The organism is Roseburia sp. AF12-17LB, from assembly GCF_003479605.1.
In the GTDB taxonomy this organism is placed as follows: Bacteria; Bacillota; Clostridia; order Lachnospirales; family Lachnospiraceae; genus Roseburia_C; species Roseburia_C amylophila.
On the sequence record NZ_QUHR01000005.1, the window covers coordinates 1 to 57671 of the forward strand.

Annotated in this window: 53 protein-coding genes, 2 pseudogenes and 1 riboswitch (1 of these 56 running past the window's edge); of the genes and pseudogenes, 45 read left to right on the top strand and 10 right to left on the bottom strand. The window is 41.5% G+C overall.

Annotated features, from left to right (window positions below; translation table 11 throughout):
• Positions 1-153: 153 nt before the first annotated feature.
• A pseudogene (locus DWV68_RS07475) lies at positions 154-331 on the bottom strand (ATPase); the annotation flags it as partial.
• 190 nt (positions 332-521) lie between these two features.
• On the opposite strand from DWV68_RS07475, the gene DWV68_RS07480 reads away from it, so the two are divergent.
• The 7 genes from DWV68_RS07480 (at position 522) to DWV68_RS14710 (ending at position 4445) form a co-directional block, all read left to right on the top strand.
• On the top strand, positions 522-947 hold the full coding sequence (locus tag DWV68_RS07480) for a GNAT family N-acetyltransferase (protein ID WP_118057281.1): 426 nt from the start codon (positions 522-524) through the stop codon (positions 945-947).
• A gap of 28 nt (positions 948-975) precedes the next feature.
• Positions 976-1602: an alpha/beta fold hydrolase gene (locus DWV68_RS07485; protein ID WP_118057282.1), complete on the top strand. Its 627-nt coding sequence runs from the start codon at positions 976-978 to the stop codon at positions 1600-1602.
• Entirely contained in the window at positions 1586-1996 is a 411-nt protein-coding gene (locus tag DWV68_RS07490; protein WP_118665391.1) for a VOC family protein, read from the top strand. The genes DWV68_RS07485 and DWV68_RS07490 overlap by 17 nt, the downstream gene beginning before the upstream one ends.
• A gap of 208 nt (positions 1997-2204) precedes the next feature.
• Positions 2205-2870, top strand: a complete 666-nt coding sequence (locus DWV68_RS07495) for a helix-turn-helix domain-containing protein (protein ID WP_118665393.1) — start codon at positions 2205-2207, stop codon at positions 2868-2870.
• 94 nt (positions 2871-2964) lie between these two features.
• A complete protein-coding gene (locus DWV68_RS07500) occupies positions 2965-3201 on the top strand; it encodes a hypothetical protein (RefSeq protein WP_242988766.1) in 237 nt (78 codons plus the stop codon).
• The gene (locus DWV68_RS07505) at positions 3149-4048 is read left to right on the top strand and encodes an EAL domain-containing protein (protein WP_242988767.1); all 900 of its coding nucleotides are present in this window, start codon (positions 3149-3151) and stop codon (positions 4046-4048) included. Before DWV68_RS07500 ends, DWV68_RS07505 begins: the two co-directional genes overlap by 53 nt.
• Before the next feature lie 19 nt (positions 4049-4067).
• Positions 4068-4445: an EAL domain-containing protein gene (locus DWV68_RS14710; RefSeq protein ID WP_242988768.1), complete on the top strand. Its 378-nt coding sequence runs from the start codon at positions 4068-4070 to the stop codon at positions 4443-4445.
• Positions 4446-4496: 51 nt separating this feature from the next.
• On the opposite strand, the gene bilS is transcribed toward DWV68_RS14710, so the two are convergent.
• Positions 4497-5009 (bottom strand): flavodoxin family protein BilS, encoded by a 513-nt coding sequence (gene bilS, locus DWV68_RS07510; RefSeq protein ID WP_117841715.1) that lies wholly within the window; start codon positions 5007-5009, stop codon positions 4497-4499.
• A 237-nt stretch (positions 5010-5246) separates the two neighbouring features.
• On the opposite strand from bilS, the gene DWV68_RS07515 reads away from it, so the two are divergent.
• The 11 genes and pseudogenes from DWV68_RS07515 to DWV68_RS07570 all read left to right on the top strand — a co-directional run bounded on the left by DWV68_RS07515 (position 5247) and on the right by DWV68_RS07570 (position 16128).
• Complete coding sequence (locus DWV68_RS07515) at positions 5247-6929, top strand: GGDEF domain-containing protein (RefSeq protein WP_242988769.1); 1683 nt, start codon at positions 5247-5249, stop codon at positions 6927-6929.
• A 331-nt stretch (positions 6930-7260) separates the two neighbouring features.
• On the top strand, positions 7261-7716 hold the full coding sequence (gene bcp, locus DWV68_RS07525) for a thioredoxin-dependent thiol peroxidase (protein ID WP_005604299.1): 456 nt from the start codon (positions 7261-7263) through the stop codon (positions 7714-7716).
• Positions 7716-8465, top strand: a complete 750-nt coding sequence (gene yaaA / locus DWV68_RS07530; protein ID WP_118057285.1) for a peroxide stress protein YaaA — start codon at positions 7716-7718, stop codon at positions 8463-8465. Before bcp ends, yaaA begins: the two co-directional genes overlap by 1 nt.
• A 129-nt stretch (positions 8466-8594) precedes the next feature.
• Positions 8595-8984, top strand: a complete 390-nt coding sequence (locus tag DWV68_RS07535; RefSeq protein WP_118057286.1) for a Fur family transcriptional regulator — start codon at positions 8595-8597, stop codon at positions 8982-8984.
• Positions 8985-9007: 23 nt separating this feature from the next.
• Positions 9008-9550 carry a rubrerythrin gene (gene rbr, locus DWV68_RS07540; RefSeq protein ID WP_117947600.1) on the top strand — a complete coding sequence of 181 codons (543 nt, stop codon included), beginning with the start codon at positions 9008-9010 and terminating at the stop codon, positions 9548-9550.
• Between the two features lie 27 nt (positions 9551-9577).
• Complete coding sequence (locus DWV68_RS07545) at positions 9578-10522, top strand: L-lactate dehydrogenase (protein WP_117841718.1); 945 nt, start codon at positions 9578-9580, stop codon at positions 10520-10522.
• A 27-nt stretch (positions 10523-10549) separates the two neighbouring features.
• Positions 10550-10924 carry a desulfoferrodoxin family protein gene (locus tag DWV68_RS07550; protein WP_023920586.1) on the top strand — a complete coding sequence of 125 codons (375 nt, stop codon included), beginning with the start codon at positions 10550-10552 and terminating at the stop codon, positions 10922-10924.
• Between the two features lie 8 nt (positions 10925-10932).
• Positions 10933-12192 (top strand): HD domain-containing phosphohydrolase, encoded by a 1260-nt coding sequence (locus tag DWV68_RS07555; RefSeq protein WP_197420830.1) that lies wholly within the window; start codon positions 10933-10935, stop codon positions 12190-12192.
• Positions 12179-12379 (top strand): annotated as a pseudogene (locus tag DWV68_RS07560) (bacteriohemerythrin); the annotation flags it as partial. The gene DWV68_RS07555 and the pseudogene DWV68_RS07560, both read left to right, overlap by 14 nt.
• Positions 12380-12727: 348 nt before the next feature.
• Entirely contained in the window at positions 12728-13360 is a 633-nt protein-coding gene (locus tag DWV68_RS07565; protein WP_242997852.1) for an NUDIX domain-containing protein, read from the top strand.
• The gene (locus tag DWV68_RS07570) at positions 13357-16128 is read left to right on the top strand and encodes a DEAD/DEAH box helicase family protein (protein ID WP_118057289.1); all 2772 of its coding nucleotides are present in this window, start codon (positions 13357-13359) and stop codon (positions 16126-16128) included. Before DWV68_RS07565 ends, DWV68_RS07570 begins: the two co-directional genes overlap by 4 nt.
• Here DWV68_RS07570 and DWV68_RS07575 read toward each other — a convergent pair.
• Positions 16125-16988: a type II CAAX endopeptidase family protein gene (locus DWV68_RS07575; RefSeq protein ID WP_117947554.1), complete on the bottom strand. Its 864-nt coding sequence runs from the start codon at positions 16986-16988 to the stop codon at positions 16125-16127. The two genes, DWV68_RS07570 and DWV68_RS07575, sit on opposite strands and share 4 nt — an antisense overlap.
• A 247-nt stretch (positions 16989-17235) precedes the next feature.
• Here DWV68_RS07575 and DWV68_RS07580 point away from each other — a divergent pair, with 247 nt between their 5' ends.
• The 5 genes from DWV68_RS07580 to pflA all read left to right on the top strand — a co-directional run bounded on the left by DWV68_RS07580 (position 17236) and on the right by pflA (position 22958).
• Positions 17236-18033, top strand: coding sequence for a transporter substrate-binding domain-containing protein (locus DWV68_RS07580; protein ID WP_117841721.1), 798 nt, complete (start codon positions 17236-17238; stop codon positions 18031-18033).
• Between the two features lie 20 nt (positions 18034-18053).
• On the top strand, positions 18054-18740 hold the full coding sequence (locus DWV68_RS07585) for an amino acid ABC transporter permease (protein WP_022242707.1): 687 nt from the start codon (positions 18054-18056) through the stop codon (positions 18738-18740).
• On the top strand, positions 18730-19470 hold the full coding sequence (locus tag DWV68_RS07590; protein ID WP_022242706.1) for an amino acid ABC transporter ATP-binding protein: 741 nt from the start codon (positions 18730-18732) through the stop codon (positions 19468-19470). The genes DWV68_RS07585 and DWV68_RS07590 overlap by 11 nt, the downstream gene beginning before the upstream one ends.
• 83 nt (positions 19471-19553) lie before the next feature.
• A riboswitch (ZMP/ZTP riboswitch) is annotated at positions 19554-19633 on the top strand.
• A gap of 194 nt (positions 19634-19827) precedes the next feature.
• Positions 19828-22080 (top strand): formate C-acetyltransferase, encoded by a 2253-nt coding sequence (gene pflB, locus DWV68_RS07595; protein WP_117697969.1) that lies wholly within the window; start codon positions 19828-19830, stop codon positions 22078-22080.
• A gap of 143 nt (positions 22081-22223) precedes the next feature.
• On the top strand, positions 22224-22958 hold the full coding sequence (gene pflA, locus DWV68_RS07600) for a pyruvate formate-lyase-activating protein (protein WP_117841722.1): 735 nt from the start codon (positions 22224-22226) through the stop codon (positions 22956-22958).
• Between the two features lie 46 nt (positions 22959-23004).
• Here the strand turns inward: pflA and DWV68_RS07605 are convergent, their stop codons facing one another.
• A complete protein-coding gene (locus tag DWV68_RS07605; RefSeq protein WP_117697971.1) occupies positions 23005-23817 on the bottom strand; it encodes a MerR family transcriptional regulator in 813 nt (270 codons plus the stop codon).
• A gap of 78 nt (positions 23818-23895) precedes the next feature.
• Here DWV68_RS07605 and DWV68_RS07610 point away from each other — a divergent pair, with 78 nt between their 5' ends.
• From DWV68_RS07610 to DWV68_RS07630, 5 genes are all read left to right on the top strand, one after another.
• Positions 23896-25221 (top strand): MATE family efflux transporter, encoded by a 1326-nt coding sequence (locus tag DWV68_RS07610; protein WP_022242703.1) that lies wholly within the window; start codon positions 23896-23898, stop codon positions 25219-25221.
• Positions 25222-25326: 105 nt separating this feature from the next.
• Positions 25327-26742: an MBOAT family O-acyltransferase gene (locus DWV68_RS07615; protein ID WP_117697972.1), complete on the top strand. Its 1416-nt coding sequence runs from the start codon at positions 25327-25329 to the stop codon at positions 26740-26742.
• 12 nt (positions 26743-26754) lie between these two features.
• Entirely contained in the window at positions 26755-27636 is an 882-nt protein-coding gene (locus DWV68_RS07620; protein ID WP_117947551.1) for a GDSL-type esterase/lipase family protein, read from the top strand.
• A 120-nt stretch (positions 27637-27756) separates the two neighbouring features.
• Entirely contained in the window at positions 27757-28662 is a 906-nt protein-coding gene (locus DWV68_RS07625; RefSeq protein WP_117697975.1) for a hypothetical protein, read from the top strand.
• Between the two features lie 157 nt (positions 28663-28819).
• Entirely contained in the window at positions 28820-30319 is a 1500-nt protein-coding gene (locus DWV68_RS07630) for a radical SAM protein (protein WP_022242699.1), read from the top strand.
• Positions 30320-30532: 213 nt separating this feature from the next.
• On the opposite strand, the gene DWV68_RS07635 is transcribed toward DWV68_RS07630, so the two are convergent.
• On the bottom strand, positions 30533-31852 hold the full coding sequence (locus DWV68_RS07635) for an ATP-binding protein (protein WP_118057290.1): 1320 nt from the start codon (positions 31850-31852) through the stop codon (positions 30533-30535).
• Positions 31849-32592: a LytR/AlgR family response regulator transcription factor gene (locus tag DWV68_RS07640; RefSeq protein ID WP_158561836.1), complete on the bottom strand. Its 744-nt coding sequence runs from the start codon at positions 32590-32592 to the stop codon at positions 31849-31851. The genes DWV68_RS07635 and DWV68_RS07640 overlap by 4 nt, the downstream gene beginning before the upstream one ends.
• 206 nt (positions 32593-32798) lie before the next feature.
• Between DWV68_RS07640 and DWV68_RS07645 the strand changes: the two genes are divergently transcribed.
• Positions 32799-35621 (top strand): hypothetical protein, encoded by a 2823-nt coding sequence (locus DWV68_RS07645; protein WP_118665395.1) that lies wholly within the window; start codon positions 32799-32801, stop codon positions 35619-35621.
• Here the strand turns inward: DWV68_RS07645 and DWV68_RS07650 are convergent.
• Positions 35618-36475, bottom strand: coding sequence for a patatin-like phospholipase family protein (locus tag DWV68_RS07650; RefSeq protein WP_022242317.1), 858 nt, complete (start codon positions 36473-36475; stop codon positions 35618-35620). The two genes, DWV68_RS07645 and DWV68_RS07650, sit on opposite strands and share 4 nt — an antisense overlap.
• A 318-nt stretch (positions 36476-36793) precedes the next feature.
• On the opposite strand from DWV68_RS07650, the gene DWV68_RS07655 reads away from it, so the two are divergent.
• From DWV68_RS07655 to DWV68_RS07685, 7 genes are all read left to right on the top strand, one after another.
• Positions 36794-40255 (top strand): DNA polymerase III subunit alpha, encoded by a 3462-nt coding sequence (locus DWV68_RS07655; RefSeq protein WP_118057293.1) that lies wholly within the window; start codon positions 36794-36796, stop codon positions 40253-40255.
• 88 nt (positions 40256-40343) lie between these two features.
• Positions 40344-41318 (top strand): 6-phosphofructokinase, encoded by a 975-nt coding sequence (gene pfkA / locus DWV68_RS07660; RefSeq protein ID WP_117841732.1) that lies wholly within the window; start codon positions 40344-40346, stop codon positions 41316-41318.
• A gap of 9 nt (positions 41319-41327) precedes the next feature.
• Positions 41328-42101, top strand: coding sequence for a TrmH family RNA methyltransferase (locus tag DWV68_RS07665; RefSeq protein ID WP_117841733.1), 774 nt, complete (start codon positions 41328-41330; stop codon positions 42099-42101).
• 3 nt (positions 42102-42104) lie between these two features.
• The gene (locus DWV68_RS07670) at positions 42105-42371 is read left to right on the top strand and encodes a hypothetical protein (protein ID WP_022242313.1); all 267 of its coding nucleotides are present in this window, start codon (positions 42105-42107) and stop codon (positions 42369-42371) included.
• 24 nt (positions 42372-42395) lie between these two features.
• A complete protein-coding gene (locus DWV68_RS07675) occupies positions 42396-42911 on the top strand; it encodes a transcription repressor NadR (RefSeq protein WP_022242312.1) in 516 nt (171 codons plus the stop codon).
• A gap of 87 nt (positions 42912-42998) precedes the next feature.
• Positions 42999-44060 carry a PTS transporter subunit IIC gene (locus DWV68_RS07680; protein ID WP_118057294.1) on the top strand — a complete coding sequence of 354 codons (1062 nt, stop codon included), beginning with the start codon at positions 42999-43001 and terminating at the stop codon, positions 44058-44060.
• Between the two features lie 228 nt (positions 44061-44288).
• Positions 44289-44975, top strand: a complete 687-nt coding sequence (locus DWV68_RS07685; RefSeq protein ID WP_118057295.1) for a GTP pyrophosphokinase — start codon at positions 44289-44291, stop codon at positions 44973-44975.
• A gap of 143 nt (positions 44976-45118) precedes the next feature.
• Here DWV68_RS07685 and DWV68_RS07690 read toward each other — a convergent pair whose 3' ends face one another.
• Complete coding sequence (locus tag DWV68_RS07690; protein WP_022243716.1) at positions 45119-45703, bottom strand: hypothetical protein; 585 nt, start codon at positions 45701-45703, stop codon at positions 45119-45121.
• A gap of 166 nt (positions 45704-45869) precedes the next feature.
• Here DWV68_RS07690 and ispE point away from each other — a divergent pair, with 166 nt between their 5' ends.
• The 7 genes from ispE (at position 45870) to DWV68_RS07725 (ending at position 53306) form a co-directional block, all read left to right on the top strand.
• A complete protein-coding gene (gene ispE, locus DWV68_RS07695; RefSeq protein WP_022243715.1) occupies positions 45870-46739 on the top strand; it encodes a 4-(cytidine 5'-diphospho)-2-C-methyl-D-erythritol kinase in 870 nt (289 codons plus the stop codon).
• A 39-nt stretch (positions 46740-46778) separates the two neighbouring features.
• Positions 46779-47462 (top strand): GntR family transcriptional regulator, encoded by a 684-nt coding sequence (locus DWV68_RS07700; RefSeq protein WP_118057296.1) that lies wholly within the window; start codon positions 46779-46781, stop codon positions 47460-47462.
• A gap of 162 nt (positions 47463-47624) precedes the next feature.
• On the top strand, positions 47625-49199 hold the full coding sequence (locus DWV68_RS07705; protein WP_118057297.1) for a spore germination protein: 1575 nt from the start codon (positions 47625-47627) through the stop codon (positions 49197-49199).
• A 2-nt stretch (positions 49200-49201) separates the two neighbouring features.
• A complete protein-coding gene (locus tag DWV68_RS07710; protein ID WP_118057298.1) occupies positions 49202-50398 on the top strand; it encodes a GerAB/ArcD/ProY family transporter in 1197 nt (398 codons plus the stop codon).
• Positions 50399-50453: 55 nt separating this feature from the next.
• Positions 50454-51593, top strand: a complete 1140-nt coding sequence (locus tag DWV68_RS07715) for a Ger(x)C family spore germination protein (protein ID WP_197420831.1) — start codon at positions 50454-50456, stop codon at positions 51591-51593.
• A gap of 584 nt (positions 51594-52177) precedes the next feature.
• Positions 52178-52819 carry a stage II sporulation protein R gene (gene spoIIR, locus DWV68_RS07720; protein WP_158561838.1) on the top strand — a complete coding sequence of 214 codons (642 nt, stop codon included), beginning with the start codon at positions 52178-52180 and terminating at the stop codon, positions 52817-52819.
• A gap of 40 nt (positions 52820-52859) precedes the next feature.
• Complete coding sequence (locus tag DWV68_RS07725) at positions 52860-53306, top strand: DUF1934 domain-containing protein (RefSeq protein ID WP_022243709.1); 447 nt, start codon at positions 52860-52862, stop codon at positions 53304-53306.
• Positions 53307-53355: 49 nt separating this feature from the next.
• On the opposite strand, the gene DWV68_RS07730 is transcribed toward DWV68_RS07725, so the two are convergent.
• Positions 53356-53766 (bottom strand): hypothetical protein, encoded by a 411-nt coding sequence (locus DWV68_RS07730; RefSeq protein WP_117698024.1) that lies wholly within the window; start codon positions 53764-53766, stop codon positions 53356-53358.
• Positions 53767-53990: 224 nt separating this feature from the next.
• Between DWV68_RS07730 and tig the strand changes: the two genes are divergently transcribed.
• Together tig and asnS are read left to right on the top strand one after the other, a co-directional pair.
• Complete coding sequence (tig, locus tag DWV68_RS07735) at positions 53991-55184, top strand: trigger factor (protein ID WP_158561536.1); 1194 nt, start codon at positions 53991-53993, stop codon at positions 55182-55184.
• Between the two features lie 39 nt (positions 55185-55223).
• Positions 55224-56615 (top strand): asparagine--tRNA ligase, encoded by a 1392-nt coding sequence (asnS, locus tag DWV68_RS07740; RefSeq protein ID WP_117697991.1) that lies wholly within the window; start codon positions 55224-55226, stop codon positions 56613-56615.
• Positions 56616-56740: 125 nt separating this feature from the next.
• Here the strand turns inward: asnS and DWV68_RS07745 are convergent, their stop codons facing one another.
• Positions 56741-57671: the 3' portion of a GH36-type glycosyl hydrolase domain-containing protein gene (locus DWV68_RS07745; RefSeq protein WP_118665399.1), read on the bottom strand. The gene runs 1514 nt beyond the window's last position; the window shows 931 of its 2445 coding nt (coding positions 1515-2445); its start codon lies beyond the right edge, outside the window; it ends in the stop codon at positions 56741-56743.

The window sequence follows — 57671 nt, forward strand, 5'->3', positions numbered from 1 at the left end:
AAGCCTTGAAAATAGGGGAAAGTTAAGAGAGTTAATAGATAAATTCAAGTTTGATGGAGAAAAAATCATTCATGCCCTATGTTATATAGTTTTTGTATGTTTTCAGGAAGACTCCTTTATATAGTTCGTTTTGCCTTCCTGATAATGTTCTTACACATAGGCGTGTAAGGAATGTTATTCCTTGATTTTTTTCATACGCCAAATCCATGAAGTCGATGAAGATAATCTTGATGTCAGGAGTGCCATTCAGTTCAATGATTCTATCGATATATTTTGCTCTCGTGATTGTTTTTATATAGGCACCCACTTTCAAAAACACAAATTTTTTTATTTTTTGAAAGTGGAAACTATGTAAAGGCAACCCGAAGGCTGCCCGGACATCAAAGCCTATAGAAACGCTCAGAGGCTGTTTTACAGTGGGAAAAAGAAAAAATATCAAAAAATTGATGATTAATGGTGAGCTTGTGATAGAATGAAAAAAGAGAAAAGCAGAAAGGATGTAGTTGTGGAGAATATTTGTTATGATTAGAAAGTTGCTGAACGGAGATATCGATAGAGTTGCTGACATATGGTTAAAGACAAATCTGAAAACGCATTATTTTATTTCCAATCAATACTGGAAAAGTAATTATGAATTAGTGAAAGAAATGATGTCACAATCCGAAGTCTATGTGTTTGAAGTGGATAAGATGATACAAGGATTTGTAGGACTAAATAATGAATATATTGAAGGTATTTTTGTTTCTGAAGAAATGCAGTCATGTGGCATAGGTAAGCTTTTATTGAATTATATTAAGGATAAAAAAGATAGATTACAATTAAATGTATACCAGAAGAATGCCAGAGCAATTTCTTTTTACCAAAGAGAAGGGTTCATTATTCAATGTAAAGGTTTGGATGAAGCTACTGGTGAAAAAGAATACACTATGCTATGGAAACAAAAATAGAAATCAAAATTTGACGGAGTGACAATATATGAAGTATTTATATTTGCATGGACTCGGGCAAAAACCAGACAGTTGGAATAGAGTAATAAAAGAAACGAAAGTATCGAAAAGCAGTTGCAGTTTGAGTTTATCAGAGCTGTTAGAAAGGAAATCTGCTACATATAAGGAATTATATTCAGCATTCTCATCAGAATGCGACAAGGAGAACGAAGAAATTGTCTTATGTGGGCTTTCTCTAGGAGCTGTTCTGGCACTTAATTATGCGATAGACCACCCAGATAAAGTAAAGGCACTCGTATTAATTGCAGCACAATATAAAATGCCCCGAAAATTATTGAAAGTTCAGAATATATTGTTTCATCTTATGCCGAATTCGGCATTCAATAAAATGGGCTTCAAAAAAGCAGATGTTATTAAACTATGTGGTACGATGGCTGAATTAGATTTCAGTGACTCACTGCATAAGGTGTCTTGTCCGGTATTAATCGTTTGTGGAGAGAAGGACAATGCAAACAAAAAAACTTCAAAAGAACTTTGCCATTATCTGAACAATTCCTACTTCCATGAACTTATGAAAACAGGTCATGAAGCAAACATAGAAGCCCCGGAAGAGTTGTCGATTGTGTTGCAAAGATTTTATGATAGTATCAGTTAACTTCCTGTTTGTAAGGATTGCACCATTTGCATTATATGTAAATAATCTGGAAGAAGCAAGAAATTTTTTTGTGAAATATTTTGATGCAAAATCAAACGATGGATATCATAATTTTCAGACGGATTTCCGCTCTTATTTTCTTTCATTTGATGATGATACACGCATAGAGATTATGAATAAACCAGAAATGTCGGATTGTCCCAAAGAGCTTACTCGTACCGGATATGCGCACATTGCTTTTAGCGTAGGCAGCAAAGAAAAGGTTGATGCTTTGACTGCAGAGTTAAGGGCGGATGGTTATAAAGTTGTCAGCGGTCCAAGAAAGACTGGAGATGGTTATTATGAAAGTTGTATTGTTGCATTCGAAGATAACCAAATTGAAATTACAGTCTGAAAAATAGGAGGCACAAATCGGAAATGGACGAGGTTTGGAGAGATAATCAAAAAGCAGGCAATGCAGGAAGAGAGGAAAAACCTTGATTCCTGCATTTTTTATACGCACTAAACCAGGAGTAGAGTGCAAAAATATCGAAATTCATATAGAATAAAGGTATCAAAATATCAGGGAGGAGAAGAAGTCCGGCAAACGGACGAGGAGGGGTATGGATAAAGAAAAAACAGGCGAATATATCAGAAACCTTCGGAAAAAGAAAGGCTGGACACAAATGCAGCTTGCAGAACAGCTTCATATTTCAGACAAAGCAGTTTCGAAATGGGAGCGCGGAATCTCATTTCCGGATATTGAATTAATGGAGGAGCTGGCACAGGTATTTCAGGTGGATGTTGCTGATATTATCCGGGGAGAAGAGGCTGGCAGGGCAGAGCATACGGTAAATGAGCTGGTAAAAGATACTATAGATATTGCAAAGAGGGAGAAAAAAAGACAGATACGAAAGTACCGGTGGGTGTTGTGTATTCTGTTTGTGCTATTTGGAGTTTTAATCGGATACAGTGTAGAGAACATTCAGAAAAATTATATTTTAGAATATCATTTATGCATGAATGCAGTGGTTGAATCGAAGGGTGAGGTGATTTATGTAAGAGAGACAGATGCAAATGGAAAAAATTCCGGAAAGGTATATCGTCTGGCACAGGATGATGCAATCCCGGTAACATTACCGGATGGAAGTGACGGAAGTTTTAAAGATATTAAAGAAGGACAACATATTCAAATCTGGTATTTGGGACACCGGGTATTATGGAAAAATGCATGGATACCGGGCGTAGAGAAAGTAGAGATTACAAAGGAGGTTAAAAAAGATGTATAGAATAAAAAAAAGTAATTTGTTGTGTGATAGTATTGGCAATATTGGGGAGTATGCCAGTAAATGCAAAAGAAGTATTACAGAATGAAAATGAGGCATGGAGTCCTTTGCAGAGCTTGCAGAGAACACCATGGAGAAAGCCAACTCCCAGGCAGAGTCCTTGGAGCAGATTGGCCAGGGAATTGAACAGCTGTCCGGCGTAGTACAGGGCAATGCTGCATCCTCCGAAGAGAATACTGCGATCAGTATTAATCTGGCAGAGGGAGCAGCCAAGATGCAGGATGCTTGCAAAGCATCTTGCGGATATATGCGAAGGAAGAGAAAATGTACATAATCTTCATTACAGGTGGCTTGATAAAGACGGTATGCCGGTCTGGATTAACTGCCGTGGTATCGTGATCGTTGATCAGCAGGGAAAGGCAGAGTATCTGGTTGGGTGTCTGAATGAGACCGGCAACAGGAGAAGAGCCGATAATGTCACAGGACTGCTTGGCGGGCCGGAATTCCTTGCTTACCTGCGTGCACAAAAGGAACCCATTTCCAAGGGTTTTTTTATGCATATAGGAATTGATGATTTCGGAGCAATCAATAGTTCCAGAGGAGCGGATTATGGTATCTATATTTTAAAAAGTGTTGCCGACTGCATGGAGAGCTGTCTTTCTGATAATCAAAGGCTTTACCATCTGGTTGCGGATCAGTATGTGATCGTGGATCTGGAAGCTTCTTCCTCCGAAGACGCTGTGGTACTGAAAGAAAAGATCACAGATAAACTTTATAATTTCATAGTAGCCGGAAATTATGAAGCTATATTTTCTATTTCTATTGGTGTTATAGATGCAGCAACATTTTGTGAGGGAACCGAAGAATGCCGCAAAAAGTTTGAATTTGCCTTGAAACAGGCAAAAAGCATGGGTAAAAATGGATTCTATATTTTTGACCAGGATGACTATGAGGTCTTTTTACGAAAAGGAAGAATCATAGCAACACTTCGTAATGCTATTGTGAACCATTATGATGGCTTTGAAGTATACTACCAGCCGATCGAGGACTGTCAGTCCGAACAGATCATTGGAGCAGAGGCACTGATGCGTTTTTCCATGATAACGGAAGAAGGGCGGGAGTTTGTTTCACCAATGGAGTTTATCCCATTATTGGAAGAGACCGGATTGCTTATGTGTTGAAATGACAGAAAGCGGATTTATGGATATGACACCTTCGTTCTGTAAATTTCGTAAAACTCTGGACAAGAACGGGATTCCCTTTGTGATCGATGATTTTGGAACAGGATATTCGAATCTTCATTGTATCCGTGATATGAATCCAAGTTACGTGAAAATGGATAGGGATTTTACTGCCAAGGCGATGAACAGTGCGAGGGATTATGAATTATATAAAAATATCATCCCAATGGTACATAGTATTAACGTCAGGATATGCGCAGAAGGCATCGAGGAAAAAGAATGGCTCCTAAAAATGAAAGAAATGAAGGTTGATTATCTGCAGGGATATTATTTTGGAAGACCATGTGGAAAGAAACAGTTTCTGCAGCAATATGTCAGTGGCATCAATGTTAAATAAAGAGAGTAAGGCAGACTCAGATATGTGGGGCTGCCTTATTTTATGGCCTTATCAGAAGGATGAGTTCCTAACGGCTTGTCTGAGTCTCTCCAGGTCATCTGCATCAGGGTGAGACAATGCACAGTCAAAATTCTGGATCAATACATCAAGATTTGCCGGATGATCGGGAGCATCCTTCATTTTCAAGTAGCGTTCCCGGACAGACTGTGGCATTCTGCCCTGACACATATACTCTCCGACGATAACATTACTTGCATCAACGAACTGCTTAACCTGATTCAGGATTTTCCGGAAATAGATATCACTGCCACCAAAGCCAGCAGTTCCAAACAGAAAAATCTGTTTATTCTTTAGCTGTGATAATAGCTGTAATGTCTTGGTATCGGCATTCCCCTTGTCTGTCCAAAATCCGATATAGAGCAGTTCGGAAGAAGGAATCACTGTGTCGGACACACCGAAATACTCACATTCATCCTGAGGTAATGCCTCGTGGATCGCATCAGCCAGCACCTTGGTATTACCTGTTAAGCTGCTATAAACGATGGAATATTTTTTATTTTTCATATCATGTTGTCTCCTTTCATAGGATCATGAAATTATCATATCGCATTCCTATTTTAGTTCGGAAAGCATGATTTGTCGAATGAATTTTCCATAAACATTTTACAGAGCGAAAGGGATAGTTGCTTTTCCTGCCGCTTGTGATAAACTTGTTCATAAGTGAGGGAAAAATCATGGACAGAACTCCGATAAGGGAATAAAAGCCGGGCTGTCCCGGTATCATTTAATGAGGTAGAAAAGTTGACAGAAGAGAAATATACAATCCGAAAGTATAAAAGAATTTTATTTTATGTGGTGATATGTGTGCTGCTTGCGGCATTCCTTTTGGGACAATATATTTACCCAAGTGAAAGGGAAACGGTCACGGAGGAAAGCATTACTTATACCGGAACCTTTTACCGGGTGCTGGCAGACGGAACCAAAGAGGAAATCCCGGTTCCGGGCAAATGTGATGTGCCTGCCGGAGAGCCTCTGGTCATCCGGTCAGTGCTCCCACAGGATTATCATGAAAATACGATCGCCATCAGGTCCTCTCTGGAGAATGTGCGCATTTACATCGGTGGGGAACTGAGGGCGTTGTATGATACGGAGAATACCAGACCTTTTGGGAAAAATTCTGCCAGTGGGTATGTGTTCTGCGAGACATCCGGCGAGGATGCGGGGCAGGAAGTGCGGATTGAACTGCAGTCCTTTACCGACAAGTATTCCGGTGTCGTCAACACGGTATATTGTGGGGACAAATCAGATATCTGGGCATATATACTCCACTGCTATTTTATGGTAACTCTGATCGCCTGCACCATGCTGTTTGCCGGACTGGTCGTGCTGATCATCAGTCTGGTGCTTGATATTATATATAAGACGAGATTTGATCTGGAGTACCTGGGATGGTGCATGATTCTGGGAGCAGTGTGGATGCTGGGAGAATCGAAGCTGCGCCAGCTGTTCGTTTCCAATGCTTCTATTCTGTCGAATATGTGCTTCTTAGTTGTGATGCTCTGCCCGGTTCCGCTCATGTTCTATATTGACAGTGTGCAGCAGGGAAGGTACCGGAAGGCCTATCATGTGGCAGAGTGTATCACCTGTGTGAACTTTGTACTATGCACGTCCTTACAGCTACTGAATATCGCAGATTTTATCTCGACAATGTTCTTGTCCCACCTAGTGATTGCAGGAACGTTCCTGACAATATTTATCACCATTTGCCGGGATCTCATCAAGGGAACGGCGAAACATTACAAGCTTCCGCTGATCGGACTGGTAGTTGCCATGATTGCAGTCATGCTGGAGGTGACAGAGGTGTATCGAGTGGTGTCAATGTCAGGAATTTTTATCGCAACCGGACTGGTGGTCCTGCTGGTCGTTACGCTGATCCAGACAATGGACCGCATCCGCGAGCTGGAGCTGGCCAGGCAGAGAGAGGCCAGGGAAAGCCTGGATTATCTGACGGGTCTTCCTATGCGTCATAAGGGTGAAAAGCTGATCCTTGAGAAAATGCAGGAGCATGATGGCTGTCTGGGATTTGTCGATATGGATAATCTTAAGAAGATCAACGATGTCTATGGACATAAGGCGGGGGATTGTGCTCTCAGGCTGGTAGGAGCAATGCTCACAGAGTGCATGGAGAACGCAGTGGTCTGCCGGCTGGGAGGAGATGAATTCCTGTTCTATCTGCCGGAGGCATCAGAAGAAGAGATGAACATGCGGATGAGAAAGCTGTTTGAAAGCTTTGGTGCGGCAAAAAATCTCACGGCAGAGACTTCACCGGCATCCCTGTCCTGCGGTCTGTGCATGTGCAGACAGGGAGGAAACTTTGAAGAATATTATATAAGAGCGGACAAGACATTGTATTATGTCAAACAGAATGGTAAGAACAGTTACCGGTTTTATGAGGAGCTTGAGGAACAGCAGACGGATGCATAGGCCAGAAAAAATGACCTGGAGGTAATCGCCGGAGCATCATCCTTGCGTGAAGCCATCAAACGATTCTGGACCTTCCGTGTTCCATGGGGATGGACATACATGTGGTGAACATGGATGTGGAAACCATAGCTGTCATTAAGAAGAATAAAAAATACAACACGAAAGGATGTGTCAAGGTATTGCAAGAATTATCGTGATACATTCTTTTGTATTTGGATTGATTATTTTTCTTTCCCTGCTTGTCGGAAGTAATGGATGGAATGTATAATATTGTTAATGATCCAGAGATATTTATTTTGGAAACAGCTTAATCAATTTGGAGGTATAAAATATGTTAGAAGTAGGAAAAAAAGCACCGGACTTTGAATTGCCGGATCAGAATGGAGAAATGCATAAATTAAGTGATTATGCAGGAAAAAAAGTAATCCTATATTTTTATCCAAAAGATAATACACCAGGATGTACGAAGCAGGCATGTGGCTTTTCTGAGCGTTATCCACAGTTTACTGAGAAGGGAGCTGTTATTCTCGGAGTAAGCAAGGACTCTGTAGCGTCTCACAAGAGATTTGAAGAAAAATACGGACTGGCATTTACGCTATTAGCAGATCCGGAGCGTAAAGTTATTGAAGCATATGATGTCTGGAAAGAAAAGAAAAATTATGGAAAAGTATCTATGGGTGTAGTAAGAACTACATATCTTATTGATGAGCAGGGAATCATTATAAAGGCAAATGATAAAGTCAAGGCGGCAGATGATCCTGAAAATATGCTTAAGGAATTGGCATAATGAAGATTATTTTATCACCTGCAAAAAAGATGATTGTAGATACCGATAACTTAGCACCGGTTGAACTGCCTGTCTATATTGATAAGACAGCAGAAGTATTAAACTGGATGAAAAGCAAATCAAAAGAAGAACTGAAAGCTATCTGGAAATGTAATGACAAGATTGCAGAGCAGAACTTTAACAGATTGGAAAATATGGATCTTTATAACAGGCTTACTCCGGCTGTTTTAGCATATGAAGGGATTGCATTTCAATATATGGCACCATCTGTGTTTGAAAACCAGCAGTTTGAGTATTTGCAAAATCATTTAAGAATCTTGTCTGCGTTTTATGGCATTTTAAAACCAATGGATGGTGTGACTCCTTATCGTCTTGAAATGCAGGCAAAGGTTGGAATTGGAGATGCAAAAAATCTGTATGAGTACTGGGGAGAATTGTTATACCGCTTAGTAATCGATGACAGTAGGATTATCATTAATCTTGCATCAAAAGAATACTCAAAATGTATAGAAAAGTATCTGACACCACAGGACAGATATATTACGATTGTATTTTGTGAGTTATCCGGAGATAAATTGGTAACAAAAGGTACCTATGCCAAGATGGCTCGTGGTGAAATGGTCAGATTCATAGCGGAAAATAATATTGAAAATCCGGTGGAGATTCAGAAATTTGACAGACTCGGATATTCGTTTAGGTCTGATTTATCTTCAGATTCAGAATATGTATTTGAACGCAAAATAAAATAGTTATTCAGGTAAAAGATGCTCAGTTTGGCATCTTTTGTAATAATGAGAATTATTACTATTTTCTTATTGACAACAGGATGATAGTGATATATAATCCTTATTAAGAACTAATCCTAATAAGGAGGACAAATGACAAGTAGGAGAAATACCATTCAAAAAGATCTTGTAAGAAATACCGTATACGAAATGAGAAGACACGTTACGGCAAATGAAGTGTATGAATTTATAAAAGAAGCATATCCAACAATTGGAAAAGGAACTGTATATAGAAATCTTGATATATTGGTAGAGGAAGGTGCATTAAGAAAGGTTGAAGTTCCGGATGGACCGAACCGGTTTGATTTTACATTGAAAAATCATTACCATGTAAGATGTATAAAGTGCGGTGAAATTTTTGATGTGGATATGGATCAAATACCGGATTTGCTGGAAAGAATTCATAACACTCATGGAATTGAATTTGTGGATTATGATATTTCATTTAAAGGCATTTGCCCGAAATGCAGGGAGAAAAAGTAGTAAAGAAAATGGAGGTAAAATAGATGGCAGCAAACAAATATGCAGGAACACAGACAGAGAAGAATTTGCAGGAGGCATTTGCAGGGGAATCACAGGCAAGAAATAAGTATACCTATTTTGCTTCTGTAGCGAAAAAGGAAGGTTACGAGCAGATGTCAGCATTGTTTTTAAAGACTGCAGATAATGAGAAAGAACATGCAAAGATGTGGTTCAAGGAATTAGCAGGAATTGGTGATACAAAGGAAAACCTGGCGGCAGCGGCAGAAGGCGAAAATTATGAGTGGACAGATATGTATGAAGGCTTTGCTAAAACAGCTGAGGAAGAAGGATTCCCTGAGCTTGCAGCAAAATTCAGGGCAGTAGGTGAGATTGAGAAGCACCATGAGGAAAGATATCGTGCACTTCTTAAGAATATTGAAACTGCACAGGTATTTGAAAAGAGCGAAGTTAAGGTATGGGAATGCCGTAACTGCGGACATATTGTGGTAGGAACTAAGGCGCCTGAAGTATGTCCGGTATGTAATCATCCACAGAGCTATTTTGAAGTACATGAAGAGAATTATTAAGGAGATGAGATTATTACGAAGAAGAAAGTGATTAATTCAAAAAAAGCAGTAATGATAGGCTGTGGCTTTGTTGGTTCTGCATCGGTATTTGCTCTGATGCAGAGTGGCTTGTTTACAGAGATTGTCCTTATCGATGCAGATAAGAACAAGGCAGAAGGAGAAGCAATGGATATCAGTCATGGCATTCCATTTGCGAGTCCGATGAAAATATATGCCGGAGATTATGATGATGTGGCTGATGCTGCAATTGTTGTCATATCTGCCGGAGCGGGACAGAAACCGGGAGAGACAAGGCTTGATCTCGTAAATAAAAATGTAGCAATATTTAAGTCAATCATTCCTGAAATAGCAAAGAGAAATTTTGCAGGTATCATGCTTGTAGTTGCGAATCCGGTAGATATCCTGACTCAGGTAGCCATAAAGTTATCAGGACTTCCAGAAAACAGGGTTATTGGATCGGGTACTGTGTTAGATAGTGCCAGATTAAGATATAAGCTTGGTGAGCATTTATCTGTGGACAGCAGGAGTGTTCATGCATTTATAGTAGGTGAGCATGGAGACAGCGAAGTTGTAGCATGGTCATCAGCCAATGTATCTGGTGTTCCATTAAGTGAAATGTGTGAAATGCGTGGACATTACAAGCACAAGGAAAACACGGCAGAAATAGCTACAGCAGTCAAGAACAGTGCTTATGAGATTATAAACAAAAAGCACGCTACATATTATGGAATTGCAATGTCTGTAAAAAGAATCTGCGAAGTGATTATGAGAGATGAAAAATCAATACTTCCTGTATCACACATGATGCATGGAGTATATGATATTGACGGAGTATCGTTAAGTATGCCAGCTATTGTAGGTGCAGATGGTATTGAGTCTGATATACCTATTAATTTAAGTGGCGAGGAAGCGTTAAAGCTTAAGGAATCTGCAGATTCATTGAAAAAGATTATGGAGACAATTGAATTATAAATTTTACACATGGAAGGAGAAAAAGGCATGGAAGTAAGGTATTATATTTGTAAGCATTGTGGAAACATTGTTGAAAAGGTAAAGGATAAGGGTGTACCTGTAATTTGTTGCGGAGAACCTATGCAGGAATTAAAAGCCGGAGTGACAGATGCTGCTGTCGAGAAGCATGTACCTGTATATACGATAGAAGGCAGTCATGTTCATGTCGTGGTCGGAGAGACAAAACATCCAATGCTTGAAGAGCATTTTATTGAGTGGATTACATTAAATACAAACCAGGGAATATACAGAAAACAGTTAAATCCAGGGCAGGAGCCGGTAGCAGATTTTTGTCTTTGCGATGGTGAACAGGTAGAAGAAGTATATGCATATTGTAACCTGCATGGATTATGGAAATGCTAGAAGCATAAATGTATTATGATAGGATTATACCAATGAAAGAAGAACTAAGTATAGATATCATCGGACTTGCAGGAGCCTGTTCTTATGCTTTGGACTGTATAGAAGCAGAGTTGGTGAATATCAAAAACAAACATGGAAAAAGAGTGGCTTATATAAGTATATGCATGGCTGAATATTGGAAAATTCAAGGTGATGAATTACAAGATTTAGCCATGTGTGCTTTACTGCATGATAATGCTTTGACACAATATATTTCGGAAGAACTGAAAAAGGATTCCGTTATTAATTGTAAAAAAGATTTATCCGAGAAAAAGACAAATCTTCATTGTATTTATGGTGAAAAAAATATTACTAAAATTCCATTTAAAACAGATGTGTCAAATGTGATTTTGTATCATCATGAACATGCCGATGGAACTGGTCCTTTTCAAAAAAAGTGGAATGAAATTCCATTGTTTGCAAGGATTATTCATCTTGCAGATACCATTGATATTATAGGAAATAACACGGGATCTGGAAATAACAGTTGGAATTTTATATGTCAGTACCTTTTAAAAAATAGGGATGGATTATTCGATTCAGAATGTGTGAATGCCTTTTTTCATGCATTCACACATTCTGAATCTTTTATATGTTTAAGTGATAATTCTTTTGAAATGAAGCTATGGGAGATTATCCCAAGACAAAAACAGGTTTTTGATTGGAAAACGTGTAAAAATGTCGCAGATTTTTTTGCAAAGATTGTAGATTATAAATCTTCTTTTACAAGCAGACATTCTATAGGAGTGGCTGAAAAAGCAGCTTTTTTTGCTCAATATATCGGATATGATTCTATTAATGTGCAAAAAATTTATCTGGCTGGTGCACTGCATGATATTGGGAAGATGGCAGTAGGCAATGAAATTTTGGAAAAACCGGATAAGCTTACGGATGATGAATTTTCAAAAATGAAGAATCATGCTGGCTATACATACCTTATATTATCAGAGGTTAATGATTTTGAAGAAATACGAGACTGGGCAGCTTTCCATCATGAAAAATTAAATGGAAAAGGGTATCCTTTTGGAAAAACCGCAGCTGAATTAAATGAGCCGGAACGTATTATGGCATGTATTGATATTTATCAGGCATTAACCGAGGACAGACCATATAAGAAAGGTTTATCGCACGAAAAAACGTGTGAGATGCTCGATGACATGGCGAAGAAAGGTTTTGTTGATTCTGATATTTCCAGGAAAATTAGGAAATGTTTTGGTGGAATCTATTAATTATAAGAAGATATTTACACAGAAAGTTCAACATCAGGAATTTATACATAAACTTGATGAATTTATGGAACATCACAATGATGAGGTAGAAGATCAAGATGAACAGATTATGGGAATTTTAAAATATCTCACAGAGTGGTTAGTTAATCACATTCTGTATGTCGATGGTCAAATTCCAAAAGGCTGATATAGTAAGAAAGGTTGTTATTTTTTAGAGAGTAGCAGCCTTTTTTATTTTGAATATAAAATATGACACATACACTTGACAATATGCATACGTAGAAGAAACGCATCAAGTGCTTGCTAAGCGAAACTTTGTGCTGGCAGTAAGAGGAGGTATCTTTGGTGATAAACCAACTGCTTACTATGACTTTGGAGAGTAGAAAGCGACAAGATAGCTGTTTATTGGATGAAATAGGACATTTCTTCCCAAAAACAGTATGTTTATGGTATACTAGCTATTAGTAATGCGATTTCAACCGACATTACATATTATGGTGAGAAATTAATACAAAGGACTATTCTTTCACAGCTTATGATGCAGGTGCAGGGCAGTGATGCCCAGGTAAATGGTGAAGGTACCTATACGGACAGCAGAGACCATGGTAAACAGTTTTCAGTGGGCAGATTAGGTAACTTTGACAAGAGCGAGGAAACGAAAATGACGGAAAGTAAGATACTTCTGGTATTAGATAAAAAAGATTATGAGGATGGCATGCCAGTATTTGAAAGAAAGTGCGTCCGGGCAATCATAGAAAAGAATGGAAAAATTGCAGTCCAGCGCGGAAGGGCAGGGGACTGCAAAATATTAGGCGGCGGCATGGATGGTGAGGAAGATTTTGAAACGGCACTTTCCAGAGAAGTATTAGAAGAGGGCGGCTTGATATTATGCCCGGGAAGTATGCAGCTGTTGGGCGAGATAGAAGAAAAACGCCGTGATTTATTTGAAACAGATAAAATATATCACTGTCACACCTATTTCTTTGCCTGTGCAGTTAAGGAGAGAACAACAGAACCGCATATGACAGAAAGCGAGAAGGCAAAAGGCTATCATCTGGAATGGATGACACCGGAAGAGATTGTAAAAGCAAATGAGCCATTTTCGAAGGAACCGTGGATATATCGCGATACTGCATTTATTAAAATGTTGATGGAGGGAAATTTATGAACACAGGATATGAGGGAATCCTGCAATTTCGGGGAAAGTGGAGAGATTATCAGGAAAGAGTACTCTTACATGCACAGCAGTATTTGAAGGATGGAAAGATACATATTGTGGCAGCGCCGGGTTCCGGCAAGACTACACTTGGAATAGAACTGATTCGGAGGCTGGGAGCACCCTGCCTTATTTTTTCACCTAGCATTACCATCCGCCAGCAATGGCTGATGCGTATAAAGGAGGGCTTCTTAACCGAAGAGGCAGATCCACAGGAAATATTATCCAATAATTTGAAACAGATGAAACAGATGACTGCAACGACTTATCAGGCATTGTACAGTGCCATGAAGCGGGAGCAGGGCACACTGGAAGAGGACAGCGGGGAAGCGGCAGAGGAAGATGCAGCAGCCAGTGAAGCGGTGGATGGAGTAGATGCGGCAGACAGTAAAGTGGCAGCCGGCGGAGTGACAGAAGAAGCAGATGGAGAGAAGGAAACGGAGCAGGTTGACTACCGGGATTTCGATATTTTTAAGGCAGTAAAGGAAGCCGGTATTACAACAATTTGTCTGGATGAGGCACATCACCTTCGTAGTGAGTGGTGGAAGGCACTGGAGACTTTCTTAGACAAGCTGCCGGATGTGAAAATCATTGCATTGACAGCAACACCGCCATATGACAGCACACCGGCACAGTGGAAGCGTTATATCGATATGTGCGGACCGATTGATGAAGAAATCTTTACGCCGGAACTGGTAAAAGAAGGAAGCCTCTGTCCGCATCAGGACTACGTTTATTTTAACTGGCCGACAAGAGAAGAGGAAGCATATGTCAGGGAACATCAGAAGCGGATGCAGATGCAGGTGCAGAAAATGATGGCAGATGAGACATTGCGAAGAATCGTATCTTCCCATCAGGGGCTTATGCATCCGGAAGAATACAGTGAGCGGTTCTTAGATAAACCGGAGTATTTTACAGCACTGCTGGTATACTGCCAGGCAAAAGGGATTCCATTTTCCGGTTATTTAAGGAAGCTCATCGGAACAAAGGGAAAGCTGCCGGGAATGGATGCACACTGGATGGAAGTGTTACTGCAGGGTGTTCTTTATGAGGACAGAGAGTCCTATACCATGATGGAAGCAGAGCGGGAAAGCCTGCTGCAGGAATTAAAAGAGGCAGGAGCCATCTACCGGAACAAGGTTGCACTGCGGGATAATGAAGCCATAAAAAAGGTACTTATGAAAAGCCAGGGAAAGATGGAGAGCATCCATACCATTGTGCAGGCTGAGTATGAGGCACTGGGAAATGATTTACGCCTTCTGGTTCTCTGCGATTATATTAAGAAAGACAAATTGCCGGAGATTGGAAGTAAAGATACACTGGTAACAGAGCTTGGTGCAGTGCCGATTTTTGAATATTTAAGGCGACAGAACATGACTGGAATCCGGCTGGGTGTACTGAGCGGAACAGTGATAATCGTTCCAATGGCAGTGGAAGCAAAACTGCCGGAATTGCTGGCACAGTATGGCTGCAGCGGAACGTTAAATCCACTGGGAGATACCGGATACGGACAGCTTATGATAAAAGGAAAGAGTACCCACACCGTAGCTGTTGTGACGGAGTTATTCCGCCAGGGAGAGATTCATACACTGATTGGAACCAAGTCATTGCTGGGAGAAGGCTGGGATGCACCGTGCATCAATTCCCTGATACTGGCAACTTATGTAGGGTCTTTTATGCTGAGTAACCAGATGCGTGGAAGAGCAATCCGTACCGACAGAGAGCAGCCGGATAAGACCGGAAACATCTGGCATCTTGCCTGCATTTTTCCAAAAGAGCGGGGACAGCAGAGTAATACCGATGCAGAGGGCGATTATGAAATGTTGGAACGCCGGTTTGAATCATTTTTAGGAGTATCCTGCAGGGAAGATGTAATCGAAAGCGGAATCGGTCGGCTGGACATTCCAAAGATAACATCAAAATATGAGGTAGATAAAGCAAACCGCATGATGCTTGAGCGTGCAAAGGACAGAAATGCATTGAGGCAGCGATGGAACCAGTCCTTGCAGGAAGTGCGAAATCAGATGGAAATAGAACAGATAGATGAAATTGCAGCAAAAGAAATAGAAACCGGATATATCTTTATTAATGCGGTCTGTATAGAAATCATACAGGTAATACTTGCAATGCTCTTAATGAGTGGAAGAATGATGGCACAGAAGCTTGGTAATCATCCGGCTTTCCTGTTACTTGGAATTGCGCTGTTAGCCGCATTTGCCGGAATTGTCTATCAGGGGATACGTCTGTTTAAATTCAGCACCCCGGCAAGACGGATGAAACAGCTTAGCGAAGCAATGCTAGATGCATTGAGGGAATGCGGGGAATTAGAGGATGGTGCCCATTGCAGGACAGAAGTAGAATCCTTTAACGGACTTGTGGTAGGTACCTGGCTTAAAGGTGGAACCACCAGAGATAAGACAACCTATTCTGCCTGCATGGAAGAATTGTGGGGTGTTATTGATAATCCAAGATATCTTCTTATCCGGGAAAAAATCTTTGGCACATCAAGAGAGTGTTACAGTGTCCCGGAAATATTCGGAAGACAAAAGGAACGTGCCCTGATTTTTGAAAAACATATGAAAAGGGCTCTTGGACCATACCATGTGGTATATACAAGAACCCCGGAAGGACGAAAACTATTATTAAAAGAGAGGACACGCTCCTTTGTAAATCAAAACCAGAGCCTTTTGCAGGGAAAGAAAATTGCAAAAGGATATTAAGAATAATAAGAATTTTCAATTTTTGGATATTTTTTATTTACTCCAAAGAAAAAGAGGAGCAGTCCTGCAACCAGTAGTCCTGCACCAACAAAGAACCACAGGAAGAAGAACGGAACGGTATCTGCTTTATACATAAACCAGTCAGGAGAGAAGGTTCCCCAGAGGTTAAAGAGGATATGGAAAAGCATGGAAGGATAAATGCTGCGGCTTTTCTCGCAGATAAATCCAAGAACAATTCCTACCACAAAAGCATAAACACCCTGAATCATATTCATATGGAACACACCAAAGAGCAGTGCCTGCAAGAGGTTAGCAACCCAGAAAGGCATTGCTCTTTTGGCATATTTCAAAGTCAGTCCACGGAAAATCAGTTCTTCACAGACAGGTCCAATCAGAACGGAATAGAGAACCAGAATCAGGGAAGGCTCATCCAGTCCCACCGATTCTACCAGGTTACTGTAATATTCCAGCCAGTGCGGGTTAATGGCTGCAGTAAAAGATACAATGTAATTGGTAATATACTGTAATCCTACTGCAGTAATAAGAATGCCGAAGATAACCGGAATATTAAATGGTTTCCGTACATTTTCCGGTTCTGTCTGCCGGAACTTTTTATAATACCAGTAGGCAAATACCACAAGGGCAACAGTACCGTAGGCTGCACTGACACCGGCATTAAAATTGGCGGTGGAAATAATATTTAAAAATGCATCCATACAGTCATCGATAGAAGTTGCCCCTTTGGTATAAAAACCACCCAGCAGGGCAAGCCCTACTGCCGGAATGGAGATAAGCTGCTGCAGGCCAAATGCCAGCAGAGCCGGAAGAAAACAGAACATAATTCTGCCAAATCGCTTCATGAAAAAACCTCCTCAAGTATCATCACTTTTCTTGGCACATTATAACAATTATGAAGCGAATATGCAAACTACTGAGGTACCGCCTGTTTAAAAATACATGGAAAAATGTATTTTTAAATGCAGACAAATACTCTCCGGGTACTTGTGAAATAGGCGGAATCATGCTATACTAGGCGTTATGTTGATATATTTTATGATGCTGTATGAAATATAAATTCACATAATTATAATCAGAGGAGGAATAAATATGAAGAACATGAAGAAATTTGCAGCACTTTTATTAACTGCAGCAATGACAGTAGCAATGGTAGGATGTGGCTCATCTGTAGCTGCAAACACAGTAAATTCCAAGGATGACCTTCCGGGAAAGAAAATCGGTGTTCAGCTTGGAACAACCGGAGATGCCGATGCAACAGCATACGAGGACGAAGGAAGCACCGTAGAGCGTTACAACAAAGGTTCTGATGCAATCCAGGCATTAAAGACCGGTAAGATCGACTGTGTAATCATCGACAAGCAGCCTGCAGAGGCATTTGTTGAGAAGAATGATGACTTGAAAATCTTAGATGATACCTTTGATGCAGAGGAATATGCAATCTGTATCGCAAAAGATAACACAGATTTAACAGACGAATTCAACAAAGCAATCGAAGAGTTAAAAGCCGACGGAACAATCGATACTATCATCAGCAACTATATTGGTGATGAAACAGGAGAGCATCCATATGAGACTCCGGAGGGAACAGAATATCCAAACGGAAAACTTACCATGGCAACCAATGCACAGTTTGAGCCATACGAATATTATGATGGTGACAACGTAGTTGGTATCGATGCAGACATCGCAAAAGCAATCTGTGACAAGCTTGGCTATGATTTAGAGATTGAAGATATGGAATTTGATGCAATCATCGCAGCAGTATCTTCCGGTAAAGCAGATTTTGGTGCAGCAGGAATGACTGTAACAGAAGACCGTCTTAAGAACATTGACTTTACAGATACTTATGCAACAGCAAGCCAGGTTATTGTAGTAAGAAATAAATAATCGGTATAGGAGGAAAGACCTTGAGCGATTTTTTAAGCAGCTTTCAACAGGATTTTATAGAGAAAGACAGATATCTTTATCTGTTACGTGGCCTTGGCAATACACTGCTTATTGCAGTGCTTGCAGTACTTCTGGGTATTGTGGTTGGATTTTTAGTCGCAATTATCCGTTCCACCCATGATAAACATGGTGGATTAAATGTTTTGAATTTTATATGTAAAGTGTATCTTACCATATGGCGTGGAACCCCTACGATGGTACAGCTTTTGATTATGTACTATATTATTCTGGTTGCACTCGATAATAAGATTGCAGTGGCTGTAATCGCTTTTGGTTTGAATTCGGCTGCCTATGTGGCAGAGATTGTACGTTCCGGAATCATGTCTGTAGACGAAGGACAGTTTGAAGCTGGACGAAGCCTCGGACTGAATTATTCGCAGACCATGCGTCTGATTATTCTGCCACAGGCATTTAAGAATGTACTTCCGGCACTGGCAAATGAGTTTATTACCTTACTGAAAGAGACTTCCATCAGTGGATATATTGCAATCCCGGATCTGACAAAGGGTGGCGATATCATCCGTAGCCAGACCTATGACCCGTTCTTACCATTGTTCGGTGTTGCAATTATCTACCTGATAATCGTTATGATTTTAACGGCTGGTGTACATAAACTGGAAACGAGGTTGAGAACAAATGAGCGATAAGAAGGTATTGATTGAAGTAAAGGATTTGTGTAAATCCTTTGGAAATGTAAATGTATTAAATGGTATCTCCACAGAAATCGCCCAGGGAGAGGTGGTTGCCATCATCGGACCATCCGGTTGTGGTAAATCCACATTCTTACGTTCCTTAAATCTTTTAGAGGAGCCGACTTCCGGTGTGATTACTTTTGAAGGAACAGATATCACGGATAAATCCGTAGACATCAACAAGATGCGTCAGAAGATTGGAATGGTATTCCAGCAGTTCAATCTGTTCCCGAATTATACCGTAAAAGGAAATATCATGCTGGCACCGGTTCAGACCGGACTTATGAATAAGGAAGAGGCCTCTAAGCGTGCGGACGAGCTTTTGATGAGAGTTGGTCTTTCCGATAAAGCAGATACTTATCCGGCAATGCTTTCCGGTGGACAGAAACAGCGTATTGCAATTGCAAGAGCACTGGCAATGAATCCGGATGTCATGTTATTTGACGAGCCGACTTCCGCACTGGATCCGGAAATGGTAGGAGAAGTTCTTGAAATTATGAAAGAACTGGCACAGGACGGAATGACCATGGTAGTGGTAACGCACGAAATGGGATTTGCAAGAGAAGTGGCAAGCCGTGTCATGTTTATCAATGAAGGACAGATTCAGGAAGAGAATACACCGGCAGAATTCTTTGCCAATCCACAGAATCCGCGTCTTTGCGACTTCCTTTCCAAAGTATTGTAGGAAAAGAACAGATAAAATGGTAAAAATAGTTGATAAAAAGTTTTCATAAGCTATTGCAATCAGAAAAAAAATAGTCTATGATAAAACCGTTATATGACTGACGGATAAGTGGAAAAACCACATGAAGTATAACGAAAACGAGCCGACCGTCTGGGCGATGAACCTGGAGGACTGGCTCGTTTTTTTTTGTATGTTATTTTGAACACCAAAAGATATTGACAAAAAAATAACGGTCAGTATATACTAACTACAGTTAAACAAGACTAATTCAAACCAATGAATAAAAAGTCTGTTGACAGTAAATTTAGTAACCATTCAGTGTTCATACTGAATACATTTTTTTAGGAGGATATCGTAATGATTGAAATGAAAGAGTGGGATGGATTCGAAGGACGTCTCTGGAAAGAAGAAATCAATGTTCGTCAGTTCATTCAGGACAACTACACTCCATATGATGGAGATGAGAGCTTTTTAGCTGAGCCGACAGATGCAACCAACAAGCTATGGGATGCACTTCAGAAATTACAGAAAGAAGAGCGTGCCAAGGGCGGCGTTCTTGATATGGAGACAGAGGTTGTAACCGGAATTACAGCTTATGGTCCGGGATATATCGATGAAAGCTTAAAAGATTTAGAGCAGGTAGTTGGTCTTCAGACTGACAAACCATTAAAGAGAGCTTTCATGCCATATGGTGGAATCAAGATGGCTGTTCAGGCATGTGAGACCTACGGTTATGAAGTAAATGATAAATTAAAAGAAATTTTCACCAAGTATCATAAGACACACAATACAGCAGTATTTGATGCTTATACACCGGAAATGATGAAGGTTCGTCATGCTAAGATTTTAACAGGTCTTCCGGATACCTACGGTCGTGGACGTATTGTAGGTGATTACCGCCGTGTAGCATTATACGGACTGGATTACTTAATCGCTGAGAAGAAGAAGGACAAAGCCAACTGCGGATGCGGACAGATGACAGATGATGTCATCCGTTTAAGAGAAGAAATTGCAGAGCAGATTAAATGTCTGGAAGACATGAAGAAACTGGCTGAGATTTACGGATATGATATTTCAAGACCTGCAACCAATGCAAAAGAGGCTGTTCAGTGGTTATACTTCGGATACCTTGCAGCAATCAAGACACAGAACGGTGCAGCGATGTCAGTAGGACGTGTTTCTACTTTCCTTGATATTTATATTAAGAGAGATATGGATAAGGGAATTCTTACTGAGCAGCAGGCTCAGGAGCTGATTGACCATTTCACAATGAAACTTCGTATGGTTAAATTCGCACGTATTCCTTCTTATAACCAGTTATTCTCCGGTGACCCTGTATGGGCAACCCTTGATGTAGCAGGAACAGGTGTAGACGGACGTTCCATGGTAACCAGGACAGACTTCCGTTTCCTTCATACTTTAGAGAATATGGGACCGGCACCGGAACCAAATCTTACTGTATTCTATTCATCCAGACTGCCACAGACCTTCCGTGATTATGCAGCACGTATCTCGATTGAAACAAGCTCAATCCAGTATGAAAACGATGATGCAATGAAACCGGTATGGGGCGATGATTATGCAATCTGCTGCTGTGTATCTGCTACACAGACAGGTAAAGAGATGCAGTTCTTCGGCGCTCGTGCAAACCTTGCAAAATGTCTGCTTTACGCAATCAACGGTGGTGTTGATGAAAAATCAGGCGAGCAGGTAGGACCAAACTACGCACCAATTACAGCTGAATATCTTGACTATGATGAAGTAATGGCAAAATATGACAAGATGATGGACTGGTTAGTAGACATCTATGTAAATACACTGAACCTGATTCAGTATATGCATGATAAATATTACTATGAAGCAGCAGAGCTTTCTCTGATGGATACCGACTTAAAGAGAACTTTTGCAACCGGTATTGCAGGATTTTCACATGTTATCGATTCTCTTTCTGCAATCAAATATGCAAAAGTAAAAGTCGTACGTGATGAGAACGGACTTGCAAAAGACTTCGAAATCGAAGGAGACTTCCCGAAGTACGGAAATGATGATGACCGTGCAGATGAAATCGGAGTATGGCTGCTTAAGACTTTCATGGATAAATTAAAGAAACATCATACTTATCGTGATTCTGAGCCTACAACTTCTATCCTTACCATTACTTCTAACGTAGTATATGGTAAAGCAACCGGAGCTATGCCGGATGGACGTAAAGCCGGCGAACCACTTTCACCGGGAGCTAACCCATCTTACGGTGCAGAGCAGAACGGACTTTTAGCTTCCCTGAACTCTCTGACCAAGCTTCCATATGAGTGGGCATTAGATGGTATTTCCAATACACAGACCATCAATCCTGGCGCACTTGGAAACAACGAGCAGGAAAGAATCGATAATCTTGTAAATGTAATGGACGGATACTTTGACCAGGGTGCTCATCATCTGAATGTCAATGTATTTGGCAAAGAAAAGCTTATTGATGCAATGGAGCATCCGGAGAAAGAAGAGTATGCAAACTTCACAATCCGTGTATCCGGCTATGCAGTTAAGTTCATCGACCTGACAAAAGAGCAGCAGCTTGATGTTATTGCCCGTACCTGTCATGAGCGTATGTAATTTAAGACAGTAACCGAACTGCGGGGAGCATGCGATTTTTCCACAATTCAGGTAAAGCAGAATGTGCAGGCTTAATGAAAAAAGCCTGCACATTTTTATAGGTTGTTAAGCATCCGTAAGTATTTTGGTGTATAGGAGGCAATATGAGTGAAATAAAAGGACACATCCATTCTGTAGAAAGCTTTGGTTCGGCAGACGGACCGGGTGTAAGATATATTGTATTTTTGAAAGGCTGTAACATGAGATGTCAGTACTGCCATAACCCGGATACCTGGGCAAAAGATGGCGGAGAGCTGATGACACCGGAAGAAGTGTTAAAAAAGGCACTTCGCTACAAAACTTATTGGAAAGAAAAGGGCGGAATCACCGTAAGCGGTGGAGAGGCTCTTTTACAGATAGATTTCGTAACAGAACTGTTCCGGCTGGCAAAAGAAAAAGGGGTAAATACCTGTCTCGATACCTCTGGCAATCCATTTTCCTTGGAAGAACCATTTAAAAGTAAATTTGATGAGTTGATGAAATATACAGACCTCTTTATGTTAGACATTAAGCATATGGATGATGCAGCACACCGGAAACTCACCGGACAGACGAATCAGAATATTTTGGAAATGGCAGCTTATTTATCAGACCATGGCAAAGCAATGTGGATCCGCCATGTGTTGGTGCCGGGTATTACAACAGAAGAGGATGAGCTTCACCGCTTAAGAAGTTTTCTTGATACCCTTAAGACAGTAGAGCGGGTGGAAGTGCTGCCATATCATACCTTAGGCGTCTTTAAATGGAAGGAACTTGGAATTCCATACCAGTTAGAAGGCGTAGACCCGCCTACAAAGGAGCAGATAGACCGGGCAAAAGAGATTCTTGGGGCACTGTAAAATAGATAAGCAGCATTACAGGAAAATAAAAAAGTAATGCTGCTTTTTAGATTCTGACGATAATGCGGGTAAGGTATTCACTTCGTTTATCCGTCATGGTAGCGTTAATCAATTCTTCTTCATAGAATCTGCCATCGGATGAAGTAATCTGGTGCTGCTTCATGTAGCTGCGCAGCCTGTCATAAGCGAGTGAAATATCATCCCAGTCTCCCAGGTGATAGGCAGCGAGACATTTAGAAGCCGGAAGAATCCGGTAAGGCATTTTCTTGGGAGGGGTCTGCATGGCAAGGCATACCTCGTGATAAAGATTGTGGGCACCCCGGGCAAGGTCACGCTCCATCTGGATATAAAGCACTGTAAAACCGGTAGTTTCCTTGCTTTCATAATAGGAGTTCAGAAGCTCACTGACTTTTACGGAGATGGTCTTATCATCGGAAGAACTGACAGGGTGTGCTGCAATATAAAATCCTGGCAGAGAGACTTCTTCAATGATATCCGGATTTGTAGTCAGGCTGGTTTTAATTCGTTTCTGCTGTCTTTGAATCCACTTCTGCTTTTCTTTTAATGCACGAATCTGCTGTTCGATGACAGCGTTTTCTTTCGTAAGAAGTGTGGCATAATTTTCCGGGCTTCGGTGTTCCATGTATTCTTTAATTTCCGACAGAGGCATGCCAAGTTCCCGCAGCGTGATAATGGCATCTAACACATCCATCTGGCGGACGGTGTAGTAGCGGTAGTCATTGTCCCCTCTTGCTTCGGGTGAAAAAATGCCAAGCTGGTCGTAGTGAAACAGTGTATTCTTTGTAGTGCCCATCATCCGGGCAACTTCTCCGGTGGTCAGATATTCATTTCTACTCATTAAAAAAATCTCCTTGACTATATGGTTACCATATAGTTTATGATAGCAAATAGTGATTCATAAGACAAGGAGGTTATCATGTCGAATTCATTAAATCAGAACTTTAAAACATTATCCTTATTGAAATTTGCATTGCCATCTATGATTATGATGGTATTTATGTCATTGTATACAATCATAGATGGAATCTTTGTGTCAAGACTGGTAGGAGAAAGCGCTCTTTCTGCAGTCAATATTGTATGGCCGGTTATTTGTATTCTCATTGCAATCGGCGTTATGTTAGCAACCGGTGGAAGTGCAGTGGTAGCAAGAAAAATGGGTGAGGGAGATGAAAAGGGAGCATGTGAGAACTTTACTTTTCTTGCAGTGGTAGGAGTTGCTGTAAGTCTGGTGCTGCTGGTTATTGTATTACTTTTTCATAAACCGATTGTATATGCATTAGGAGCAGACGACTCTTTATTCGAAAATGGGAAAACATATCTTATTGATATGATGTATTTTGGACCGTGCTGTATTTTGCAGAGTTTATTTCAGTGCTTCTTTGTGACTGCAGGAAAACCTGCATATGGACTCGGACTGATTACTGCCGGAGGTGTAGCCAATGCAATCTTAGATTATGTCTTTATGGGGCCAATGCAGCTTGGCATTGCCGGAGCAGCTATTGCAACAGGCATCGGACAGATGATTCCTGCGGTAGTGGGAGTCATCTATTTCCTGGTGAAAAGAAAAGGACTTCATTTTACCCGCTTCCATTGGGATGGAAAAGCATTGTGGCAGTCCTGCACCAACGGTTCTTCCGAGATGGTAACGAACCTTTCCAATGCAGTAATTACATACCTTTTTAATATTATTCTGATGCGTATGGTTGGAGCAGACGGGGTAGCTGCAATTACCATTATTTTATACGGACAGTTTTTATTCAATGCGCTGTATCTTGGATTTTCCATGGGTGTGGCACCGGTTATCAGCTTCCAGTACGGAGCAAAGAACAGTGAAAAATTAAGTAACGTTTACCATATCAGTAACCGGTTTGTAAAAATATCCTCTGGCTTTATGGCGGTGGCATCGATTCTTCTGGCGAAGCCGATTACATCAGTATTTGTCTCAGAAAGCAGTCATACCTTTGCAATGACAGTTACGGGATTTGCATTGTTTGGCATCAACTATCTTTTCAGCGGCTATAACGTATTTACCTCTTCGCTGTTCACGGCACTTTCTGATGGAAAAACATCTGCACTGGTATCCTTCAGCAGAACCTTTGTCTGTATTCTGGCCTCTTTACTGATTCTGCCGCAAATTATCGGATTAAAGGGAGTCTGGCTGGCAGTTCCGGTGGCAGAATTTGTGACATCAGGACTTTCTTTTTACTGTCAGAGAAGAAATTTATCGAAATACGGAATTTAAGAAACTTTTTTTTCATCTGGAACGTCTAATCTATAAAGAGTATAATGAATGGTAAAGAATGAATGGATAATACCATTTTAAGATAGTAAAGAGAGGATACGAAAGATGGTTTTTAGCAGCATAGCATTTATCATGTATTTTATGCCGGTATTTTTTCTGGTTTATTATATCCTGCCGGCTTCTTATAAGAATGCCTGGCTTTTCCTTGCCAGCCTTGGTTTTTATTACTATGGTGTCAGGGGAAATCCGGGTTATCTTTTACTTATGATTATGTCTGTGGTGGTCAATTTCGTGGCTGGAAAATTGATTGCGGCACAGAAGACGAAGCGGGCGAGGAAAGCCTGGCTTGTGGTTGGAATCGTCTATGATTTAGGATGGCTCATTCTGTTTAAATATCTGGGCTTTCTTATAGAGAATCTGAATGCCCTTTTTGGTGCAATGCACGTTAAGGTACAACTGGAAACATGGAATCTGATTCTGCCAATTGGAATCAGCTTTTATACGTTCCAGATTATTTCCTATCTGGTGGACGTGTACCGGAGGGAAACAAAAGCGGAAAAATCGTTGATTTCTCTGGGAACGTATCTATGCATGTTCCCGCAGTTAATTGCAGGACCGATTGTCAATTACCATCTGATTCAGGAGCAGCTTCATAAGAGAAAACATTCCATGGTAAAGGTGGAATCCGGACTTAAGGTATTTGCACTGGGACTTGCTTATAAAGTATTGCTGGCAAACCGGGTGGGACATCTTTGGACAGAGGTGACAGCAATCGGTTATGAGAGCATTTCCACACCGCTGGCATGGATGAGCATTGTGGCATACAGCCTGCAGTTATATTTTGACTTCTATGGGTATTCCCTGATGGCAATCGGACTGGGGCGGATGATGGGCTTTGACTTTCCACAGAACTTTAACAATCCGTATATGGCAGTGTCCATGACGGATTTCTGGCGCCGCTGGCATATGACACTGGGTGGCTGGTTCCGGGAATATGTATACATTCCGCTGGGCGGCAACCGCGGTGGTTTTGCAAAGACCGTCCGCAATATGTTTGTGGTATGGCTTCTGACAGGGCTCTGGCATGGCGCAAGCTGGAACTTTGTACTGTGGGGACTTTTGCTTTTTGTCTTATTATTCGTGGAAAAAGCCGGACTTGGAAAAGTGCTGGAGCGGCATAAGGCGCTTGGCCATATTTATATGATACTCTGGATACCACTTTCCTGGCTGGTCTTTGTGATTACGGATTTAAGCCAGCTTGGCATTTATTTACAGAAATTATTCCCATTCTTTGGCAGTACCGGAACGGTATTGTTTCAGGGAGATTATCTGAAATATGGTAAGACCTATGGCATTTATCTGGTGCTTGGTATCCTGTTTGCAACAGGTGTTCAGGAGAAGCTCCTTAAGAAGAATAAGAACCGCCTCTGGGTGATTTTACTGCTGCTGGCATTATTCTGGGCGAGCGTATATTGTATGTATCTTGGAATGGATGATCCATTCTTATACTTCAGATTCTAGTGAGGAAATACGATGAAAAAATATAAATTTACTATACTTTTACTGCTGACATTTGTGATTGCATTCCCGGTGATTACCGTAAAGCTTGTAACTGCGGAGCAGGAGAAGAAGGCAAGGCAGGAAGAACTGGCACAGGTGACAGACACAGAAAAAGAGCCGGCGGAAGCAGTTGCCGGAACGGAAGAAAACAGCACAGATAAAGCCGGTACAGGACAAGAAGATATTGATAGTACAGAAAATACAGAAGATAAAACAGGTACCAAGGATAATGAAACGGTGGCAGATACGGAGCAGGAGGGAACCTTTACAACAGAGGATATCAGCTATTTTTCCGATGCTTTATTTATTGGAGATTCCAGAACAGTAGGATTATCGGAGTATGCAGACCTTGGGGATGCGGATGTATTTGCAACGATTGGCTTAAGTTCCTTTAAGCTGTTTGAAACAGAGGTGGATATGCCGGGCTATGGAAAAGAAACTTTGGATGAAGTGTTAAGCCGGAAAAATTACGGAAAGATTTATCTGATGCTAGGTATCAATGAACTGGGATATCCACATGCAAGCATAGAAAAGCAATATCGTGAAGTGGTAGAGAAAATACGGGAAATGCAGCCGGATGCCATTTTATTCTTAGAGGCGAGTCTTCATGTTTCCAAGGCAAAATCCGATTCGGACAGCCTTTATAACAATGCCAATATTGACTGGCTCAATGACGTGGTGGAGTCCTTATGTGACCAGAAGCAGACCTATTATATTGATGTGAATGAAATCTTTGATGATGGGGCAGGAAACCTCGATGCCCAGTATACCAGTGATGATGCCCATCCTCTAGGAAAATATTATGCCCAGTGGGCAGAATGGATTCTGACGAAAGCTATTGTAAAGGAAAAATAAGACCAAAACTCTTAGGAAAACGCAGTGGAAAACCGATGTATTATTTATAAAAGTGTATACAACAGTGAAAGAAATATCCGATAACCGGATAAGCGTTGCAGAAAGGCAAGGGAAGCGTATATGAATGGAATCAATACCAGTTTTGGGACACAGAGCTTATATCAGAATGACGGGACACAGGGAAGTGCAAAGTCAGATGATAAGAAGCAGGATAATAAGAATGACAGCAATGTAATAAAAGGTGCCGGTCTTAATCTGAATCAGACAGATCTGATTGGACAGAAGATGGCAAATGCCCAGAAAGAAGCATTAAAGAAGATTATGGATACATTTTCCGGTGAGCACGCAGTGGATGAAGAGATGGACGAGCGGCGTGCCCACATTAAGGAAATTGACAGCGAGATAAAAGATTATCAGAGTGAAATCCGCGACTTACAGAATAAGGAAGCTGAATTAAAGGGACGTTACCAGGTAGCGGATGGCAGCCAGGAAGAGGCAGACCTTGACCTTTTAAAGAAAGCCAGTACAGCAGAAGGAAGAAGCATGCTTTCCAAAGAAGAATTAGAGCATGTCTCAGAATTACAGAAAGGCGGAATGACAGACTATCAGAAAGAGTCCATGGACTACTATAAAATGGAGTCAGAATACAGAAGCAAGATAAAAGACCTTGGAAAGGAAAGAGCCGAGGATAACGGATACCTCCGGGCAGTACATACGGAACGGTTAAAGCATCATGATATGATAGACAGCCAGAAGGAAGCGGAAGAAATATTAGACAATGCATCCGATGAAGCAACATTAGGACTGATTGGGGAAGCAGTAGACCACATCGATGAGACCATCAAAGAAAATGAGAAAGATACGGATAAGAAGGATGCAGACAAGAAAGAGGATAAGAAGACTGATACAAAATTAGACAAGGAGACCCAGAGCAGCCTTTTAAAGAGTGAAGCAGAGAAAAAGGTTGCGGAGCATAAACTTGCCGAGGACGATATCAAAGGACTTGTCTATGATGAGCAGTTATAAACAAAATGGACAATTTGTGCTGTCAGATATACAAATTGTCGAAAAAGTATAACTTGACCATACAAAAAAAATCTATTGTATATGTCAAAAAAACGCATTGTTTCTTATACTAATAAATGTTAAAATACATAGAAGAAAAAAGAGGGAGGAAGTTAGCATGGCTTCATTCGTTGAAAACACACAGCACAAAGTAGAAAGAAAAGCTTTTGAGATAATGACCAATAGCATCGTAGGTAAGTTGACTAAGACAGATGATATCGCGAAAAGACAGGAAACATTCCTTGAACTTATTGATAAGGCAGAGACTTTCTGGGGAAATGGCGCAGACAAGGCAACATTGGATAAGGTCAGAGAGTATGTAAAGAATCCGGAGAACAGATGGGTGAAGTTTGTAAACCGTGTTCTGGATGAGACAAATCCAAATTATGCTAAGAAATTCCTTCTGAATTTAGGATATGAAGCATTTTTCCGTGGAACAAAGACAATCAGGGCAAACCGTGAGAAGTACAACTGTAATATTCCATGGCTGATTCTTTTTGACCCGACAGACGCATGTAATATGCATTGTGTAGGATGCTGGTCCGGCACATATGGCCACAAGAATAACATGTCCTATGAGGATATGGATAAGATTGTTACACAGGGTAAGGAACTTGGAACTTATCTTTACTTTATGACAGGTGGAGAACCGACTGTTCGTAAGAATGATATTTTAAAACTTGCTGAGAAGCATAATGATTGTATGTTCGGTCTTTTCTCCAACTCTACTCTGATTGATGAGGAGTTGTGTAAGAAGATTGTAGAACTTGGAAATATTACATTCCTTCTTTCCATTGAGGGAACACCTGAGACAAATGACGGACGTCGTGGTGACGGACATTATGCAGCCGTTATGAAGGCAATGGATCTGTTGAAACAATATGGTATCATATTCGGAACTTCTATCTGCTATACCAGAGCCAATGTTGAGGCTGTTACCGATGAGAAATTCTTACGTTTCATTGCTGATAAGGGCGCACGTTTCGGTTTCTACTTCCATTATATGCCGGTAGGACAGAACGCAGCTCCGGAGCTGATGCCGACATTGGAACAGCGGGAAGAAATTATTAAGAAGATTCGCTGGGTTCGTACTGGAGACAATGATATCGGATTTTTCCCAATGGACTTCCAGAATGACGGAGAATTTGTTGGCGGATGTATTGCCGGTGGACGTAACTACTTCCATATTAATGCACAGGGAGACGCAGAACCGTGCGTATTTATCCATTTCTCGGATTCGAATATCCATGATAAGTCAATCCTTGAGATGCTGCAGAGCCCATTGTTTAAGGCATATCATGAAGGACAGCCATTTAACAGAAACCACCTGCGTCCATGTCCGATGCTTGAGAATCCAAAGCTCTTAAGAGAAATGGTAAACAAGACTGGTGCGAAGGGAACAAACGCTGAGGCAGAAGAGACTGTTGAGCATCTCTGCTCTAAGTGTGACCACTATGCAGAAGAGTGGGGACCGGTTGCAGACCGTATCTGGGCAGAACAGAAACATAAGAAAGCACCTTATGAGAACTATACGGAAGAAAAGAGAGAACATCCGGAACTTGCAGCATTTGAGCATGCGGATGGTTCCGATGGATTAAGAGATGAGGATCTTCAGTAATTAAATTAGATGATAAAATAGGACTAAATCAAGAGAAACCTTATACAACAAGGGTTTGAATGATTTAAGTCCTATTTTTTTGAAAGTCCGCGAGAGATAAGTAAAGCATCTTGAAGTCTTATACCTGATACAGTAAAATAGATACATCCGGCAACAGGGAGGTCTCAAATGAAACAGGAATCCATTACAATCATATGATGAAATAGCTTTCTCTTAAGATAACCGCAGCATAATATTTGAAATAAACTCCGTTTCCTCATTATAAAACCGGGTAGAACCATGATAACGTTCGGCAGTGGTTTGGATAGAAAGAAGTCCAATACCGCTGCCGCTTTCTGTTGTAGACAGAAACTGCCCGTTCATCTTTTTTACAATTCCATTGAAGCTGTTTACCATTGTGATATATATGGTGCCCGGACTGTTAAGGTCAGAACTGAGGTGGATATATCTATTTTCCACCGGAACCTGACAGCAGGCATGGATGGCATTTTCCAAAAGATTGCCGAAAAGCAGGCTTAAGTCTACATCAGAAATAGAAATCTTCTGGGGAACAATAACCTTAAAATCCATTTTGATATGACAGGATTCTGCAAGGGAAGCATAGTAACTGATAACTGCATTCACAGCCATGTTTTGGCAGAAAAGATACTGCATGGAATGTCTGCCGGTTTCCATCTGGTAATCAGACATATAATTTTTTAATTCTTCATATTGCCCGGATTGGGCCAGCTCCTGCATAACTGCAATGGTATGTTTGAAATCATGCCGCTCCTGACGGGACTGATCGAGATAATTCTGAAGCTTGACATACTGGCTTGCCTGGGCGCGGTACATAATCGAAGTGGTATCTGCTTTGATTTTCTGTGCAGTTGTAACGGCAATGAGATAAAGCAGAATCTGGAAGGTTATAAAAAAGATAAAAAGAACCACCTCGATAACCATGGCAATTACAAATACCCGGCCTACACGGATATTGTTGTAGTCCTTAGGCAGCATAAAGATATTACAAAAAGTAATAATGGCAGGAATAATCCATGTAAGCCACCAGAATAAAGGCTGATTTACATTTTCGAAAATCCATTTCAGCTTATCTTTTATGACGATAAATAAGAACATAATAAGAAAGCTGATGGCGTATTGTAAGAGCAGTCCCGGAACAGAGCTGTCATCTACATTGGAAGAAGGGACGGTATAAGCAATGATATAATCGTTGGCAATGCAGCCAAAGGAAAGGGCTGCGGTGGCACATAAAAATAAATACCAGAGCTTTAGATTACTCAGGCGGACCGTAATAAAATATACAATAAGGCATACGGACAGGAGTGGGAAAAAGAACAGATTTGCATCATAATTCCCGGTGGATTCAACGCAGCCTAAAATCAGACAAATTGCAGTCATAACCGGAATCAGAACAGAAAAGAGTTTCCGCAGGGGAATTGATATCCAGTCAGCAACCGGAACGATGCAGATAAAAATACCCGGGAAAATAACTCCGTAATGGGCTGCGGCAATCAGAACAGTAAAAGGATTCATGACAGACCTCCGTGTAAAAGTGACTTTGTGCGTTGGGTAAATTGCCAGGTAATATAAGTCTGCTGAAGGGTATTAGACTGCTTTTTGTTCATGGAAAAGGATGCTCCATCATTCATCATGCAGACTGCTCCGTCCATGGAAGAAACATAGTCCAGATTTACCATAACACCACGGTTAATGGTCAAAAAACGTTCATCCTCCGAAAGCGTGCGGGTAACATCCCGAAACAGCATACGGCAGCGGATTTCTTCGCTGGTATGAATAATAAGATAGTTTGAATCTGAAATAATATATTGAATGTCCGAATAAAGAATCGGAAGCTTCGTCTTGTTGGTATTTACGGTCAGAAATAAATGGGAATCCAAAACAGGACGGACAGCCAGAAGGTCATCTAATAACGGATGGATGGCAGCTTTGGTAATCGGTTTTTGCAGATAGTCGAAAGCGTGGACATGCAAAGCTTCCACATGATATTCCGAGCTGGAGGTCAGAAAGACAATCGGTGTCTTCGGCGAAATTTTTCGAAAAGAAACCGCAAGGTCAATCCCGTTTGCTTCCTTAAGATAAATATCGAATAGCACAAAATCATAGGAATTCGAGGCGGCGGACAACAAAAAAGCATCCCCTTCGGTAAAGGTATCACAGCAGACCGTTATGTTATGGCTGCCGCACCAGTCCCGGATGAGCAGCTCTGTCATATGTATTTCTTCTATATTGTCATCAACAATCGCAAACCGCAATAAGATAGCCTCCTTTCGATTTCCTGGCTTTTCAGGCATTATTATAGCATACCTGTCGAAAAAATACGAATCTTTCATCCCACTAAAGTGCTTTTCATCCCACCCCGATTGACAAGCCTTCAAAAAGAATGGTATAAAGGAAATTGGTATACAAATTCATTTTGAAAAATATTTCGTAAGAGAAAAATAAATTTGGGAGGTAACTTATGAAATTAAAAAAGAAAACATGTGGAATCTTGGCAGTGTTACTGCTGCTGATGACTGTATTTACCGGAATGCAGGAAGTAATACCGGTACATGCAGAGGGACTGAAGGTATCCATAAACGGAACGGAACTAGAGGATGGCAGATACTATGAATTCGGAGGAAGCAGAGGGAGTGGAACCATGAGTGAATGTGACCCGGCGGCTCTTCCGGGAGCATATATCTATTATAGTGCAGGTATAATGGAAGTAAAAGGAAGTGTAAAAATATATTCGAACGGAGGAAGTTCAACAGAAATCTTAAAGATTGAAAATGGAACCCTGACATTGAAAGGGGATGGTAACTTTTATTTGACAAATTATAATGATACAGAAACATTGGTTACAGGAACTGCAGATGCAGTACTTAAGGCGGATGAATATACCGGAGATATTCAAGTTTCTGGAAGGGGTGGAAATGCTCTTATAAAGGGACTTTCTCTGGTGGATTTAAAAACCGCCGGGGAGATAACTTTAGATGCAGACGATGTTACTGGTGATGTATTTATCTCTGCCGGTTCAGTTAAGCTTGAGGCGGATCAGTTGGACATCTATTTATCAGGTGGAGCGGTGAAGTATCTGATAGAGGCAACGGATGAGCAGAACGGAGAAATCAGCCTGAAAAAGACTGGTTCCCTGAATTCGTTTGATCTGGTAAATGGAAATAATATAAATGTAACAGAGGCATTTTTTAAAGCAACAGATACTTTCCTGTCATCCAATGGAAACAGTAATTCGAACAGTTCGAGTGGCAGGATAGTTCTTGTGGGTGAAACAATAGCAGAAGGCAATCTTGAATTAGAAACAGTAAAAGATGTAACAATCCGCGCAAAGAAGACTGCGGTAAAAGGAAATCTCGCTGTCAATGCAGAAAATGGATATGGTGTTGAGATAACCAGTGAAGGGGGAGCGGTATCAACCGGAAGTACAGAGATTACGGCACCTTCATTAGTTGTTATGCTGCAGGCAAATGGAGATGCTGCCATAATCGAAGGAAATGCAAAGATAAATGCAAATAGAATATCCATGCAGAGTGCGAACAATGCAGCAATTGCAGGGGATGCAGACCTTCAGGCACGAAATTACATTACACTTCTGGGAGCAGAAGGGCATTCTGTAATAGGGGGAAGCAACATTTTAATGAATGCAGCAGGCGGTGAGCTTTCCATATCCAGAACCGGAAGTGCTGCTACCGGTACTCCGCCACTTCTGGGAGGAACATTGCAGACGCAGAATGATATCGTAAAATATAGCGATGGCGGGGAAAACTGGGTACAGATAATGGCAACCGGCGAGACATATGATGTAGATAACTGTGAACATCCGATTTTAGCAGGATATTCCGGCAGATGTATGGTCTGTGGAGAATATGACATAGAATATGCAGAGCTGATTGGAACGGATGGAACGACTAAGAGAATGCTGAATGGAGACTTCGGTGGAACCGGAGCATATAATGATTTCAGATACCTGGAAGATGGAGATACCATCAAATTTGTGAAAGATATTTATGGAAATGGAAGAACCGCAGCAATCGGAGACAGTAAAGCCGTAACCCTTGACCTGAACGGACATACATTGATTCTGGATACGATTTCCTCAGGGAACAATCTTACCATTGCAAATGGTAATTATAAGGGAAAGATTACCAATGGCGGTGTCGGACTTACAAAGGAACTGACCTTTAAAAATGCAAAAGCAGCACTGACTGATTTACAGTGGATGACGAACAGTGGAGTAAAGCTTGAGGGAAGTGAAGTTACAGTATCCGGAAATGACGGTTCTGGACGGTGCTGGTTAGAGAAGCTTACAATGGATGAAGATTCAAAGCTGGTATTAAAGAATGTGAGTCAGGGCATTTCGAATTATGCCAACGTTGCTCTGGAAGAAAGTCTCGGAACAATCCGGGGATTCCTGCCAAAAGATTATTCTATTGCAAATAGGAAGAGAAATCCGGCAGATGTTGATTACAGAAATACCATTGTGGATGCAGATGGTCAGATTGCCCAGAATGTGGAGCTTCGTTATCGTAAGATGACAGATGCAGATTTATCAGCAACATTGAATCCAACGACCTATACTTATGATGGAACAGCAAAGGAACCGGAAGTACTTGTGGTATATGACGGACAGACACTGACAAAGGATACGGATTATACCGTTGCTTATTCGGATAACAAAAATGCAGGAAATGCAGAGGTAACAATAACAGGTATTGGAGTGTATCATGAAGCAGCACATCTGCAGTTTACGATAGGGAAGGCAGGTCAGGCGGCACCAACAGGACTGAAGGCTGTAAATACCAGTAAAACAGGTGCAAGTGATGGAGCCATTGAAAACCTGACTACTGCAATGGAATACAGCACAGATGAAATTCATTGGATCAAGGTTACAGATGGTACAAAGATAAGCCAGCTTGCAGCAGGTGACTATTTCGTACGGTATGCAGAGACAGGAAACTATCTGACTTCTGCATCTACAAAGGTGACAGTTGCCGTAAAGGAAGCCCCTTCCACTGGAAACGGTTCCAATCCAGGTGAAACCACAGGCAGTAATGGAACTACAGGCAGCACTGGAACGAACGGTTCCGGCACAGTAGCGGGAACTTCAAATAGAAGCAGCTCTGATGCAGCCGGTTCCAATACGGCAGCCCTGACGGGAACAACACAGAAGACTGCAACCATAAAAACTGGTGATGAAACACCGGTTGGAAGAATACTGCTTCTGATGTTTTCCGCAGCTGGATTGATGGTTGTGGCAGCTGCTGGCAGAAAGAAATATTGTTAATTGTTTAAGAAGGCACGCAGCGCATCCTTTTGTGCTTTATAATCACTGATTCCTAAATCATAAAGCTCCTGCATGATTTTCGGGTCAGTGGTAAAAGTGCCAATCTTAACCTGATGGGACGGTGCAAAGAGAAATGCCCGTCCTTCTTTTTGTAATTTTGCAGCAACTTCTACCGAGTGCCGGTAATTTAAGTGTCTGTTATCAATTGCAGTAATCGTATTTGGAAATTTCCGTAGCATCTTTTTGTAAAGAAAACGGTAACTCTCCGGCTGCTTGACATAGCCAAGTGGACGGCAGTAGATAATTACTACCTTGTCGCAGCCATCTGCAATGGCACGTTCAACCGGAATGGAATCTGCAACACCGCCATCATAGTAATAATTGCCGTGAAAAGAAATCGGTTTGCAGAAGCCCGGAAGGGCACAGGTTGCCATAATGCCGCGGTAGTCATCACGGCCTAAATCTTCTTTGGAAAAATATTCTGCCTTTCCGGTGGCAGCATTGGTTGCCGGAAAATGAAATTCACTTGGATTTGCTGCTAAGGCATCATAATCCAGCGGGTCGTTTCCTGTGGAATTGGTTAAGGTTCCGTAAATATATTGAAGTCCGAAGAGAGAACCGGTTTTAATCAGATTTTTGATACTGATGTAGCGGGGGTCTTTTACATGCTCTATATAGAAACGCAGATTACGACCACGTTGCCCGGCAAGGTAAGAAGCAGTATTTGCCGCACCGGCAGATACCCCCATACAATAATCAAATGTAACATTGTCGTCTAAGAAGGCATCCAGAATTCCAGCACTGTAAGCGCATTTCATACCGCCGCCTTCTACAATCAATCCAGACTTTTCCATGATATCACCTCTTGAGATATACTTCGTTAATTTTTTCACATATAGTTTAGCACATTGAAGAAGAAAGTCAAAATACACTTTTTATTGTATGTATATTCCGGAAAAATATATGAGTTTGCGGCATTCGGGCTGCTACCCATATGTCACTGCATTGTTAATATATGGGTAGCAGCACGAATGCCACAAATTGATATAATTTCCCCGGAATAATCCACACAGAATCTCCTTCCGGTCGTTGAAACCTTCCGCAAAAAACGTTATAATATGAGACAGTGATAAAAGGCGAAGAATAGAAACAGCGGAAGAGAGGAAACGGGAATGGCATTTGCCCATTTACATGTACATACAGAATACAGTCTGTTAGACGGTTCAAATAAAATAAAAGAATATGTGGAGAAAATCAAGGCACTTGGCATGACAGCAGGGGCGATTACCGACCATGGTGTTATGTATGGTGTCATTGATTTCTATAAGGCAGCCAGGGAGGCGGGAATTAACCCGGTTCTTGGCTGTGAAGTCTATGTGGCTCCCGGCTCGAGATTAGACCGCGAGATGGTACATGGAGAGGACAGATACTATCATCTTGTGCTTCTGGCAGAGAATAACACAGGCTATAGCAATCTGATGAAAATTGTATCCAAAGGCTTTGTGGAGGGATACTATTATAAGCCGCGTGTGGACATGGAAGTGTTAAAAAAATACCATGAGGGAATTATTGCCCTAAGTGCCTGTCTGGCAGGTGAAGTACAGCGTAATCTGGTACGTGGAATGTATGAAGAAGCAAAAGAAGTAGCTTACCGCTATGAACGCTGTTTTGGAAAAGGCAATTTCTTTTTAGAGCTGCAGGATCATGGAATTCCGGAGCAGAAGCTGGTAAACCAGCAGCTTCTTCGCATGAGTCAGGAGACCGGAATTGAGCTGGTGGCAACCAATGACGTGCATTACACCAATGCAGAGGATGCAGAGCCTCATGACATCCTGCTCTGCCTTCAGACCGGAAAAAAATTAGCGGACGAAGACAGAATGCGTTATGAAGGCGGACAGTATTATGTCAAATCCGAAGAGGAAATGAAATCACTTTTTCCATATGCACTGCAGGCACTGGAAAATACCCAGAAGATTGCAGACCGCTGTCATGTGGAAATTGAATTCGGACATACCAAGGTGCCGCATTTTGAGGTGCCGGAAGGCTATGATTCCTGGACTTATTTAAATAAATTGTGTCATGAAGGACTGGATAAGCGGTATGGAGCCGATGCACCAAAATATTTACAGAAATTAGATGACGAGCTTGCCGTTATTAAAAATATGGGATATGTGGACTATTTCCTGATTGTGTGGGACTTTATCCATTATGCGAGAGAGCATGATATTATGGTGGGACCGGGACGAGGCAGTGCCGCAGGAAGCCTTGTTTCTTACACCACCGGAATTACAGATATTGACCCGGTTCGTTACAATCTGATTTTTGAGCGTTTCTTAAATCCGGAACGTGTATCTATGCCCGATATTGATGTGGATTTCTGCTTTGAACGAAGACAGGAAGTTATTGATTATGTGGTAGAAAAATATGGCAAGGACTGTGTGACACAGATTGTAACCTTTGGTACGCTGGCAGCCCGTGGAGTAATCCGTGATGTGGGGCGTGTCATGGATTTGCCTTATAATTTTGTAGATACGATTGCCAAGGCAATTCCAAATGAACTGGGAATTACCATTGATAAGGCACTGATGATGAACCCGGAGCTCCGGGGCATGTATGAATCCGACGAGTCGGTAAAGAAACTTATCGATATGTCAAGAAGATTAGAAGGTCTGCCGAGGCATACGTCCATGCATGCAGCAGGCGTGGTAATCAGCCAGAAACCAATGGATGAATATGTTCCGTTGTCAAGAGCATCCGATGGCACCATAACCACACAGTTTACCATGACTACCATTGAAGAATTAGGACTTCTGAAAATGGATTTCTTAGGACTCCGGACACTGACTGTAATCCAGAATGCAGTCCGTCTTGCAGAAAAGAGCAGCGGTAAAAAAATTGATATGAATGCCATTGATTATAACGATAAGAAAGTGCTAGACTCTCTTGGAACCGGCAAAACCGATGGTGTCTTCCAGTTGGAAAGTGCCGGAATGAAGAACTTCATGAAGGAGTTAAAGCCACAGAGCTTAGAGGATGTTATCGCAGGCATTTCTCTTTACCGTCCGGGTCCAATGGACTTTATTCCGGCTTATATCAAGGGAAAAGACCACCCGGAAAGCATTACCTATGACTGCCCGGAATTGGAGCCGATTCTGGCACCGACCTATGGCTGTATCGTATATCAGGAACAGGTTATGCAGATTGTACGTGACCTCGCCGGTTATACATGGGGCAGATCTGACCTGGTGCGCCGTGCCATGTCTAAGAAAAAAGGCAAGGTAATGGAGCAGGAGCGGAAGAACTTTGTCTATGGTAATCCGGAAGAAAATGTTCCGGGCTGTATTGCAAGAGGAATCGATGAGAAAGTGGCAAACAAGATTTATGATAACATGATTGACTTTGCCAAATACGCATTTAATAAATCCCATGCGGCAGCTTATGCAGTGGTTGCATATCAGACCGCATATTTGAAATACTATTATCCGGTAGAGTTTATGGCAGCGTTAATGACATCAGTCTTAGACAATACTTCCAAAGTCTCAGAATATATCTACACCTGCCGCCAGATGGGAATCGCAATTCTGCCGCCGGATATCAATGAAGGCGAGGGTGGTTTCTCCGTATCCGGTCAGGCAATCCGCTATGGACTTTCTGCCATTAAGAGTATCGGAAGACCGGTGATTGATGCCATTGTGGAGGAGCGTAAAATCCGTGGGCCGTTTACCACGTTAAAGGATTTTATTACAAGACTTTCCGGAAGAGAAGTGAATAAACGGACCATAGAAAACTTTATCAAAGCGGGAGCCTTAGACGGACTGGAAGGAAACCGCCGTCAGAAGATGATGATATACGGTTCTCTTTTGGATGCACTGAATCAGGAAAAGAAGACCACAATGGCTGGTCAGATGACACTTTTTGATATTGCACCGGAAGAGGACAAGGCAGAGTACGAAATCAAGCTTCCGGATGTAGAAGAGTATGACAAAGAAGTGCTTCTTGGCTTTGAAAAGGAAGTTCTGGGCATATATATCAGCGGACATCCGCTGGAAGAATATATGGAGCGTTTAAAGAAGAATACCAATGCCGTTACCACAGACTTTATACTGGATGAAGAGACCGGAACCCTTAAGGTATCGGATGGCGCAAAGGTGTGTATCGGTGGAATGATTACCGATAAAGTCATCAAGTATACCAAGAATAATAAGGCAATGGCATTTATTACGTTAGAAGATCTGGTGGGAACAGTGGAAATCATCATTTTCCCGAAGGATTATGAGCGTTATGCAAAATATCTTGAAAATGATGCCAAAGTATTTGTGGAAGGCCGTGTAACTGCAGAAGAAGACCGCAACGGCAAGCTTATTTGTGAGAAAATCATTTCCTTTGATGAAGTGAAACGGGAGCTGTGGCTGCAGTTTCCAAGTAAGAGCGATTTCGAAGAAAAAGAAGGTGCTCTTTATGGAAAAATGATGGATGCCGATGGCTCAGAGCATGTCGTTATTTATCTTGCAGCAGAAAAACAGATGAAGCGTCTGCCGGAAAACAGAAATGTTGCAATTACAAAAGAGCTTTTAGAAGATCTTGGGAATTTCTTAGGTAAAGATAATGTAAAAGTTGTAGAAAAGTCGTTGTAGCCATTGCAAAACCACAGTTTAAGGATTAGAATAAAAATGATTGGATAAAGAACAAAGAGAAGTGTTTACATATAGGAGGTAACAGGGAATGTCAAAAGAAATTCAGACAATTGGTGTTTTAACCAGTGGCGGGGATGCTCCGGGCATGAACGCTGCTATCCGTGCGGTAGTAAGGGAAGCTATTGCAAAGGGAAAGAAAGTAAAAGGAATTAAGAGAGGTTATGCAGGTCTTTTGCAGGAAGAGATTATTGATATGGAAGCAAAAGATGTAGCAGACATTATCCAGAGAGGTGGAACAATTTTACAGACTGCACGTTGTCAGGAATTCGTAACACCGGAAGGACAGCAGAAGGGTGCTGAAATCTGCAGAAAACATGGCATTGATGGAATTATCGTAATCGGTGGAGACGGTTCCTTTAAGGGCGCACAGAAGCTGGCAGCACTTGGAATCAACACCATCGGATTACCGGGAACCATTGACCTTGATATTTCCTGTACCGATTATACCATCGGTTTTGATACCGCAGTAAATACTGCCATGGAAGCCATTGATAAGGTACGTGATACCTCAACCTCCCATGAGCGCTGCTCCATCATTGAAGTAATGGGCAGAGGCGCAGGCTACATTGCACTGTGGTGTGGTATTGCCAATGGAGCAGAGGATATCCTGCTTCCGGAGAAATATGATTATGACGAGCAGAAGCTTGTAAATAATATTATAGAGAACAGAAAACGTGGAAAGCAGCATCATATTATTGTAAATGCAGAAGGTATCGGTCATTCCGCAAGCATGGCAAAGAGAATTGAAGCAGCAACCGGAGTTGAAACCAGAGCGACCATCTTAGGACATATGCAGCGTGGTGGAAGCCCGACCTGTAAAGACCGTGTTTATGCATCTACCATGGGATGCATTGCCGTAGATTTGCTGTGCGAAGGCAAATCCAACCGTCTTGTAGCATATAAAAATGGTGAATTCGTAGATTATGATATTGACGAGGCACTGGCAATGACCAAATCCATTCCGGAATATCAGTATGAAATCTGTAGAAATCTTTCCAGATAGGATGTTATTATGATTACCAGTACAGCAAATCCGCAGGTAAAAAATTTAATTCAGTTAGTAAAAAAAGCCAAAGTTCGTAATGAACAGAGGCTTTTTGTTGTGGAAGGAATCCGTATGTTCCGGGAAATCCCGGAAGGCTGGCTTGATAGAATTTATGTTTCCGAGCATTTCATGGAAGAGGAATCCCATGTAAAAGTTCTGCAGGGGAAAAATTATGAAGTACTTGCCAATCATGTGTTTGAAAGTGTGTCCGATACCAAGACACCGCAGGGAATCCTTTGTCTTGTGAAAATGCCGGATTATACCTTAGAAGAAGTAATACCAAAGGAAAATGCCCATCTTCTGATTCTTGAAAGTATTCAGGATCCGGGCAATTTAGGCACGATGTTCCGAACCGGAGAGGGAGCGGGAATCAGCGGAATTATCATGAACCGCACCACTGTAGATGTTTTTAATCCAAAGACCATCCGCTCCACTATGGGCAGTATCTTTCGCGTACCATTTTTCGTGACGGAAAACCTGCAGGATATATTGATGCAGTTAAAGTCCCGGAAAATAAAGCTTTACAGTGCCCATCTGCAGGGCAGTGTTTCTTATGAGGAGCCGGATTATAAAGAACCCACAGGCTTTTTAATTGGAAATGAAGGAAATGGATTATCGGATGAGATTGCCAGAATGGCAGATACCTATATCCACATTCCAATGGCAGGAAAAGTAGAATCACTGAATGCAGCAATTGCGGCAACACTGCTGATGTATGAGGCAGCACGCCAGAGGAGGTAAGGGATGTTCCGGTTATGGGCAAAAGAATTTAAAGACAATCATATGTTAAAGGATACCACCATCTGTGATGACTCCGGGGATACCAGAACCCATAAGGTGTTCCGGGCATTAGATGAGGTGTGCTATACCTTTGATTTGGGAAAACCAATCTGGTTAGACCGCAATGTGGATGAATTTAAGCGGCATGCAAAGACCAGGTTTTATCAGGATAATTTTGTGGAAGAAATTGAATTTGATTTTTTGGAAATTCATGTGATTGAAGAGGATTAAGTAACTGTGTCAGGAGGAAAGAAAATGGAAGGGCAGATGCGCCGGGATACCATCATTAAGATGCTGGGGGAGAAGGGAAAACCTTTGTCCGGAACAGAATTGGCAAAAGAATTAGGAGTCAGCCGTCAGGTGATTGTACAGGATATTGCATTGCTTCGTGCAGTAAATAAGAATATTTTAAGCACCAACAAAGGCTATGTGCTTTATGACCCTTCGGAAGAGACACAGAAAGCAAGAAGAACCATTGCAGTAAGCCACAGTGATGAACAGACACAGGATGAGCTTTATACCATCGTGGATTTCGGTGGGAAAGTCTTAGACGTCGTAATCGAGCATGATATTTACGGACAGATAACGGTGGATCTGATTTTAAAAAGCCGTCAGGATGTGGACGAATTTATTGCAAAGGTTGCAAAGAGCAAGGCAAAGCCGCTTAAGACACTGACCGGAAATAAACACTTTCATACCGTAGAAGCAGATTCAGAACAATTACTTGACATCATAGAAGAAAAATTACGGGAAAAAGGCTACGCAAGATAACAGCTTGACTTTTTTTCTCGATATGGTAAACTACTCCTTGACTGACAAGACAACTGACAAGACAGCTAAAGTCAAGGAGGAAGAAAAATGGAAAAGATAAAAGCGTTCTTAAAACGCAAAAATATTATTATCTCAGCAAAAAGATATGGCATTGATGCCTTAGGTGCAATGGCACAAGGTCTTTTTGCTTCTCTTTTAATTGGAACAATTATCAGTACAATTGGTGAGCAGGCTGGCATCCAGCTTCTGGTGGACATCGGTGGATATGCCAAAGCAGCAACCGGCCCGGCAATGGCAATCTCCATTGGTTTTGCTTTGCAGTGTCCGCCACTGGTGCTTTTTTCACTGGCAGCCGTCGGTGTGGCCGCAAATACCCTGGGTGGAGCAGGCGGACCGCTGGCAGTATTGATTGTCACCATCTTTGCAGCCGAATTCGGTAAAGCAGTATCCAAAGAAACCAAAATTGATATTATCGTCACTCCGTTTGTAACCATTTTCATCGGAGCAGGCTTATCCATCTGGTGGGCACCGGCAATCGGAGCCGCAGCTAGTGCAGTAGGAAATGCCATTATGTGGGCAACTGAATTGCAGCCGTTCTTTATGGGAATTTTAGTCTCTGTAATTGTAGGTATCGCACTGACGCTGCCAATCAGCAGTGCTGCAATCTGTGCAGCTTTGGGACTGACCGGACTGGCAGGAGGAGCTGCAGTAGCAGGATGCTGTGCCAACATGATAGGTTTTGCAGTACTGAGCTTCCGGGAAAATAAATGGGGCGGACTTTTCGCACAGGGAATCGGAACTTCCATGTTACAGATGGGAAATATCGTGCGGAATCCAAGAATCTGGCTTCCGGCAATTTTAAGCTCCGCCATAACAGGTCCAATAGCAACCTGCGTCTTCCATCTTCAGATGAACGGTGCAGCCGTAGCATCCGGAATGGGAACCTGTGGACTGGTTGGTCAGATTGGTATTTATACCGGCTGGATTAATGATATTGCATCCGGCACCAAGGCAGCCATTACACCAATGGACTGGATTGGAATGCTGTTAGTATGCTTTATCTTACCGGGTGTTTTAACCTGGGCATTCGGTCTGTTCTTCCGTAAGATTGGCTGGATCAAAGAAAATGATTTGAAGCTCGATTTATAAGAATAATTTAAGAAAATATAGATAAAAGTTATACCATAAGAAAACAAAAACAATACTTCTTGTGCATAATTATTAAAAATTGATAAAAATTTAACTAATAACAAACATATTATACAAAGATGTGCTATACTAAAGTTAGATTATTATTGCATATATTATAACTTACGAGGAAAATTCCGGAAATATAAAAAGGTTATTTTCCGCAGTAGATGCATGGAGGAGTAGAAAATGGAATCACCAATTGAAGTGACAGAAGGTGTAGATGGTTGGAATACCATAATCTTTCTTTATAATTCTGCATTAAAAGAAGTTGGAACCAAGCTTGAAATATTAAATGATGAATTTCAGCATGTACATCAGTACAATCCGATAGAATATATAAAGCGGCGGATTAAGACGCCGGAGAGTATCGTAAAGAAGCTGAAACGATATGGTTACGAGAGTACCATTGATAATATGGTCAATTATGTAAATGACATTGCAGGAATCCGTATTGTATGTTCCTTTACCTCTGATATTTATCGTATGGCAGAGATGATTGGAAAACAGAATGACCTTACCGTGGTATCGGTAAAGGATTATATCAGGCATCCGAAGGAAAGCGGCTATAAGAGTTATCATATGTTGGTTACGGTGCCGATTTTTTTATCAGACCGCGTAGTGGATACAAAGGTTGAGATTCAGATACGGACCATTGCCATGGACTTCTGGGCGAGTCTTGAACATAAGATTTATTACAAATTCGAAGGAAATGCACCGGAATATATCAGTAAAGATTTACGGGAGTGTGCAGAAATTGTTTCTATGCTGGATGCAAAGATGTTATCCTTGAACGAAGCAATTCTAGAGGCAAAGGCAGCACAGGAAGCGGAGCTTTTGCGGGAAGAAAAAGATAGAGCGGATAAAGAAAAATAAAAGAAGCTGCCGGTTTGGCAGCTTCTTTTTTACGCGAGTAGCGAGAAAAATCGCATGCTTGCGTGCAGATTTGGCGAGCACCGCGATAACTCGAGAAACTCGCAAAGCGTGTTTCTCGTAGTTGCAAGTGGCTTAAAAATGATTTAATCGTCTTCACCATTCATCCAGCTATCGAATTTTTCTAATACTTTATCATAGGTCTGCTGGGAAATATCAGGAAGCTTTCCACCCCAGGCTTTGGTAGCCTGATCAAAGCCCTTTTTAAAAGCATCTGCTAATTCCTGGGCTTTGGACTTATCATTACCGGATAATGCTTTTGCAAAATCTAAAATACGGTCAGAGGTCTGGTTTACACCCCAGTATCCGTCTTCTGCAATATCAGCCTGTGCCTGAGCCTTTACATCAGCAGAAACGGTGAAGTTACCGCCTGCAAGGAAAGACCACATATCATCGGCTTTGCCAATGGCTGCGCCCTGTTTGCTCATCATCTGTTCTACAATTCCGCGAAGCTGTGAAATACGGCTGTCAGAATCAGCTTTCATCTTTGCAATGAGAGCAGAGTTCTGTGTCTTTTGGGAAGAACTGCTCTTGTCGCTGGAGCCTTTTTCATAGATAACACCGGTAGAGGTGTCATTCTTCGAAGATTCGGTCTTCTTAGAAGAAACTTTGGAATCTGTGGCAACAGTGGATGCAGCAGATACATAATTGTTAATAGAATTAATTGCCATAATCTTAACCCTCCTTGGTCAAATGCTTACTAAGTATCCATTCTTAGTCTTATTCATATATTTTATCGGTAAGAATGGGACAAAATATAAGAGGAAGAATTGACCTTTTTTAGAAAAAATGATAACATAAATTTGTATCATGTATACAAAATACAGGAGAAAAACAATGGACGAACTTGCAGTAAAAGCACTGGCAAAAATAAATCTTGGATTGGACGTATTACGTCGGAGAGAAGATGGGTATCATGAAGTAAAGATGGTTATGCAGACCATTCATTTATATGACCAGCTTCATCTTAAGAAAATAGAGTCTGGCATACATTTAGAGACAAATCTTGGATTTCTTCCGGTAGATGAAAGTAATCTGGCTTACCGGGCAGCGAGACTTATGAAAGAAAAATATCAGATTGAAGAAGGCATTGATATCCGGCTGAATAAGCGGATTCCTGTTGCTGCCGGGATGGCAGGTGGAAGCACGGATGCCGCAGGTGTGCTTTATGGAATCAATGAATTATTCAATCTTGGAATAAAGCGGAAAGAACTGATGGAGCTGGGCGTTCAGATTGGGGCTGACGTACCGTATTGCATCATGCGTGGTACAGCTTTGGCAGAAGGCATTGGAGAAAAATTAACTTCACTGCCACCGATGGTGAAGTGTCCGGTAGTGATTGCCAAACCGCAGGTCAGTGTATCTACTAAATATGTCTATGAGAATCTGAAGCTGGATGAGCATACACAGCATCCTGACATTGATGCCTTAATACAGAATATCCGCACAAAGGATTTGCCGGCAATTGCAGGTAGTATGGGAAATCTTTTAGAAACGGTTACTGCAAAAAAGTATCCGGAGATAGAGAAGATAAAAGAACTGATGCGGGAAAATGGTGCATTGAATGCCATGATGAGTGGAAGTGGCCCGACAGTATTTGGACTTTTTGATGAATTGGAAACGGCAAAAATGGCAGCAGCGATTGTACGTCAGAGCGGGCTCGCAAGGCAGGTCTTTGTAACAGATATTTATAATAATAGAAGATAAGAACATGCCCTTTATAAAAAAGGGTTGGAGGGTTAATATATGACAGATAATCTGGAATTAAATATGAATGCATATCTTCCTTTGCGAGATGTTGTATTTAATACACTTCGTGAGGCAATATTAAAAGGAGAATTAAAACCGGGTGAAAGACTGATGGAGCTGCAGCTGGCATCTAAGCTTGGAGTCAGCCGGACTCCGATTCGTGAGGCCATCCGGATGTTAGAGCAGGAGGGGCTTGCTGTAACCATACCGAGAAGAGGAGCCGAGGTTGCCCGCATGACAGAAAAGGACATGGAAGATGTGTTACAGATCCGGGCAGCTTTAGATGAACTGGCAGTGCAGCTTGCAACAGAACAGATTACAGATGAACAGTTTGATGCATTAGAACAGGCAAGACAGAATTTTGAAAATTCTTTAAAAAGTGATGATGTAAAAGAAATTGCACAGGCAGATGTGGCATTTCATGATGCAATTTATAATGCTACCGGAAATGCAAAACTGGTATCCATGCTGAACAATCTGCGGGAGCAGATGTATCGTTATCGTGTAGAATATTTAAAGGACGAGACGATTTATCCGAGATTATTAAAGGAACATAAGGATATTGCAGAGAGTCTTCGCAGGAAGGACAAGTTTCGTGCTTCAGAAACCATGCGGGAGCATGTGAAGAATCAGGCAGAAGCAGTCAAAGATATGATCCGTCAGCAGGAACAAGACCAATAGCATAAAGAAACAGGAATAAAAAAGCAAAATACGGAAACACTAAGGACAGACCGCACAGGGTCTGTCCTTTTTGCATATGCACAGGTGACTGGAAAATCGCATGCTTATATGCAGAGCTGGCGGACATCCGATACTATAAAAATTATGCCAAGGAGTTGATTTATGCAGCAGAAAGAAGAGAAAATCGCAGGGCACACTGCAAAGCATATCGCAGGACACACCGCAGAACATACAACAGAACGTAATGCAGAATACAATGATGAAATTACAACCAGTTTGCAGGAAAATGCTGCACGTTTTCAGAAGATATTTTCCGGGTGTGCGGATATTAAAATGCGAAACATGAAGATTGGACAGAAGCAGCAGATTGCGTGTATGGCAGCATACATAGAGGTAACCGGTGGTGGAGCAATTTTTGAGAAATCTCTCGTTGGCAGGCTTTTAAACGAATTGTGTCATTATAATGAAAAAGAAGTCTATGAGCGGCTGTCGCAGAATGCCCTTGGCTTATCGGATGTTACGCCCTTTGATACTTTTTCGGATGCAGCAGCAGGTCTTTTGACCGGAGATACCATTCTATTTATAGATGGCTATGATAAAGCGTTAAAGATTCCGGATAAGGGATACCCTTCTATGGGAATTTCAGAAGTAAATTCAGAAAAGGTAATCAGGGGCTCTAATGAAGGATTTACCGAGTCCGTAAAAGCGAATACGGCATTAGTACGTAAAAGGATTCGTTCTCCGAAAGTAAAGGTAAAAGAGAAAAAGATAGGGCTGCGCAGTAAGACCAATGTGGATTTGATGTATATGGAGGATTTGATTTATCCAGGAGTTTTAGAGGAGGTAGAAAAGCGGCTTGACGGATTTGAAATTGACGGAGTCTTAGACAGTGGAATCATTGAACAGCTTACAGAAGAAAAATGGTATTCTCCATTTCCGCAGTTTCAGACCACACAGCGGCCGGACCGGGCAGCTATGGCAATTTTAGAGGGAAGGGTAGTGCTGATTGCGGATAATTCACCAATTGCACTGATTCTGCCGACGGATTATAACTCCTTCATACAGACCAGTGATGACTATTACAACCGCTGGGAAATTGCATCATTGGGAAGAATTTTACGTTTTCTGGCTTCTTTTTTTGCCATGACATTACCGGGACTGTATCTTGCGGTCTGTAATTTTCATACACAGATACTGCCGACGAAATTGCTGTTATCCTTTGCAGCAGCAAGACAGGGAGTGCCGTTTCCCGGGGTGGTGGAGGTACTTTTGATGGAGTTATCCTTTGAACTGTTGCGGGAAGCAGGCGTGCGCCTTCCGGGAGCTATGGGGAATACCATAGGAATTGTCGGTGGGCTGATTATCGGACAGGCGGCGGTGGAAGCAAATCTGGTCAGTCCTATCGTGGTAATTGTGGTGGCATTTACAGCACTGTGTTCCTTTGCGGTACCCAATGAAGAATTTGCAACAGCATTTCGCATCTTGAAATTTTTCTTTATTGCCATGTGTGCGTGGCTGGGCTTTTTCGGCTTTTTGATGGCTTTACTTGCGGTACTCATTCATCTGTCGCATCTTCAGAGTTTTGGCATTCCATATCTGATGCCCTTTGTAGGCGCAGATGTAACGGATTATCAGGATGAGCGGGACAGTCTGCTGCGTCTGCCATTATATCAATTGCGGCACAGACCGGTTTTTGCGAGACGCCACAATCGTCTGCGGCTTAGGAGGAAAAAGTAATTATGTTTTCAGAAAATCAGAAAATATCAGAGAGGCAGATGGCAAGGCTCCTGATTTTTGATATGTGCGGAATCAGTACGTTGCTGCTTCCCGGACTGTTAGGAAAAATGCTTGGGACAGACGGCGTATTTGCCATATTGCTGGGAGCAGTGCCGGTGTATCTATTTACCTTTCTTCCAGAGCTGCTACAGGAAAAGCGGAAAAACAGTAATACCAGAAATGGCAGTAACACCAGCAATATCAGTAATATCGGGAAAAGTTATCCGGAGATTTTAAAGAAGCAAGGAAATGGTTTTATTCGCATTTTTGTACTGGTAGTCTATACAGTCGAGGGGATTCTGCTGGCGGGCTATGGCTTATTTCTTTTAAGTGACCTGATGGTGAGTGAATTGTTAAAGGATAGTTCATTTGTGCTGGCAGCAGTTTTACTAATGCTTTTATGTGGCTATGGAATCTGGCAGGGCATCGAAGGGCGTGCCCGGGTGTATGAAATCCTGTTCTGGTTTGTATTTCTTCCACTTATTTTAATGCTGCTTCTGGCAACAAAGGATGTCAATACGATTTACTGGACTCCGGTAATGGTACATTCCTGGGGAAACTTTGTTAAAGGGACAGCGGCAGTTGTGCTTCTGTATGGCACAATGGCATTTGTTTTGTTTTTACAGCCCTATCTTGCAGAAAATGTCCGTGTAGGACGAACATGCCGGAAAAGCCTTTGTGTTACAGTGATTTTTAATGCTGCAATCTATCTGATTACGCTTGGCATCTTTGGCAGTGGCATGCTGCCGAAAATGAAATATCCGGCAATTACATTAATGAGCATGATAAAACTGCCAGGCGGTTTCTTCGAACGGCAGGATGCCTTTATGGTAGCAATCTGGTTCTTTACAATTTACGCATTTATCAATACCGGAATGTTTTATGCCTCGGATTTGCTGAAAGCTGTATGGCAAAAGGAAGGGCGCCAAAAAGCGGATGGGAAAAATGAAGCAATTCCGGGAAAAGCCGATGCGAAAAGTATAGAAAAATTGATAATACCAAGTGTAATGGTTCTTACATTTGCAGTCACATTACTTTTTTACCGGCTACCGGAGTGGAAAATAATGTTTATATGGATTCAGGCAATTGCATTTCTTCCGTTGACGGTAATTCTTCCGCTGTGCATTGGAGAGATAAGTAAATGCCGGGAAAAGGGATAGTGAAAAGGGATAGTGAAAAAGGATAGTGGAAAAAATGGTGGAAAGGAGCAGCAGTATGAAAAATAGGATCGTGACAATTGTTTCCATGATATTTTTGGCAGTCTTATGCTTTGGCGGCTGTGGAAATACAGAGTTGGAAGAACGGAATTTTCCATTGGCAGCAGCAGTGACTTTGACAAAGGAGAACTATCAGATGGCATTTGGCTTTGAGCAGCTTAAGGATGTGGCAGATGAGAAAAGCGAAAAAGAGAATACATCGGTACTTCTGGCGGAAGGAAAAGACTGCATGGAGCTGTTTTTGCATGCAGATGGGGAAAATCCTGGAGAGATGGATTATAACCATTTAAAGGCATTGATTCTAAACCGGTCGCTTTTAGAGGATGAAAAGCAGCTGGGGGCATTTCTTGGGTATCTGGAAGAGGAAAATCTTTTTTCGAGGAATACGCTGCTTTTTGTTACGGAGGATGAACCGGATCAGGTGATGGAGATGGATACAGTTTTAAAAGAGCCGGTAGGAACTTATCTGAATGAAAGAATTGCCTCGGATGAACGTTTTAAGGACAGTGAGGCAGTTACCCTGGGCAGCCTGTTCCGGATATGGGAAAATGAGAACGAAAATCTGTGGATTCCCTATATTAACTGTGCAGAAGATAAAATGATACTGGAAAAATATTATCTGATGCAGGGCAGGACGGCAGCAGGCAAAGTGGACCGGGAAACGGGAGAACTGGCTTTGCTCTCAGAGCAGAAGATGAAAAGCTACAGCATTTCACTTGAAGATGCAGAAAGTGTAATACTTAGTAATTTATGCTGCAGCTATGCTTTTACGGAGCAGAATGGCCAGGTGACGGAAACCGTTACAATAAAGGCGGATGGAAAGTATCAGGGCAACAGGGAACTGCTGCAGAAAACAAAGCACAGGGATGAAAAATTGGAAGACCTTCATACAGACAGTCAGGATGAAAATGCACTGCTGGAAGTGGAAGCAGAAATAGAGCAGACTTTGGAAGAAAAGATGGATGCCATGACAGAAAAATTGCAACAGAATCAGAATGCAGATGGAACAAACAGTTATTATAAATTAGGGGCATATGCAAGAGATATTTATTTGCAGTTTCAGAAGGATTGGAGCGGTTACCGGAAAAACCTGACAGTGGAATATCATTGGGATGTCACGCTGGTGACATCTCCGTAGGATGCTGGACACCCGGTTACACTGGTAACATTGGCAACATCTTTGTAAGATGTCTGGTTCTGGTGATGCTGATGGCAGCCTATTATTTCTTAAGTTAATTTATTAATTTGACTTAGATTGGGCAAAAACAGAAAGATTACATTACTTTTTGCCCAAAATGAGTTGCAGAAGGAAGCATAGTCTTTGTTATTTGCTTCTGATTGGGTAAAAAGACTTCATTTTTCTAGAATCTTACCCAAACCGAGAGAACTTCGGAGATAACAGCAGAGGAGATTGGGCAAAAAAGAGTCATTTTTCTTAAATTATACCCAAATCAACTTCACCAGCGACTTTTGAGAGAAAAGTCGCAAACTCAACCGTGTCCCCAAAAAGAAAAGTTACAAGCTCAGCCGCATCCCACCAAGAAAAATTTACAACCCCACACCATTTCTACATAAAATTTTCTCCCCCAAAAAGTTATCAAAATGTATAGAAAAAATTTTTTCGGTTATATTCCAGATAGAAAGTCAGAATGGTATGGCGAAAGAAAGCGTAGCAAGGAAAAGCAGAAATAAGAAATCAGAAACATGAAAAGGAGTTTTACCATGAAAGAATATAACCGAAAAAAATTGTATTTAAAAAGGGCGTTGTTCTATGGCATGCTGTTATTACTGTTGGTATTTACGGCAGGCAGTGCGAAAAAGGCTTATGAGGGGCGAAGAATGCAGGAGGACATTGCAGAAAAGATTCTGCGTTTCCATGTCAGGGCAAACAGTGATGGGGAAGCAGATCAGGCACTGAAGCTTAAGGTGCGGGATGCTGTTGGAAAAGAAATGGGAGAACTTTTGCAGGATGCTAAGACAGCCGAAGAAAGCAGCCGGATTGCAAGAGAACACTTCCCAGAAATTATACATATTGCAAAAGAAGTCATCCGGCAGGAGGGCTATGATTATCCGGTAGAGGTGAAATTATCTTCCGTGGAGTTCCCGGTAAAGACCTATGGCAGTTATACGTTCCCGGCGGGAACTTATCAGGCACTGGAAGTGATTATCGGAGCAGGCATGGGACATAACTGGTGGTGTGTCATGTATCCGAATATGTGCTTTGAAGGAAGTGTCTATGAGGTTGTGGATGGTAAATCAGAAAAGGTATTGAAGGATACCTTGAGTGAGACGGAATATCAGTCTCTGATGGAAGAGAAGAATTATAAGATTTCATGGAAATGGCTGGATTTCTGGGATAAATAGTGCTATACTGACCTGGATTTCTATAGAAGGAGCGGATTAGATGACAAAAGATGTAATTGTATCAATCAGCGGATTACAGATGCCGGCAGAAGGAGAAGCAGAGCCGGTTGAAGTGATTACAGTAGGGGATTATTACCAGAAAAACGGAAAACATTATGTGCTGTATGAAGAAGTAAATGAAGGTTTTGAAGGAAGCACAAAGAATATAATCAAGATGCAGGAAAACTGTATTGATATTACAAAAAAAGGAGTTTCCAATGTACACATGGTCTTTGAAAAGAACCGGAAAAATATGTCTTATTATGGAACGCCATTTGGAAATCTTCTGGTTGGAATTGATGCAAAGGATATTAAAGTGGAAGAGACAGAACATTGTATTGATGTGCAGATAGATTATGCATTGGAGGTAAACTATGAGCATCTGGCAGACTGTACCATTAAGATGAAGATTGCATCAAAAGAAAAAGGCGGATTCAGTCTTGCGTAGCTGGATGTATAAAAATAGAGCTGGGTGAAAACCCAGCTCTATTTTTATTTTATTTACCAGCTTTTTCTTTTAATTTTGCCATAAAGCCTTTTTTCTTTTTGGCAGGTGCTTCGATAGGACCACGCATTCCTTTTACTGCGGTAATGTAAAGCCCGCTGACAGTAGCTTTTACTTCCTTCTTAACCGGAACGGAATCAAAAATCTGTCCGTCACAGATTAAAGTCATAACCTTTGGACCAACCTTTGCTTTGACGATTGGAAGTTTGGAACGGCGGAGCATTTTCGGAGTCTGGGCAATGACATTTGCCGGAAGACCGGAATCTTTAAGCCGCATCTTCTTCTTATCGATAATCAGCATGGAAATGGTCTGTGCTGCTGCTGCAATCTGGGCATCCTGTTCTTCTTTCTTTTTCTGAGCTCGTTTGCCCACAAAATAAAGAACAATCAGGGCAATAATCATAATAATCAGTATTGTTAATAATACAATCGCAAATTTTGGCACGATGAAAACCTCCTTAAGTAAAATCCAAATATGATTGTATCATTGATTGGCAGGATTGACAACCTGCAAATGCGAAAAATTCTATGAAATGCTTTTATTTTCGGTGAAAATGTGGTATCTTTAGAAAGTATGACTGACTGGAAAAATCCAGCCTTTGAATGAAAGACAGAAGGGAAATAAATATGAAGAAGAAAATAGTAGCAGTATTGTTATGCCTGACACTGGCATTTTCAGTAACTGGCTGTGGAAAAGACAAGAAAAGTGAATCGGTAGAGAATACAGAGAGCACAGAAGTGGTATCCAGTGCGGCAATTGATTTTGACCCGCTTGATTATGTGGAACTGGGCGATTATATGGGATTGTCAGTAGCTTTGACAGACGATTATTCCGTAAGTGATGATGATGTGAAGACTTTTATTGAGAATAGCGTAATTACCAACTATCCATACTATGTAGATACGGATAAAACAGTGGTAGAGGATGGAGATGCTGTAAATATCGATTATGAAGGATTAAAAGATGGTGTGGCATTCAGCGGTGGAACTGCAACAGATACGGTCTTAGAGATTGGAAGCAATACGTTTATTGACGGCTTCGAAGAAGGACTGATCGGTGCAAAAGTAGGGGATAAAGTAACCTTGAATCTTACATTCCCGGAAAGCTATAAAAATACAGACCTGGCAGGACAGGCGGTTGTGTTTAATGTAACCATCAATAAAATTGTTGAGAAGCAGGATATTACTTATGACAATATGACAGATGAATATGTGGCATATGTCAATGCTAAGGCCAGCCTTGGCTATGATACGGTAGATGAGATGAAGGCAGATGCACGCAATTATCTGGAATCTTCTAAGGAATCCTCCAAGAAATCTGCAATCCGTTCTGCAGTAATGGACAAGTTAGGAGAGGTATGTACCGTAAAGGAACTTCCGGATGGACTTCTGGATGCCCGTATGGAAGAGGTAATGGCACAGTATGAATCCTATTACTGCAGCGATGGAAGCAGCCTTAAGGATTATGTGGAAAATACAGCAAATCAGGATTATGATGAATTTGTAAGCAATGTAACTGATGAAGTGACATCAGATCTTAAGACACAGATGATTTTAGAGGCAATTGCAGAAAAGGAAGGCATTGAGTTTGACCAGGATGGCTTTGACAGCTACGTTGGAAATCTTATGAGCAATTACAGCTACAGCGATGAATCCACATTATACAAATCATATGGATTGAGCGCAGACAGCGGAAAAGAATATTTAAAGAAAGTATATGTATGCAATCTGGCACTTCAGAAAGTAGTTGACAGTGCAACTGTTGAAGATGAGGCAGGAACAGAAAATGTTACAGATACTGAATTAAATACAGAAAACTAAAAAGGATTAGAAAATTTTTTATCTAAGGGGGATAGAAAAATGGAACTTGTTGACATCAGAGATTTATTTCACCATCAGGAAGATTATGTAGGTAAGAAGATTACCGTCGGAGGCTGGGTAAGAAGTAACCGTAATTCTAAAAACTTCGGATTTATCGTAGTAAATGACGGAACTTTCTTTGAGCCACTGCAGGTAGTATATGCAGACGGACTGGAGAATTTTCAGGAGCTTACCAAAATTAATGTTGGTGCAGCTATTGTTGTTACCGGAGTGCTGGAAGCTACACCGGAAGCAAAACAGCCATTTGAAATTCAGGCAGAGGAAATCGTAATTGAAGGCGCATCTGCACCGGATTATCCGTTACAGAAGAAACGTCACAGCTTCGAATATTTAAGAACTATTTCACATTTAAGACCACGTACCAATACCTTTGAGGCAGTATTCCGTGTACGTTCCCTGATTGCATATGCAATTCATAAGTTCTTCCAGGAGAGGGACTTTGTCTATGTACACACTCCGCTGATTACCGGAAGTGACTGTGAGGGTGCGGGAGAAATGTTCCAGGTTACTACCATGGACTTAAATAACATTCCACACAAGGAAGACGGAAGCATTGATTATACACAGGATTTCTTTGGAAAACCAACCAATCTTACCGTAAGTGGACAGTTAAACGGAGAGACCTTTGCACTGGCGTTCAAAAATATTTATACCTTTGGACCAACCTTCAGGGCAGAGAATTCCAATACTACAAGACATGCTGCAGAGTTCTGGATGATTGAGCCGGAAATTGCATTTGCAGATCTGGAAGATGACATGGTACTGGCAGAGAGTATGCTGAAATATATTATTTCCTATGTTATGGAACATGCACCGGAAGAAATGCAGTTCTTTAATTCCTTCGTAGACAAGGGACTGATTGAACGGCTGAATAATGTATTACATTCCGATTTCGCAAGAGTGACTTATACAGAAGCCATTGAACTTCTGGAGAAGAATAATGATAAATTTGATTATAAGGTATCCTGGGGCTGTGACCTTCAGACCGAGCATGAGCGTTTCTTAACAGAGCAGGTTTTCAAGAGACCGGTATTCGTAACAGATTATCCAAAGGAAATCAAAGCCTTCTATATGAAACTCAATGAGGATGGCAAGACAGTTGCAGCAGTTGACTGTCTGGTACCGGGAATCGGAGAAATTATCGGAGGAAGCCAGAGAGAGGATGACTACGATAAATTATTAGAAAGAATCCATGAACTTGGATTAAAAGAGGAAGATTACAGCTTCTATCTTGATTTACGTAAATATGGTTCTGCAAGACATGCAGGCTTCGGACTTGGATTTGAAAGATGCGTTATGTATCTTACCGGTATGGCAAACATCCGTGATGTCATTCCGTTCCCAAGAACCGTTAACACCTGTGAATTGTAAGAGCAGCAGGTTATAAAAGAAGTATATAGAAGAAGGGCGTATGAAAAAACTTTCGTTTTTTCATACGCCCTTCTTTTGAATCATGGATTGATTTTATATAAGATAAATAAAGGGAGGTATTTTGCTTAACCCATAATTACTTCAACAGTAACTTCTTTCTTAGACGGATCAAATGGAATCATATTGCCATCAGCAATAGCACCATCTACTGTAAGAACCTTGACACCTTTCTGTACACCATTTGGATTCTTTACCTGGATGTGATAAGTTACACCACGGAAATCACGTTTTGCGGTAAAACCGGATAAAGTAGATGGAATACATGGATCAATTACAAGACCATCATAATCCGGACGGATACCTAAGATATACTGGGATACATCAAGGAAAGTCCATGCAGCAGTACCGGTAAGCCAGCTGTTCTTTGCTTCACCGAAGTTTGGCGCATCTTTTCCGGCAATCATCTGAGAGTACACATATGGCTCAGTGCGGTGGATTTCGCTGATATCTTCGATATAAGCAGGACAGGTTCTGGTGTATACCTGCCATGCACGGTCGCCACGTCCAACGACTGTTTCCGCAATGGAAATCCATGGATTGTTGTGACAGAAGATACCTGCATTTTCTTTGTATCCAGGTGGATAGGAAGAAATTTCACCGAGCTCTACATGGTATTTGTGATAAGGTGGCTGCAGCAGTACAATACCGTATTTGGTATCTAAGTATTTTTCAACAGACTGCATTGCCTGAAGACAATTGCCTTCTTTCAGTCCGATTTCTGCCATAACACAGAATCCCTGCGGCTCGATAAAGATTTTACCATCGTCACATTCTTTGGAACCGATTTTCTGTTTGTAGTGGTCGTAAGCTCTTAAGAACCATTCGCCATCCCAGCCGGCATCGAGAACGGTTTTTTCCATGGAAGCAATTGCTTCTTCCGCTTCTTTGGCTTCTTCTTCCAGACCTCTGTGTTTGCAGATTTCTACATAATCTTTACCATATTTTACAAACATGCCTGCGATAAATACAGACTCTGCATTTGGTCCCTCAGATGGT

Excerpts from the sequence above, each read along its gene's own strand:
- tig (WP_158561536.1), top strand. The coding sequence starts at position 53,991 with ATGAAGAAGAAAATAGTAGCAGTATTGTTATGCCTGACACTGGCATTT.
- DWV68_RS07645 (WP_118665395.1), top strand. The coding sequence starts at position 32,799 with ATGAAATTAAAAAAGAAAACATGTGGAATCTTGGCAGTGTTACTGCTG.
- DWV68_RS07680 (WP_118057294.1), top strand. The coding sequence starts at position 42,999 with ATGGAAAAGATAAAAGCGTTCTTAAAACGCAAAAATATTATTATCTCA.
- DWV68_RS07485 (WP_118057282.1), top strand. The coding sequence starts at position 976 with ATGAAGTATTTATATTTGCATGGACTCGGGCAAAAACCAGACAGTTGG.
- DWV68_RS07655 (WP_118057293.1), top strand. The coding sequence starts at position 36,794 with ATGGCATTTGCCCATTTACATGTACATACAGAATACAGTCTGTTAGAC.
- DWV68_RS07500 (WP_242988766.1), top strand. The coding sequence starts at position 2,965 with ATGGAGTCCTTTGCAGAGCTTGCAGAGAACACCATGGAGAAAGCCAAC.
- pflA (WP_117841722.1), top strand. The coding sequence starts at position 22,224 with ATGAGTGAAATAAAAGGACACATCCATTCTGTAGAAAGCTTTGGTTCG.
- DWV68_RS07505 (WP_242988767.1), top strand. The coding sequence starts at position 3,149 with ATGCTTGCAAAGCATCTTGCGGATATATGCGAAGGAAGAGAAAATGTA.
- DWV68_RS07620 (WP_117947551.1), top strand. The coding sequence starts at position 26,755 with ATGAAAAAATATAAATTTACTATACTTTTACTGCTGACATTTGTGATT.
- DWV68_RS07535 (WP_118057286.1), top strand. The coding sequence starts at position 8,595 with ATGACAAGTAGGAGAAATACCATTCAAAAAGATCTTGTAAGAAATACC.
- DWV68_RS07605 (WP_117697971.1), bottom strand. The coding sequence starts at position 23,817 with ATGAGTAGAAATGAATATCTGACCACCGGAGAAGTTGCCCGGATGATG.
- DWV68_RS07580 (WP_117841721.1), top strand. The coding sequence starts at position 17,236 with ATGAAGAACATGAAGAAATTTGCAGCACTTTTATTAACTGCAGCAATG.
- DWV68_RS07490 (WP_118665391.1), top strand. The coding sequence starts at position 1,586 with ATGATAGTATCAGTTAACTTCCTGTTTGTAAGGATTGCACCATTTGCA.
- bcp (WP_005604299.1), top strand. The coding sequence starts at position 7,261 with ATGTTAGAAGTAGGAAAAAAAGCACCGGACTTTGAATTGCCGGATCAG.
- DWV68_RS07590 (WP_022242706.1), top strand. The coding sequence starts at position 18,730 with ATGAGCGATAAGAAGGTATTGATTGAAGTAAAGGATTTGTGTAAATCC.
- DWV68_RS07665 (WP_117841733.1), top strand. The coding sequence starts at position 41,328 with ATGATTACCAGTACAGCAAATCCGCAGGTAAAAAATTTAATTCAGTTA.
- DWV68_RS07725 (WP_022243709.1), top strand. The coding sequence starts at position 52,860 with ATGACAAAAGATGTAATTGTATCAATCAGCGGATTACAGATGCCGGCA.
- DWV68_RS07480 (WP_118057281.1), top strand. The coding sequence starts at position 522 with ATGATTAGAAAGTTGCTGAACGGAGATATCGATAGAGTTGCTGACATA.
- rbr (WP_117947600.1), top strand. The coding sequence starts at position 9,008 with ATGGCAGCAAACAAATATGCAGGAACACAGACAGAGAAGAATTTGCAG.
- DWV68_RS07610 (WP_022242703.1), top strand. The coding sequence starts at position 23,896 with ATGTCGAATTCATTAAATCAGAACTTTAAAACATTATCCTTATTGAAA.
- pfkA (WP_117841732.1), top strand. The coding sequence starts at position 40,344 with ATGTCAAAAGAAATTCAGACAATTGGTGTTTTAACCAGTGGCGGGGAT.
- yaaA (WP_118057285.1), top strand. The coding sequence starts at position 7,716 with ATGAAGATTATTTTATCACCTGCAAAAAAGATGATTGTAGATACCGAT.
- asnS (WP_117697991.1), top strand. The coding sequence starts at position 55,224 with ATGGAACTTGTTGACATCAGAGATTTATTTCACCATCAGGAAGATTAT.
- DWV68_RS07705 (WP_118057297.1), top strand. The coding sequence starts at position 47,625 with ATGCAGCAGAAAGAAGAGAAAATCGCAGGGCACACTGCAAAGCATATC.
- DWV68_RS07495 (WP_118665393.1), top strand. The coding sequence starts at position 2,205 with ATGGATAAAGAAAAAACAGGCGAATATATCAGAAACCTTCGGAAAAAG.
- ispE (WP_022243715.1), top strand. The coding sequence starts at position 45,870 with ATGGACGAACTTGCAGTAAAAGCACTGGCAAAAATAAATCTTGGATTG.
- DWV68_RS07555 (WP_197420830.1), top strand. The coding sequence starts at position 10,933 with ATGTATTATGATAGGATTATACCAATGAAAGAAGAACTAAGTATAGAT.
- DWV68_RS07615 (WP_117697972.1), top strand. The coding sequence starts at position 25,327 with ATGGTTTTTAGCAGCATAGCATTTATCATGTATTTTATGCCGGTATTT.
- pflB (WP_117697969.1), top strand. The coding sequence starts at position 19,828 with ATGATTGAAATGAAAGAGTGGGATGGATTCGAAGGACGTCTCTGGAAA.
- spoIIR (WP_158561838.1), top strand. The coding sequence starts at position 52,178 with ATGAAAGAATATAACCGAAAAAAATTGTATTTAAAAAGGGCGTTGTTC.
- DWV68_RS07675 (WP_022242312.1), top strand. The coding sequence starts at position 42,396 with ATGGAAGGGCAGATGCGCCGGGATACCATCATTAAGATGCTGGGGGAG.
- DWV68_RS07575 (WP_117947554.1), bottom strand. The coding sequence starts at position 16,988 with ATGAAGCGATTTGGCAGAATTATGTTCTGTTTTCTTCCGGCTCTGCTG.
- DWV68_RS07635 (WP_118057290.1), bottom strand. The coding sequence starts at position 31,852 with ATGAATCCTTTTACTGTTCTGATTGCCGCAGCCCATTACGGAGTTATT.
- DWV68_RS07730 (WP_117698024.1), bottom strand. The coding sequence starts at position 53,766 with ATGATTATTGCCCTGATTGTTCTTTATTTTGTGGGCAAACGAGCTCAG.
- DWV68_RS07685 (WP_118057295.1), top strand. The coding sequence starts at position 44,289 with ATGGAATCACCAATTGAAGTGACAGAAGGTGTAGATGGTTGGAATACC.
- DWV68_RS07625 (WP_117697975.1), top strand. The coding sequence starts at position 27,757 with ATGAATGGAATCAATACCAGTTTTGGGACACAGAGCTTATATCAGAAT.
- DWV68_RS07670 (WP_022242313.1), top strand. The coding sequence starts at position 42,105 with ATGTTCCGGTTATGGGCAAAAGAATTTAAAGACAATCATATGTTAAAG.
- DWV68_RS07715 (WP_197420831.1), top strand. The coding sequence starts at position 50,454 with ATGAAAAATAGGATCGTGACAATTGTTTCCATGATATTTTTGGCAGTC.
- DWV68_RS07570 (WP_118057289.1), top strand. The coding sequence starts at position 13,357 with ATGAACACAGGATATGAGGGAATCCTGCAATTTCGGGGAAAGTGGAGA.
- DWV68_RS07700 (WP_118057296.1), top strand. The coding sequence starts at position 46,779 with ATGACAGATAATCTGGAATTAAATATGAATGCATATCTTCCTTTGCGA.
- DWV68_RS14710 (WP_242988768.1), top strand. The coding sequence starts at position 4,068 with ATGGATATGACACCTTCGTTCTGTAAATTTCGTAAAACTCTGGACAAG.
- DWV68_RS07550 (WP_023920586.1), top strand. The coding sequence starts at position 10,550 with ATGGAAGTAAGGTATTATATTTGTAAGCATTGTGGAAACATTGTTGAA.
- DWV68_RS07565 (WP_242997852.1), top strand. The coding sequence starts at position 12,728 with ATGATGCAGGTGCAGGGCAGTGATGCCCAGGTAAATGGTGAAGGTACC.
- bilS (WP_117841715.1), bottom strand. The coding sequence starts at position 5,009 with ATGAAAAATAAAAAATATTCCATCGTTTATAGCAGCTTAACAGGTAAT.
- DWV68_RS07650 (WP_022242317.1), bottom strand. The coding sequence starts at position 36,475 with ATGGAAAAGTCTGGATTGATTGTAGAAGGCGGCGGTATGAAATGCGCT.
- DWV68_RS07690 (WP_022243716.1), bottom strand. The coding sequence starts at position 45,703 with ATGGCAATTAATTCTATTAACAATTATGTATCTGCTGCATCCACTGTT.
- DWV68_RS07710 (WP_118057298.1), top strand. The coding sequence starts at position 49,202 with ATGTTTTCAGAAAATCAGAAAATATCAGAGAGGCAGATGGCAAGGCTC.
- DWV68_RS07630 (WP_022242699.1), top strand. The coding sequence starts at position 28,820 with ATGGCTTCATTCGTTGAAAACACACAGCACAAAGTAGAAAGAAAAGCT.